This is a genomic window from Deltaproteobacteria bacterium, assembly GCA_016178705.1.
Classification (GTDB): domain Bacteria; phylum Desulfobacterota; class Binatia; order HRBIN30; family JACQVA1; genus JACOST01.
In genome coordinates this window covers 230,686-288,356 of record JACOST010000031.1, presented here as the reverse complement: position 1 = coordinate 288,356, position 57,671 = coordinate 230,686, and the positions used below count along the sequence as shown (strand labels likewise).

The window sequence follows — 57,671 nt, the reverse complement described above, 5'->3', positions numbered from 1 at the left end:
TAGGCGAGTGAAGGAGCCTTCGAGCACTGCGTCGCGGATGGTGCGGCCTTGCGCGCGAAGCTGGTTGAAGTAGGTCACCAGCACTAAGCCGTTGAGCACGGCCACTCCGCTGAGCGCAATGAAGCCGACGGCTGCAGTGATGCTGAATGGCATGCCGCGCAGCCACAGCGCTGCGACGCCACCGGTCATCGCGAGTGGGATGCCGGAATACACGATGAGCGCCTGTCGCACGCTGCCGAAAGCGAGGAAGATGAGGATGAAGATGAGCAGGAGCGCGGAAGGGACGACCACGGCGAGGCGCGTACGCGCTTCCTGCAAGTTTTTGAACTGTCCGCCGAACTCGACGATGTAGTTCTCCGGAAGCTGCACCCGTTCCTTGATCCGCTGTTCTGCATCGTGCACGAAGCTCTCCACATCTCGTCCGCCGAGATTCACCATCAGCGCCGCGCGGCGCTGGCCATCGTCGCGCCGGATCGGTTCGACGGTCTTCAACGTTTTGAACTCGACAACGTTGCCGAGCCGAATGAGGCCAGTCTCGCCGACTCGGAGTGGCAGCCTTTTGATCTGCTCATCGTCAGCGCGGAGTTGTTCAGGCATCCGAACCACGATGCTGCGCCGGCGGTTGCCATCGACAACTGAGCCAACTATCTGCCCACCGAGCGCGGCGCTGACCGCCTTGTTCACCTCCCCCGCCTGGAGGCTGTAACGTTGGAGGGCGGCGCGCTTCACCTCGATCTGGAGCTGCGGCGTGCGACCTTCTGTTTCGTACTCCACCTGCGCCGCACCGGGGGTCGTTTCGAGAATAGCCTTGATCTGCGTCGCCAGCGTCTCGAGCACGTCATAGTCGGTACCGAATATCTTCACCGACAGCTCGGTCTTGGTGCCTTCGAGCATTTCGTTGAAACGCATCTCGATGGGCTGGGCGAAGAGGATGTCGTATTCGGGGTTCATCTCCTTCAAGGCCGCCTCAATGCGCTCGCGCAGTTCAGCTTTGTTCGTCGGTCGGCCGGCTGTCTTCGGCCATTCGGCCAGGGGCTTGTAGAAGACGTATACGTCGCTCTCATTCGGCGGCATCGGATCGGACGCGATGGCGCTGGTACCAATGCGCGAGAAAATGCGGTTGAGCTCCGGGAACTCCTTGAGCAGCAGAGTTTCAACGGCGATGTCGGTCTGCATCGACGCCTCCAGGCTCATGCCGACGGGCTTGTACAGCATTGCAGTGATCGAGCCTTCATCAAGCTTCGGAACGAACTCGGCGCCGAGCCGCCCGAAGACCAAGAGGGAGCCGGCGAAGAGCAACACAGCGGCAACCACGACGACCCAGCGTAGCTTCAGCGCCGCCCGTAGGGATGGCTCGTACGCGGCCTTGGCCAGGCGCATGAGGACGTTGTCGCCTTCGTCGATCTTCCCGCGAAGCAGGAAGGAGCAGAGCACCGGCATGAGGGTGAGAGCGAGGAGCAACGCGCCGGCGAGCGCGAGCATGACGGTGATGGCCATCGGGTGGAACATTTTCCCTTCGATGCCGGACAGTGCGAGGATCGGGATATAGACGATGGTGATGATGACCACACCGAAGAACATGGGCGAGCCGACCTGCTTGCTGGCGGCGAGCACGACTGCGGAGCGTTCTTGGTCGGTGAGCACGCGTCCCAGCTTGTGCTGGCGCGACCCGAGCTGGCGGACGATGTTTTCGACGATGACCACCGCGCCGTCGATGATGAGACCGAAATCGACCGCGCCGAGGCTCATCAGATTCCCGGAGACGCCGCCGCGCAACATGCCGGTGAGGGCGAAGAGAAACGACAAGGGGATGGCCGTGGCGACGATCAGCGCGGCGCGCCAGTTGCCGAGCAACGCGAGGAGCACCGCGACAACGAGGATGGCGCCCTCGAAGAGGTTGTTCTTCACCGTCGCCACCGTGCGGTCGATGAGCTGCGATCGGTCGTACTGCGGGACGATCTCCACGCCCTCCGGCAGCTTCGTTTGGATCTCGGCGATCCGCGCCTTCACCCGTTCGCCGACTTCGCGGCCGTTCTCCCCTGCGAGCATCAGCGTTGTACCAATCACAGTCTCGTGACCGTTCAGCGTGGCGGCGCCGGTACGGACCTTTGTACCGAAGCTTACTTCGGCCACGTCCTTCACCAGCAACGGGCGCACGGCCGCACCGAACTTGATCGGCAGGTTGCCGATCTCCTCCGGCGTCGTTACGCGGCTGACGGCGCGGATGGTGAGTTGCTGGCCGTCTCGGCTGATGATGCCGCCGCCCGCGTTCTCGACGTTCTGCTCGATGATCTCCGCCAGCTCGCTGAAGGTCATGCCGACATCTTCTAACGCCTCGGGCTTGGGCTGGATGACGTATTGCTTCTCGTACCCGCCGCTGCCGTTGATCTCCACGATGCCGGGAACTGTGCGGAGGAGCGGCTTGATCGCGTATTCCTGGATCTCACTCAACTCGATGAGCTGGTCCATCTCGCTCGCCGGCTTGTGCCGCGCGTCGGGCTTGTATTGAACGTTGTAGTAGAAGATTTCACCCAGGCCGGTGCTGATCGGTGCGAGCTTCGGCGTGGTACGCGGCGGCAATTGCTCGATCGCATTTTGCAACCGCTCCGCAACCAACTGACGCGCGCGGTAGATGTCGGTGCCGTCGGCAAACTGCAGCGTGACCTGCGAGAGCCCGAACTTCGTCAGCGAACGCATTTCCTCGACGCCTGGTAAGCCCGCAAGCTCCACTTCGATGGGCCGCGTGACGAGCTTTTCCGATTCCTCCGCAGCCAGCGCTGAGACTTCCGTATTCACCTGCACCTGCACGCCGGTGATGTCTGGCACGGCGTCAATGGGCAGATGCACCGCTGACCATGAGCCGGCTCCGAGCAAGCCAAACGCAGCGAGCAGGACCAGCGCGCGGTTGCGGAGTGCGAACTCGAGAATCCTGTCAGTCATTTGCGGGGAGACTCGGGAGAGGGTTTGAGAGTGGGGACTGGTCGGCCGCGGTGTTCCTTGCCGCGACCGGCTCGTCGTCGAGCTTCAGCCCGCTGAAGAGTTCGAGTTGCTGCCGGGCTTCGAGAGCGTCGGCTTGCGTGCTCAGCAGCGCGTCGACGGCGTCGAGATACTGTGTTTGCAGCGCGGTGTATGTGCCTATCGGGAGCGCTCCGAGGCGATAGTGTTCGTCGCCCATGCGAGCAGCGTCGCGAAACTTCTGCACCGCATCCGTTGGCGATCTCGCTATCTCAGCGAGGAAGGTCTCGTAGGCGTTGCGGGCAGCAGCGATTCTCCGCTCGACCTCGCGCAAGGCAACGGTCAGCGCCACCTCCGCCTGCGTCTCCCGCGCCTTCGCGGCTTCTATGTTACCGGCGTTGAGGTTGAGCAGAGGCAGCGGAATGCTCACGCCCAGGCCAACCTGACGCTCTCTGTCCCCCGCATTCTCCTCTTTGATGAAGGGCGCCACCCGCACGGACGGCCATCGTTCGTTTCGACTCAGCTGTACACGAAGGCCTTGCTGCTCAAGTTCGGCGATACGCGCGCGGATGCTGAAGTTCCGCTCGCGCGCGGTGGCAAGGAGCGTGTCCAGCGCGGGGGCTGGTTTCAACGGAAGGTGGGTGCGCGACACCTCGACCGGCGTCGAGATCGGTAGCCCGCGCAATTGGTTCAACTCGAACTGCGCATCGCGCGCCGCGATGCGGGCCTCGCTTGAGCGGCGGTTCAGCGTCAGGGCACTGGCCTCGACGATGCGCGTCTCCAGCATGGGGGCGATTCCGGCGACATCGCGCTGAACCAGGACAGCAAGCAAATCCTGAAACCGCTTCGACACCTCGTCCGCCGCTGCTGCGCGCTGTTGCGCCGCAAGCAACCGATACGCGAGCGAGCGCGCTCGCATGGCGAGCGCAGCGCGAAATTGTTGAAGTCCGAGTTCTGCCAGTTCGACCTGTCGGTTTGCGATGGCCTTCCGCAGGCTGAGACGCCCAGGAAATTCAAACGTCTGGGACAGCGACACCGACCAGCTCGGTCCGTCACCGATGTTGTTCCCACCAAGATCGTGTACGCTCTTGTGCCCGAGCTCGCTGCCTAATTCCGGGTTCGCCCACGCGCCCGCGGAGGTGCTCCCGCCGCGGGCCGCGGCGATCTCCGCTTCGTAAAATTGCAGCTCGGGGTTTCGTGCAACGGTCTCGGCCACGAGCGCATCCACGGCAACCGGCGAGGGTTCGACGGCGAAAGTCAATGCGCTTCGAAGCAGCATGAGGAGCATCACGGCCCCTTGTATAGTCGGAGAAATCTGCCCCATGGGGTAAACTCAACTCTCTCGTTCCCAAACGCTGGAGGTGAAGGATGCCGTCACACAACAGGACGGCTACCGCGAACGGCGGGGATGGCACTACGCCAGGAAGCCGCCGACCGACCAATGTGCGAGAGAGGATCAGATCACCAGAATGGTGGTTCGAGGAGAGTCGATTTCCGGGCTGGACCGCGACAGAGCAAGCGCGCGCCAAGAGGCAACCCTGTGCTCAGGCATCGCGGCGCACCGTGAACGCGCTAAGCCAGAGCAGAGCCGAGCGTACGCAGGAAGATTCGTCGCACTGGCACGAAGGAACTGACCCAGCGTCAATGGATGGAAAACATGATCCGCATCCTCATCATGGGTGGCGCTGACCTGGATGATACCGTCTCGACGGGTTTGGGCAGCGTGCTCGGACGCGGTTCGAGGATGTTGAAGAACGACGTGCAGATGACCGTGTTTCCAAGACAGAGAGGCCTCATGTACCTCGTCTGCCTCGTGCACGAGAATCGCCAGCGCACCCGCCCACGGGCATTGGATGGGTATCCATACCGCCATGAGAAGCACCGTGAGGAGCGGCCGCAACCTGATCACGCGGCGAGAGATACGCCGTCCAGCACGCCGGGTCAACTTGAACCCACGCGCCCCGCAGAATAGCCCAGAGCTTACCTGACTCCCTCCGTGGGGAACTTCCATGATAGCCTCCGACCCATGCGATTCAGCGTGTCAAAGCGTCCCTCATCTCGCGCGTACCATTTGCCTCGCTTGAAACGTTCTCGCTGATTAGAGCCGATCTTTTGAACTCCACGCCATCCAGCACGCTGCTTGCCGCGATCGAGCGGAACCGAAAGCGGCTGTGGGGTCTGTGCTACCGCATGACCGGCAGCCGCCACGACGCCGATGACCTCAGCCAGGAGGCGATCGCCCGTTCCATCGAGCGCGAAGACACGTTGGCGAATCACGAACGGCTCGACGGTTGGCTTGTCCGCATCGCCACCACGGTCTGCCTCGATCATCAACGACATCAAAAGATCGTCCGCCGCGTCACCGATCTGGCCGATCCACTCGACGATCCGGAACTTCTTCCTGGCGTCGCGCCGGGGCCGAGTCCCGAGGCCGCGACGATCATGAAAGACGACGTTCGCTTCGCGGTCATCGTGGCGCTGCAACGACTCTCGGGGCGCCAGCGCGCGGCGCTGATTCTTCACGATGTGTGCGACTATCCATTGAGCGAAATCGCCGACTCACTCGGGACCAATGCGAACGCAGCAAAGGCTCTTGTCAATCGCGCGCGGACGGCGCTGGCGCGCAGCCGCCACCGCATCGATGTCGATCCAGTGGCCGATCGCGGGGTTGTCGATCGCTTGGTGCGCGCGATCGCGCTGCGCTCGGTCGACGCCGTAACCGAGCTACTCGACGAAGAGGTGTGGGGCATCGTCGACGGCGGTGGTGTAGTTCAAGCGGCGAAAAAGCCGACGTTCGGCATCCGCGCCGTGTCGCGCCAGTGGGCCAATGCCAACCGGCGCCTCGCCGTGCCGCTGCGCGCGAGCATCCGCCGGCTCAACGGCGAGCCCGCGGTGGTCGTTGCGCTGGAGGGCGTTGCCGGCGCCTTCGTCGCCTCCATCCATGTCGAAACGCGTGCGGGCCGCATCGCCGCGCTGCGCATCGTGCGCGATCCCACCAAGCTGCAGCATCTCTCAGCGGAGAAGCCAACCTGTCACTGATAGTCGGTTGTCTCACGCAGTTGCCGTACCGCTTTCCTGACCTGAAACGTTCTTGCCAATAGAGAGAGGGACAGCAGTCATGAACGCACGCGAATTCCTGACAAATTTAACGATCATCTCGGTGACCATGGGGCTGAGCGCCTTTGTCGAACTGGCGCTACCGTTGTTCACACCAACGCCGGCGCAGCGGGCACACCGCACTGTCAATCTGGGCTTGACCGGCGTGACGCTCGCCGTGAACTGGGCATTGAATTGGACTGCGGCTGTGGTCGCGCTCGCTTTGTCACTGCAAGCCCCCGGCCTCATGACGCGGCTCGGGGTCCCGCTCGCCGCACAGATCGTCGTCGGCTTCGTCGTGATCGACTTTTCTTTCGGCTATCTCGCGCACCGGGCGATGCACATGTCGCCGACCCTGTGGCGAGCTCACCGGATTCATCACAGTGATCCGTTCGTCGATGTCACGACGACGTTCCGCAACCATCCGATAGAAGGCGTGTGGCGCTTCTTGTTCATCGTGATCCCGGTGTGGATCTTGGGCCTACCGGCCGAGGCGGTTGTGCTCCAGCGGCTGCTCACCGTGATCAACGGGGGCCTGGAGCATGCCAATATCCGGCTCTGGCCACCGCTCGACCGCGCCTTGTCGTTGGTCTGGGTGACCCCCAACATGCATAAGGTGCATCACTCCCGCGATAGCGTCGAGACGAATTCGAACTACGGCAACATTCTTTCGATCTACGACCGCATCCTTCGCACCTTCACACCGACCGAGCGAGCCTTCTCGGTCGTCTACGGACTCGACGACGTAGATCCGCTGCACGCCAACTCGCTTACGGAACTACTTGCGATGCCGTTCCAGGTGGTGGAATCGGAAACGATTCCGGAGATCTCTGCATGAGGCGCCGCACGACGATACTGTTTGGCTTCATGGTGCTAGCTCTCGCCGGTTGCGCGGCCTATCTGACTCGCGGCGAGATTAGCGTTGCGCTGATGCGAAGAGTTGCCACCAACTCGATCTTTACCGACACGATCAGCACGCTTCCAGATGGTCTGCATGTCGGATTCTGCGGCACGGGTTCGCCGTTTCCCTCCCCAACTCGTTCGGGTCCCTGCACCGCGATCGTCGCCGGTGGCCGGCTCTTCATCGTCGATGCCGGACGCGGCGCGGCCGACGTCATCGCGCGCATGGGTCTGCAGTCCGGACGGATCGAAGCGGTTCTCTTGACCCACTTTCACTCCGACCACATCGACGGCCTTGGCCAGCTGGGCGAGCTGCACTGGTTGGCCGGCAGTGCGCAAGCGCCGTTGGTCGTCATTGGGCCGGCCGGCGTCGAACGCGTGGTCAACGGCTTCAACGAGGTCCACGCCCTGAACGGAACCTTCCGCATTGCTCATCATGGACCCGCGATCGCCGCGCCATCGGGGTTTGGGCTGACGGCGCGTCCGTTTGAGCTCGCCAACGGAGACCAATCGGTCGTCATCCTTGATCACGATGGTCTGCGCATCACCGCTTTCAACGTCAATCACGAGCCGGTCCTTCCAGCAGTCGGCTATCGCTTCGACTACAAGGGGCGCAGCATCGTGGTGAGTGGCGACACCGCCAAGTCGAGCAACCTGGTGCGGGTCGCGACCGGCGCTGATCTGCTGGTTCACGAGGCTAGGTCACCGCGTCTCGTCGGCGTGTTGGAAGAGACGGCTCAGGCATCCGGCCGCAACGCTCCCGCCCACCTCTTCCACGACACCGGCTCCTTTCACACGTCCCCGTCGGATGCCGCGGACGAGGCAACCGAGGCTCAAGTGCACGCATTGGTCTTCACCCACTTCATTCCGCCGGTGCCGTTGGGCGCCCTCGAAGGCCCGTTTCTGGGCGATGCCCGTCAACACTTTTCCGGGCCGTTGCTCATCGCCAATGATGGAGACCTGATGAGTCTCCCGGCCGGTGGTGGCGAGCTCAGCACGAGAAATCTTCTGTAGTGCTGCGCGCGGACCAAAGTGCCGCGAAGCTGCGGTTGTGAAGCGCCGGCATCCTGTAGCAGACTACTGGAATGCACGAAGTCGTCCGGCGCAGTTCGCCAGAGGCTGGGCTCATCATCGAGTCGGTATCTGCGCGTCGGGGCGGCTGGCCGGTGTTGGTCGACGTCTCATTCGAGGTACGGCCGGGAGAGATCGTCGCGGTGATTGGCCCCAACGGCGCGGGAAAGACCTCGCTCCTCGAAGCCGTCGTCGGAGTCTTGCCGCTGGCCGAGGGATGCGTGCGGTATCAGGGACAGCCAATTGGCGGATTCCGCGATCGAGCGCGCGTATTCGCCTTCATGCCTGATGCCGCCGAGCCGCCGGCGGAAGTGCGCGTCGCCGCCTTCATCGAACACGCGCGCCGCAGTGCCGGTTCAACCGATGCGGGTGATGAGTTGCTGGCCGCACTGACGCTCACGCCGCTGCGATCGGCGTTGGTCGGCGAGTTGTCGCGTGGCGAAAAGCGCCGCTTGATGTTGTTCGGCGCGCTGTGCAGTGACCGCCCGGTTGTCGTACTCGACGAACCGCTCGGAGTCTTCGATCCGTTGCAGCTGATCGGCATTGTCGACGTGCTGCGAGAGCGCGCTCGTGCGGGTGTGTCTTTCCTGATGAGCATCCATCAAATGGCCGACGCCGAGAAGATCGCCTCGCGGGTCGTGCTGCTCGACAGCGGGCGACTGATCGCGGTTGGTACCCTTCCGGACTTGCGGGCACAGATCGCTTGCCCAACAGCGCCGCTCGAAGAAGTGTTCCTGCGGATTCTCCAAACCAAGGTGGCCCATGTTGCGCCGTGAACTCTCGATCATGTTTCGGGCGCAGGTCACGTGGTTGCAAGCGGCGCTGTCCGCGCTGCTTGTCGGTCACAGCTTTGTCCTCGCAACCGATCTGTACTCCGCTGGCTCTCGGTCGGCGCTGACGAATCGGTTGATGTCACGCGAGTTCGATCCACTCCTCGGCATCGTGCGGCCAACGCTGGGTGGTCTGTACTTCGCCGTCTCCTTGCTCGGTGCCGTCGTCGCCGTCCGGCCTCTCGCGATCGAAAAGGAGCGCCGGACTTTCCATAGCTTGCTCTTGCAGACCACCTCGCCGATGCGTGTCCTCGCGACGCAAGGCGTGGCGGGTGTCATGAGCCTCGCGCTCCAGGCCATAGCTCCCATCGGACTGTTCGGACTCTGGGTGGTGCTGGGTGGCCATCTTGCCCTCGGCGAGACGGCGGCAGCGCTGCTTGGCCAGGCGCTGTACGTCATCCTGGTTGCCGCGCTGGCGATGGCCGCCGCCGCGTGGACCAACACCCTGGCGCAAGCCGCAACTGCTACCATCGTTATCGTCGCCGCTTCGTGGGCCATCGATGCATCGGAAGGCTTCGCCGCCCTGGCTTGGCTCGGTCGCGCCCTCGACTGGTCGGTGAGCACGCATCTCACGCCCATGGAACGCGGGACGCTATCGTTCGGCGCGTGTTTGTGGATGGGCGTCACCACAATCGGAGCGTTCGCAATCGCCTATGTGGGTACCCGCTTCGACGTACCGCGCCGACGACGGGTGGCTTTTGCGATCCTCATCATGGCCCTGACGGCGGGCGCCGGTCTGGGCGCCAACCGTGTGCGCATAGTCTTCGATTGCACCGAGTTCAATCGCGTCTCGCTGCCCCCCGCCGTCAGCGCAGGACTCCGGGAAATACCCGGAGCGGTATCTCTTGAGGTCTACCTCGACCGAGACGATGCGCGCCGGCAGCAACTCGAAGGTGACGTGGTAGTGAAGCTGCGGTTGGCGCGTTCGGACGTGGAAGTACGAACCCCGCTCGACGAGCAGCCCGCGCCGGCGGTCGGCGAGCGTGATGAGGGATATGGTCGAATCATCGTTCACGTTGGCGATCAGACACGGGTGACCTACTCGACGAGCCGCAAAGAGATCGTCACGTTGCTGTTCGAAGCCACCGGCCGGCCCGTCCCAGATTGGTCGACCGCCGAGTACCCGGGGTACCCGCTGGTGATAGACGGGCAGCGCCGCACGCTGACTCTTCTCATCGCCTATCTCGGTCTCCCCGCGGCATGTATCCTGGCAGGGCTATGGTCGACGCGGACAATGAGAGGGAGGTCACCATGATTCGTCGCTGGATGATCATCGCGGTCGTCGCACTCATGGGGGCGAGCGCGGTGCCGGCGGAATTGCCGACTACCCCGGCGACACCGCTGGTTGTGAATTTCAATAGCGATGCGCCCGGTGCGCCTCCGACATCCTTCGAGGCAGTCGTTGGCGACTGGTATGTCGCCGACCTCGCCGGCGCCCACGGACTCCTCGTCGACGGCAGCAAGTGGCGCCAAGGCGTGCCGTCGGCGAATCTGGCCGATCAGGCACGACGGCTGTATGGCGAGCGCTACGCCGAGTTTCTCGATGGCGTGAAGTCCTACGCCTACTTCCCACTCGCAGTGTGGCAAGGCGATTGTTCTGGCGACGATCTAACTATGTCGGTGCGGTTCTATCCGCAGGACGGCCGCATCGATCAGGGAGCTGGGATTGCTTGGGGCATTGCGCCCGACGGCTCTTACTTCGGTGTGCGGGCGAACGCATTGGAAGACAACCTGCTCTTTTTCCGAGTCGTGCGCGGGAAGCGGACCATCATCGACACGGTGCGTGGCGTCAGTACACCCACGCGCACGTGGCACACGCTGAAAGTCAGATTGCAGGGGCGCAACCTCGCGGTCGACGTCGATGGGCAGGAACGACTCACGCGCGACACCGACACCCAGCCGTCGGGACGGTGTGGCCTGTGGTCGAAGGCCGATTCACAGGTACTGTTCGACGATTTCACCGTCGCGCGAGATGCGCGTTAGGAGTTCCTCCGGAGGTGTCGCATGCGCTGGATCACGCGAGAGTTCGCCAAGGTCGACCGCATCGCCTGCCCGTGGCTGATCAAGAAGTTCGTCGACCCGGATGCGGAGTTTGTTTTCCTTTCCTCCGACACAGACTGGAAATCGATCACCGATGGCACCGTGTATGACGTGCCCGAGTGTGAGCTGGGCCACCACGGAGCCGAGTGTTCGTTCGACGCGATCGTGAAGAAGTACCAGCTCAGCGATCCAGCGTTGATGGAACTGGCGAAGATCGTGCGGGCGGCCGATACCTGGGACAAGTCATGGGCACCCGAGGGTGTGGGCTTGGAGGCCATCGCAGACGGATTCCGGCGGATCTCACGCGACGACCACGACAACATGGCGCGGCAGTTCGCGGTGTACGATGCCCTCTACGCCTATTGCAAGGCTCGGATCGCTTCGCGCTGACCACTCGCCTACGGCAACTTCGCAATTTGCAGATTTCGAAACTGCGTCCGTGACGTGCCGTGATGGACTTGCAACGCGAGGTGTCCGGAAGTTCGCCTTGTCCCGGTGCATGTGGTGACGAGCTGACCGTTGAGTGTCACGGTGATGACCTGCCCGTTCGCTTCGATGAGGAAGCTGTTCCATTGGCCGATCGGGTTTGACGGAAAGCCCGAGGGCGCACAGAGCTTGTAGACCGCGCCGGTTCGCTGGATCGCATTTCCCGTCGTGTTGGTTGCCGAGTCGTAGCCGCGCTCGTCGATCTGTACTTCGTACCCTTGCTCGTCGGCCGCCACGAGGGCATTGGCCGTGTTCGGCGGTGGGATGCGAATGTAGACCCCGGAGTTGTCGTCGAGCTTGGCAACGCGCCACTCGACCCACAGACGGAAGTTGGCGAGGGTTTCCTTGGTGTACCAGTAGAGACCGTAGGAGAGCTGGGTCGCAGAGCCGACGGTTTCGAGAACACTACCGTGGTGAACGACCCCGGCGAGCGAGCCGGGCTGCTGAACCATCGTCCAGTCGATCGGGCTGAGCGAGAGGGGCGTAAAGCTTGTTTGTGCTGGGCCGGGTTGCCGATTGGCCTGGACTATCGTCTGCGCGGTGCGCCGAGCAAGCGTGAGCGCGGTAAGCGAGGGGTTGGCAGAACCGAGGGTCGGGAAGATCGCCGGTCCGGCGACGTAAACGTTCGCGACGTTGTGGAACTTGCCGGCGGTATCGGTGACGGATGCCCCCGGAGCGCCCATGAACAATGTTCCAGCTTCGTGGTGCGTCGTCCCGAGCAAGTCTTGCCAGGGACCCTTGCCGTTCGCATCTGGCAGCGGTTGGGTATCCTGGAACTTCCCGCCGACCAGATACTGGATGTTCGTGGAACTCTTGGCGAGTTGGCGAGCGAGCTCGAAGGCTGCCTTGTCCATGGCAGCCCACAACTGATTGTCGGCTGGCGTCGGCACCAAGTTTACATAGGCCCGTCGCATCATCCACGCGTCAGTCTCGTTGCTTAAGTCGATCCAACTCATCGCCGGGTTCGGACTTGCCGTGCGCTGATCTTCCATCTCGCCGATTCCGCGGAACGTGAGAACGATCCAGTTCGGGTCCTGGTTTGCGACGATGGTGTGCAAGATGTCGATGTCCGGGATCATGCTGAAGAGATTCTGCTCGGGAGATGCGCCGGCGACCGCTGCCGCCGTTACCTGGAGGTGGAAGCGCCGACCCAGCGCCGTGCCCCGCACGATCAGGGCGGCGGTCTCGAGTGTGTCGAGAGCGGCAGTGATTCCGAGCGCGGCGCGCTTGATGCGCACGGTGATGTTGCTGCGCAGGTGCGCCATGAGGTTGCCGACGCGCGGAGCCCCGAACTGATGCGATCCGATGCCGAGCGAATCCAACGCAAGCCGTGTCGCCTCGATCGTCCCATTCGCAAGCACGACCGCGCACGTCGGCACGACAGGAAGGTTGAAGCGCTGACCGTCTGAGCTCACATCAATGCTCGTAGCGGCGTTGCCCGAGAGGTTGAGCCGAAGCACTTGAGTACGCGGAACAAGAAATACTCGGCGGCTCAGATCTCCGTAGCGCGCGTTGTTCCCGACATCGTGACGAATGGCATCCATGAGGAACGGGCCGCTGCTGAACTTATCGAACGGGAAGACTCCCGGAGCCGGCGAGGCACCAAGGACCGCAAGCGGGGCTTCGGCGATGTCGGTGATCTGAGGCACGCCCGCCTTTGCCGCAGCGAAGGCTGTCTTCAGCGCATCGAAGAGCGGGCCGGAAATGTACTCGGTGGTCGGGACAACGCCGGTCTCGATCTCGGTGTCGGCATACGCGGCCGGCTGTCCGGCCTGACCTTTCAGAAAGGCGACGACATCTTGAGGCCAGTTCGCCAGGTCTGCGTCAGTCAGTCTCGGCGCCCAACCGCCCCAGAAGAGCGAGCGCCCCCCGACACAATACGCGAGACCCGGAAACTTCTCGTTGCTGATCCAGGGCATCCCCCACACCGTGTTCAACGTCCCGTTGGCATCGTCGCGTTGGCGGAGGTACGCCGGTCCACCGACGTCGCCGCCGAGCCGTTGCGGGAGGTTTTGAATATGAGATGGCAAGAGGAAAGCGCCGGCCTCCAGGATGAGGACACGCAATGCGTGCGGGGCTCCGAGGCGATAGAGCTTCTCGGCGCAGTAGCCACCGAACATCCCGGCGCCGATCACGATCGCGTCGAACGGATACCCGCCGTTGACCTGGGATGCGACGGCTTCATTCCAGTTGTTGCAAACGTAGCGACCCATCACATCGTGACTGAACGCGGTCTGCTGAATGTCCACTGGTGGCGCGCCTTGATCGGGCGCGAGTTTGGGCAGAGGCATGATGGATCCTCCCGCTGAGATGGCGAACTCCGCTCGCGAGCTTTTCCACGAACGCCGCAGTGTTAGGCTGCGTTGTCATCGATCTATCGTCCTTACGCCCACCAGAACTTCCAGGTCAATTGGAAGAACACCTTACGACCTTCCGGCCTGAACCGATTACACACTGCTTCTAGAAGGGTCGAGTGCGCCTCAATACATTTGTCTCTATTCCGCCATGGGATACTTGACACGAAAGGTGCACTTGGGCATTTTGCCCGGCAATGAACGTACGGTTTGCGACCTGTTGTTGCTGTACCAAGGCCTGGGAGGTCTCCCGCGCTTGCAGTCGCCCTGCGTTCATTGTCTCGCACTAATCCCGAACTGAAACGCACGACTTGAAAGGCCTGGGAGGCAATGCCTCCCGGGCCTTTTCGTTTTGATCACCCGAAAAGCATTGGGCTCGGACGATTGCGTCTGGGCCGGAGAACCAAAGGAGAAGAATCATGTGGAAGTCAGCTATCCTCGCAATCATAACCGCGATCACGGCGGCAACGGCCGCCAGCGCGGACGATGCGAAATCAATTGAGCTGCTGAACGTCTCGTACGATCCGACGCGCGAGCTGTTGCGCGACATCGGCACGGCGTTTAGCTCGGCCTACGCCAAAGAGAAGGGCGTGATCGTGACGATCAAACAGTCCCACGGCGGCTCGGGCGCGCAAGCACGCGCCGTCGTCGACGGGCTCGATGCCGATGTCGTCACACTCGCGATGTGGCCGGACACCGATGCCATCCGCAAGGTTGGGCTCATCAGCGAGGGTTGGGATCAGCGCTTCCCGAACAATTCTGTCCCATGGACCTCGACCATCGTGTTCGTCGTCCGCAAGGGCAATCCAAAGGGCATCACGGACTGGCCCGACATCGTCAAGCTGGGCATCGAAATCGTCACACCAAACCCGAAGACCTCCGGCAACGGCAAGTTCAGCTTTCTCGCCGCGTGGGGCTCGGTCATCGAACGCGGCGGCACCGAGCAGGAGGCGAGAGACTTCACCACCAAACTGTACAGGCAAGCCCCGGTGCTCGACTCCGGCGCACGCGGATCGACCACAACCTTTGCGCAGAAAAAGATCGGCGACGTCCACCTCACGTGGGAGAACGAGGCATACCTGGAGCTGGCGGAGGCTGGCGGCGAGCTGGAGCTGGTCTACCCCCCGATCAGTGTGCTGGCGGAACCGCCGGTCGCTGTCGTCGACGCCAATGTGAAGCGTAAGGGGACGGGCGAAGCGGCCGAGGCCTACTTGAGCTTTCTCTACAGCCCCGAGGGTCAAGAGATCATTGCCAAGAACTACTACCGGCCCATCAATGCAGAGGCGCTTAGTCGGCACGCGGCCACGTTCAAGGAGATCACACGCTTCCCAATCACGGCGATCGCGAAGGATTGGAACGAAGCCTACAAGAAGTTCTTCGTCGATGGCGCGATCTTCGACAGCATCTACAAGCCAGGGGCGTAGGGCGCGGACTCTAGATCAGCCTCGCTGAGAGCGAACCATGATCGACGTCAATCGGCGCGTCTTGCCAGGGTTTCAATTGAGCCTCGGGTACACCCTCTTCTACCTCAGCGCACTCGTACTGATCCCACTGACGGCGTGCTTTCTCAAGGCCGCGTCGTTGTCGCTGGATCAGATTTGGGCGGCGGTGTGGACGCCGCGGGCCCGCGCCGCCTACACGCTCACCGTCGGTGCGTCGCTGATCGCCGCCGCCGCGAACGCTGTACTCGGAATGTTGGTGGCGTGGGTGCTGGTGCGCTACGAGTTCCCCTTCAAGCGCGTCGTCGACGCCCTGGTGGATTTTCCGTTCGCCCTTCCCACTGCCGTTGCCGGCTTGGTCTACTCCAGCTTGTACGTGAAAAGCGGTTGGCTCGGCCAATTCCTCGTGCCGCTCGGCATTGAGGGAGCGTACTCGAGATTTGCCATCGTGCTGGTGTTGATCTTCATCGGGTTGCCGTTCGTTGTCCGCACCGTGCAGCCGATCTTGGAAGATTTCGAGGCGGAGCTGGAGGAAGCGGCGGCATGCTTGGGCGCGACGCGCGTGCAAACCTTTGTCCGCGTCATTGCGCCTACACTCTTTCCGGCGATCGTGACCGGCTTCGCCCTCGCCTTTGCGCGCGGGCTCGGCGAGTACGGCTCGGTGGTCTTCGTGTCGGGCAACATGCCGTACAAGACCGAGATCGCCCCGGTCTTGATCGTGGCGGCGCTGGAGGAGTTCCGTTACCCCGAAGCCGCGGCAATCGCCATCGTCCTGCTGACGATCTCACTGACCATGTTGGTACTGATCAACATGCTGGAGCGCTGGAGCAAGAGAAATGTCGCTTGAACTTGCGGTCACCACCGCGAAAGTAGGGCAGCGGCGCGCGCAGGAGGATCCCTTCGCGATCCGCTGGACGTTGATCACCGCCGCCATGCTGGTGATGGGCGTGCTCGTGGTCATCCCGCTCGTCAATGTATTTTACGAGGCCTTTCGGCGCGGGCCCGGCGTGTACTGGAACAGTCTGTTTGCGGACCCCGACACGACAAGTGCCATCCTGCTCACACTGCGCGTGGCTCCGGTGGCAGTTGTGCTTAACGTAGTCTTCGGCGTCGCCGCCGCCTGGTTGATCGCCCGCTTCCGCTTTCGCGGCCGTACGCTCCTGACCGCCCTGATCGATCTCCCGTTCGCCGTCTCGCCGGTGGTTGCCGGGCTGATCTTCGTGTTGATCTTTGGCCTGCAAGGCTATCTCGGGCCGTGGCTCCGCGAGCACGACATCAAGATCATCTTCGCTACCCCCGGGCTGATTCTCGCAACCGCATTCGTGACGTTTCCGTTCGTTGCCCGCGAGCTGATTCCGCTGATGGAGGCGATCGGCACCGAGGAGGAGATCGCGGCGGTGAGTCTCGGCGCCCGGGCGTTGCAGATGTTCCGGAGAGTGACTCTGCCGAACATCAAGTGGGGCCTGCTGTACGGCGTGATCTTGTGCAACGCGCGCGCGATGGGCGAGTTCGGTGCGGTATATGTGGTCTCCGGCCACATAACCGGTCAGACCGACACCATGCCGCTGCGCGTGGAGAAGCTATTCCAGGAGTACAACATGCCTGGAGCCTTCGCCCTTGCGTCGCTGCTGTCGTCGTTGGCGCTGGTGACGCTGGCGGTGAAGACGGCGCTCGAGTGGCAGACCCGCCGCGAGCTCGAGAGTCGCTTGCGCGGAAGTCCCCTCAACCAACCATCAGGGCCGATTCCGTCCACTCCGCGTCTGCATCTGAAATCGCCGGAGGACTCGATCGACGATGTACCTCGCAGCGAGGAGGATCGCCGCGTGGGGATCTCGGTCAAGAACATCACGAAGCACTTCGGTGACTTCGTCGCACTCGACGACGTCAGCCTCGAAGTACCGCATGGGTCCTTGGTGGCGCTACTTGGACCGTCGGGCTCAGGTAAAACAACATTGCTCCGCATCATTGCCGGTCTCGACATGCCCGACGAGGGCGCCATCCACTACCAGGACGAAGACGCCACCAGTCGCTCGGCGCGCGATCGCAACGTCGGATTCGTGTTTCAGCATTACGCATTGTTTCGCCACATGACCGTGTTTGAAAACGTCGCCTTCGGCTTGCGCGTGCGGCGGTGGCCGGAGAAGCGGATTCAAGAGCGTGTGCACGAACTGTTGCGCCTCATTCAGCTCGACGATCTCGGACGACAGGCGCCGTCGCAACTCTCGGGCGGTCAGCGCCAGCGCGTCGCGCTCGCCCGCGCCTTGGCAGCCGAGCCCAAGGTGCTGCTGCTCGACGAGCCCTTCGGCGCGCTCGACGCCAAGGTGCGCCAAGAGCTGCGGCAATGGCTGCGCAAGTTGCACGATGAGATCCACGTCACCAGCGTATTCGTCACGCACGACCAAGAGGAAGCGTTTGAGGTTTCCGATCGCGTCGTGGTGATGAATCGCGGCCGCATCGAGCAGCAAGGCAGCCCGCAGGAAGTGTTCGACCATCCGGCGAATGCCTTCGTCATGGACTTCCTCGGCAACGTCAACGTCTTCCATGGTCGCGTGGCCGAAGGCTTTGCCAAATTCGGTCTCGATCTCACGCCGTCGGGCTCTCCGCATGACCCGGCGAAGCCGGTCACCGCCTACGTGCGGCCGCACGAGTTGGAGATCGACCGCATCCCGCGCGGCAACTCCAGTCTGAAAGCAGAAGTGGTGCGCATCAACGCCGCCGGCGCGGCGGTGAAGGTCGAGGTCGCCGCCCAGGAATTCGGCATCAACATCAACGTCGAGATCGGCCAGGAACAGCACGCGCGGCTCAATCTGCGGCCGGGAGACCGCGTCTTCGTCTTTCCCCGCCGAGTGCGTGTGTTCGTGCAAGACTACACAATTTGAACCGGAGGAATAACGATGTCCGACCTTTCCATCGAACAGCGTCCGAGTGATGAGAACTACACCGCGCACGCGCTCGCTCGCGTGCGCGACGCGCTGACCGGCCTGCGCTACGGCGAGGTCACCGTGATCGTCCAGGACGGCGTCATCGTGCAAGTGGAACGGACGGAGAAATTGCGACTGAAGAAGACAGGTTGTTAGTTGTTGCGTTGCTAGGTTCGGATCTAACAACGAACAACCTAGCAACGAGCAACCAGCCGTTCGAGCTGACCCGCTAACGGGAGGCGCGACACAACACACGCGACACTGACCGGACCACCGGAGGTACGCCATGACGAAGCAAGGAGTCCTATCATGCGTACCCAATCCGTTCGCCGCCGGTGGTGGATTGTAGCCATCATCCTGACCGGGGTGCTGGCCGCGGCGCTGACCGCGCCGGCAGCAGACAGCTCACCACCCGATCCCACACCAGACGAGGTAAAGCGTCGACTGAAGGAGTTGGAGGAGCAAGTCGACCGCCTCAACCACGAGTCGCGCCAACATGAGGTGCAGATCGACAACCAGATCCGCAACCCATTGGCGCAATGGAAAGACGGCTTCTATATCAGCTCGGCCGACAACCGCTTCAAGCTGAGAATCGGCGCCTACACGCAGTTCGACGGACGCTTCTTTGTCAACGACGAAGCCAACCAGAACACCAACCAGTTCCTTATCCGGCGCGCCCGGCTCGACTTGCAGGGCACCGTCTTCAAGTATTTCGATTTCCGCATCTTGCCCGATTTCGGCGGAAGTAGCGTCCAGATCTACGATTCTTATCTGGACTTCAACTATTTCCCCGAGGCCAAGCTACGCTTCGGCAAATTCAAACCGCCGGTTGGTCTCGAGCGGCTGCAATCCGCTACGTCGCTCATGTTCGTGGAGCGCGGCCTGCCCACCAATCTGCTGCCGAACCGCGACATCGGTGTACAGTTCTTCGGCGACGTATTCGACGGTGCCGTCGGCTATCAGCTCGGCATCGTCAACGGCGTGCCCGACAATCTGAACCCGACCAACGTCAACGACACGAACGACGACAAGGACTTCGTCGGGCGCGTGTTCGCGTTACCCTTCACGAGCACAGACCTCAGCGCACTGAAGAGTCTCGGGGTTGGCGTCGCCGGCTCGTACGGCCGTCAGGGTGGTAACACCTCGACTCCCGATGTCCCGACTTACAAGTCCACGGGACAGGCCACGTTCTTTAGTTTCAACGGCGCGGTCACCAACGCGACCGACCCCACCAAGAATCTCGGGCCGGTGATTGCCTCCGGCCAACGGTCGCGCGTGTCACCGCAGGCCTACTACTACGTCGGCCCATTCGGCGCGCTCTTCGAGTACGTCTACGAATCGCAGGAATACAAACGCGACAAGAAGACTGCCACGTTCGGCAACGATGCGTGGCAAGTGGCGGCCTCCTATGTCCTGACGGGCGAGCCAGCGTCGTACAAGGGCGTGACGCCGTTCCGCCCGTTCCAGCCGCTCGACGACGGTGGTTGGGGACCAGGTGCGTTCGAACTCGCTGGGCGCTATGGCGAGATCGACATCGACTCCGACGTGTACTCGACTGGCTTTGCCGACAAGACCAAGTCGGCACATCGGGCCACTGAGTTCGTGCTCGGTGGCAATTGGTACCTGAACAAGAACGTCAAGGTGGTGCTGGACTACGCCCAGACCGAATTCGCCGACGGTGCGAAGAAAGGAAATCGACCGAACGAATACGTTATCGAGAGCCGGGTTCAGCTCGCGTTCTGAGACAGCAACTGCGCTTGGCCACAAACGAAGCAGACAAGGAGGAGCATCATGAAGGAACACTGTGTTGATCGTTCCGGCTTCGTGCGCAGCACGGGTTGTCGTGGAAGTGATGCCGTCTTCGTGATTGCCAACCCTTCCGCTCTAGACTGAGAATCTAATGAGTTTCATCAGTCAGACAGAAAGTTGAACATTGCGGATTCGGCCATGCTCATTCGGTGTTCCAGGTTGCCCCTATACTGGGCAGCCCCGTCCCGGAGGAGGCACTCAGGATCACCTGCGCACAGCGAGCCCCAGGGTGGTGTCGGTCTTGCTCGGCTCCCGGGAGAAGGAGGCTTGGACCATCGCGATTGCAACTGCTGGGAATAAGCGACGGGAGGAGGGAACGATGCCAAGGCATGAGGTAAGCGACCGATTGATTGAACGGAGCGTAGGCGCCTTTGAACGACAGACCACGGGAGTGTCGCCATCAAGAGTCCCGCACGCGGCGGAAGAGTTGGGCGCAACCCTGCTTCCACAGCTCAGACTTGTACTCTCGGCTGCCGAGCGCGCCGATCTCGAGCGCCTGGCACAACATCGTCCGACCGGATCTGCACGCCGAGCCGGTCTCATTCTGGCCCGGGCCGATGGCGAGACACTGAACGTCATCGCCCTCCGCTTTGATGTGCACCCGGACACGGTGCGGCGTTGGCTCGCGCGGTTCGATCAGCACGGCCTCGCCGGACTGCGCCATCGGGGCTCCGGCAAATCGCGCAATCTCGTCTTTGGCGCGCAGACCCGGGCGGAGATCCGCCATCGTGCGAACATCGATCCGACTCAGCTGGGCGAGGCATTCCCGGTGTGGTCGCTGTTCAAGCTGCGCGACCATCTCATCCGACACGGCGTGGTACGCACCATCAGCCACGAAACGCTGCGGCGAGTCTTGCTTACCGAACCATTATCGCGTCGCTACTGGCGCTTTCGCAGAAGCCGCGATGGCCGGGCATAGCCTCCCACCCGAACTCACTGCCCACCATCCACGTGTCGGTGAAGGAGCGTCCCCTTTCGACACGGTCGGCCTAGAGGCCTCCGTGCGCCAGCTGCCGACGCTCGCGTCGACGCGCCGCCGGCGGAGTGACCGTGTCCACGGAATGCCGCTCATCGGCTTGCTGCTAGACGCAATCCTGGCGGTGGCACTATGGGCGCTGCTCGGTTTCACCATCCGGATGCTGTGCATCGGTTGAGACGATCTCAAATGGGGCGGCCGCCGTTGGCGATGGCTTCGGGTCCGGCACGTTCCGGGGCGGACGATTTGTCGACTGACCATTGCAACCTGGCCAGGCAATTCGCCGTCAACGGCACGCCTATGGCCAACCCCGCACCGAGGCCATCGGGGTGAAACTCGGCGTGCGCGTTTTTTGTTTGACGAAATCCGACACTTTCTAGTATGGCTAATGGGACGTACTTGTCCCTATGATCCGTTGCAAGGCCATCCTCCCCGCTTGCGCCATCGCGCTGCTGTTCGCCGATTTGGCGATGGCCCAGATCTTCTTTGAGCCCGCTCCAACCATTCCAGTAGCTCGCCAGCCCGACTACTTTGCGGTCGCGGACTTCGACGGCGACGGCACCGCAGACTTGGCAATCAGTAGCGCGATAGACAAGACGGTCACGGTCTTGCTGGGTTCTCCGAGCGGCTTCCGGGTCGGCACCGCCCGCCAACTCGGCCAACTCCTGAAAGGTTTGGCGGCGGGCGACCTCAATCAGGACAGCCGACCCGATCTTGTGATCGCCGACGAGCGATCAAATGGAGTGTGGCTGCTGCTCGGCAACGGCGATGGCTCGTTTGGTACCCCTGCGCTAATCACCGTCGGGGGTGACCCGCACGGTGTGGCCATCGGCGATTTCGACGGCGCAAACGGTGCAGACCTTGCCATCACCGATTCGCACAACAACGTCGTCGTCGTACTCCTCAATCAAGGCGGGGGTAGCGGGACGTTCACGGCTGGCGGCACCTTTCCCGCCGGATCGAAGCCCGGACCGATTGTATCAACTCATCTCAACGCTGATGGCTTCCTCGATCTCGCAATATTGAGCGAACTCGGCAACGGCCCCCATACGGTGACGGTGCTTCTGGGAGGGGCCGGCGGCGTAGGGGCGAACTTCACTGCGCTGAGCGGCTTCGTAGTCGGTGCCGGTGCCGATGCGCTGGCGCTGGGAGATCTCAACAGTGACGGTAAGGCCGACCTGCTAACCGCGAACCCCTTCTCGCGTCGCAACGGCACGGATCTGAGTCTTCTGCGGGGCCGCGGGACGGGGTTTTTTGATTTCGGATCCTTCGCTGTGTGTCCGGCCGATCGCGATCCGGATCGGCCGGCGTGCTTTGCGCGCTCAGTCGCCGCCGCCGACTTTGATAGCGACGGTCTCGTTGACTTGGCCGCCGGCGTCACCAACGGGCGATCGGTTGGGCAAGGTGACGTCGTTCGCATCTTCGCCGGCACCGGATCCGGCACCTTCAGCGAAGGGCCCCTGTTCGCCACCGATCTGATTCCACAGACAATCGCCGCCGCGGACTTCACCGGCGACGGCCTTATTGACGTTGCGGTGGGATCGGTCGCATCTAATGCGGGGAGCACGCTGCAGCTACTGGTGAACCGCCCCGGCGCGGCAATCGAGATCGCGGCGCCCGTAGGCCAGTGGGGCAACATCGTCAACGTCGGCGTGACTCTCAAAGCTACGACCGCCTTGGTGGCGTCGGTACAGAACGAGATCACCTTCGACGTCACGACGCCGCTGTTGTCCTGCGCCGTCAATCCGGCGATCAACAAAGGCGACAGCAACTTCCAGTTTCTCCCCACCGGTTGCATCGTGGGCAGCACCTGTCAGGCGGTGCGAGTGGTCATCATTGGTCTCGGTAATCTCGATCCGATTCCGGATGGCTCGGTGTTGTACACATGCACCGCCACGATTCACAACGACGCAGTGCCGGGATTGCATCCGTTGGTGGCCGGCGCCGTCAACGTCAGCGACCCCGACGGTCAAATCCTACCGTCTCGCGCCGACGATGGTGCGATCGCGGTGGCCTGCACTGGCGATTGCGACTTCAGTGGTCAGCTCACGGTCGACGAGTTGATTAAGGGTGTCAACATCGCGCTCGGCAACGCGACGCTCGCCGGTTGCGTTGCCTTTGACATCAACGGCGACGGCCAGGTGACGATTGACGAGCTCATCGCGGCGGTCAACATAGCCCTCACCGGTTGCGTTGCCCCTGCCCCGACGGCGACCTTCACTCCATCCCCGACCGCGACACCGACACCCACCGCGACGGCATCCTTCACCAGCACGCCGACGGCTACGCCGACCGCGAGTCCGACGCCGACGCCAACTGCGACCCAAACACCTACATTTACTCCGACAGCCACCGACACCCCGACGGCCACTCCGACTACCACCACGACACCGACCAACACCTTCACAGCGACCCCAACCGATACCCCGACGGCCACCCCAACCTCCACAGACACGCCCACCGCGACACCGACCAATACGCCGACGGCCACGCCAACTCCGACCGAGACCCCCACGGCAACGCCAACGGATACACCGACCGCGACCCCGACTGACACACCTACGGCAACGCCAACCGCGACCCCGACCGCGACGCCAACGCCCACGGATACGCCGACGCAGACTCCCACTGACACGCCGACGCAAACACCCACGGCGACACCCACACCGACCGATACGCCGACGCAGACTCCGACGGACACAGCGACAACAACGCCCACGGAAACCCCAACCGCCACACCGACGCCGACCGATACGCCGACCGATACGCCGACCGATACGCCGACCGATACACCCACCGATACCCCGACTGCGACACCCACCGCGACGGATACGCCAACCGATACCCCGACTGCGACACCCACCGCGACGGATACGCCAACCGACACCCCGACCGCGACTCCGACTGAAACGCCTACGATGACGCCGACCGCCACCGACACGCCAACAGAGACGCCAACTCAAACACCGACCGACACCGGTACGGAGACGCCCACCGAAACACCCGTCCCGACTGACACGCCGACCAGCACGCCCACTGATACGGAAACTCCCACCGCCACCGAGACTGTGACCCTGGCACCGACCGACACACCAACGGAGACGCCGACCGAAACGCCGACCGAAACGCCGACGGAGACACCGACCGAGACGCCCACGCCATAGGTGCGTAGCCGCGCCGGCCGCAGTGATTTACGGCAGGGTGCGGCGGTTCACGGCAGAGTCCGGGGGTTCATGGCTTGAACACCCAGCTCACGGTCAGCACTGCCGCGACGATCGCTAGTAGAACGATCAGCCGATGAGTTGTGTCTTCGGCCAGCGGGCCAGCGTACTGCAACTGACTTTCATCGTCGTTTGCCGCGTCTCGTTCAGCTTCGCCCTCGAATTCCGCGCTCAACCCCACCGGATCGCCTTCGCTCCATTCGACGCCGACGAGATCTGCGCGATCGAGTGACTGTACGACCGCCACCGCCTCCTCCATACGGGAACCCGAAACATAAATCGCCACCGGCAAGGTGACCGCGAAGGGGCCCTGCGACACATCGGTCGGGCCGCACAGCTTCGTCTGCCCTTCACACTCGAGCAGACACGCTATCCCTTCCATGACGAGGGCGCGGACGACCAAGTCGGCACGCACACCTGGCAAGGTTGTCAGCAGGGTGTCGGGGGAATCGTAGACGATTGGCGATTTCCCCGCAGTCACGGCGGCGAGATCCGGCAACGCGCCAAGTTCCAATGGACCGCCGCAATCCGTACACGCGGCCACTCCGGCGATGAACTCGCTCCGGCACGCCGGACAGTGTTGCACGCCGCTGTCGAGCATCCGTCTCAGAGCGGCAGCCGCCGCAGCCGCAGAGCGTTGCCGATGACGCTGAGCGAACTGCAGCTCATCGCGGCGCTCGCGATCATCGGGCTGAGCAGCACGCCGAAGATCGGATACAAAACCCCGGCGGCCAGCGGAACTCCCAGCGCGTTGTAGGCGAAGGCGAAGAACAAATTCTGGCGAATGTTGCGCATCGTCGCGCGGCTCAGGCGACGCGCCTTGGCGATGCCACGCAGATCGCCCTTGATCAGGGTGACCCCCGCACTCGCCATCGCGACGTCAGTGCCCGTACCCATCGCGATGCCGACATGAGCTTGCGCCAATGCCGGGGCATCGTTGATGCCGTCGCCCGCCATCGCCACGATGTGACCGGCGGCTTGCGCGCGTTTCACGATCTCTGCCTTCTGCGCCGGTAACACCTCCGCCTCGACCTCGTCGATCCCAAGCTGGCGTGCCACTGCCTCCGCCGTGGTGCGGTTGTCGCCGCTGAGCATGACGATCCGCACGCCGTCGCCTTGCAACTGTCGAATCGCTTCCGGCGTCGACGCCTTCACCGGATCGGCTACGCCAAGCAGTCCCACCACTCGGTCATCAATGGCAACGAACATCGCTGTTTGTGCGCTGCGCTGGAGATCCTCCGCCAGTGACGCCAACGCACCGAGGTCAATCTGCAGTGCGGCAAACAGTTGCGCGTTGCCGAGCGCCACCCGATGGTTCTCCACCAGGCCCGTAACGCCTTGACCGGTCACACTACGAAAGTCCATCGCGTCTGCCAGCAGCAACTGGCGTTGCGCGGCGCCACCGACGATCGCCGACGCCAGGGGATGCTCGCTGTTGCGTTCGAGGCTCGCCGCCAGGTGTAGCAGCTCTCCCTCATCCCAACCGTTGACGGCAATCACCGACAACAGCTTTGGTCGTCCTTCGGTGAGCGTTCCCGTTTTGTCGACCACCAACGTGTCGACGCGCTCGAAGATTTCCAGCGCCTCCGCAGTCTTGATCAGCACGCCCGCGCGCGCGCCGCGCCCGGTAGCCACCATGATCGACATCGGCGTCGCCAACCCGAGAGCGCAGGGACAGGCGATGATCAAGACCGCTACCGCGTTCACTAACGCGTACGCCATTCGTGGGTCGGGCCCGATTGTGGCCCACACGATGAACGTGATCGCCGCGCTGATAACCACGGCCGGTACGAAGTAACCCGACACTGTATCAGCGAGCCGTTGGATCGGTGCGCGGCTGCGTTGCGCGTCGCCCACCATGCGCACGATCTGCGCCAGCAGTGTCTCGCCGCCGACCCGTTCCGCTCGCATGATGAATGCGCCGGTACTGTTGAGGGTCGCGCCAATCACACGATCGCCGGCACGCTTCTCCACTGGAATAGACTCGCCGGTGATCATCGACTCATCGATCGCGCTTACTCCTGACACCACCACCCCATCCACCGGGATCTTCTCGCCGGGCCGCACGCGCAGCTGATCGCCGACCAGCACGGCATCAATTGCAATGTCTTCTTCTGTCCCGTCGAAGCGCACGACTCGCGCGGTCTCCGGCGTCAAGGTGAGCAGCGCACGGATCGCACTATTGGTCTGACTGCGAGCACGCAGTTCGAGCACCTGCCCGAGCAATACCAGTGTGACGATCACCGCCGCCGACTCGAAGTAGACCGCAATCGTTCCGCCGTGCCCGCGGAACGCTGCCGGGAAAATATTCGGCGCGACCGTGGCGACGACGCTGAACGCGTAGGCCGTGCCGGTGCCGATCGCGATCAGAGTGAACATGTTCGGCCGGCGCGTCACAATCGAAGTCCACCCGCGCTCGAAGAACGGCCGCCCACCCCACAACACAACCGGCGTGGCGAGCAAAAGCTGTATCCATGTGAGTAGACGCGGTGACAATGTGTGCACAACCGGCAATGCAGGCACCATCTCCGACATGGCCAGGCAGAACACCGGCACCGCCAACACGACGCAGACCCAGAAGCGGCGCGTCATATCGGCGAGTTCGGGACTGGTTTCCTCGGCAGTGACGTCGATCGGCTCCAACGCCATGCCGCAATCGGGACAGGTGCCGGGACCCGTCTGCCGCACCTCCGGGTGCATCGGGCACGTGTACACGCCGCCCTGCCCTTCGCTCTTGGGCGTCGGCGGACTTGCCGGTACCGGGGCGAGGTACTTCGCCGGGTCCGAGCCAAACTTCTCTCGACACCTGGGATTGCAGAAGTAGTACGTCTGCCCAGCGTGCTCGTGCGTGCCGCCCTTGGGCGCCACGCGGTTCACCTTCATCCCACAGACGGGGTCTATGGCGACCGCATCGTCAGGCAGCGACGGCTTGTGCATGTGGGGATGAACCTATCATTCGGCCACGCTCGCGGGGAAGACTGTGGCCTGCTCCGTCATTCCATCCTCTACGTGGTGTGAGTATCTACGGGGGTGCACCGACCATCGGCGATGGTCTGACTCGCATCCGCGTACGCACTGTGATCCAGCGGCTGGACTTCTAGCCGGCCGGCGCGCGCTCGGCTTCCGCTCGCGGCTCACAGGCGCAGCGTTCTTCGCAGAAACACGACGGTTTGCGGAAGTGCGCGCTGCGATAGAGACGCAGCAGCTCATGCACCAGCCGCTCTGGGTTGCGCTCGTAGATCACGCGGGCGCCGGTGTCCTTGGCGCACGCGCGCAGAATGATGCTGGCGATGTCGGTGATGCCCTCGGTGCCCATCAGCACGCCAATGAGCTTGCCCTCATCGTAGGCGATCGCCAGCTCCCCCAGCGTTCCGCTGCGGCCACCAACGATCGCCACCATGTCGGACGAGCGGATGTTAACGACCTCGCGGCCCATCAGGCCGCTGCCGGTAAAGATGAGGAGGTCGTGGGAATCGGCCGGCGAGTGATACTTGTGGATGTGTTCATCCAAGCTGAGTGCGGGGGAGATGCCGATGACCAATCCGCCCGCGGCCTTCGCGCCCATCGCGGCTTCGAGCGGCAACCCTGGGCACGCACCGGTGATGGTGATACAGCCCGCGGCCGCGATCGTGTGGCCGAGGGTGTACGCCGCGCGCCGGTGTTCGGGGCGTAAGTCACCGGTCGCGGCGCCCATGACGCCGATCTTGAGGCGCATCGGCACGCCGTGATGCACGAACATGCCTGATTCAGCCGATTGCATGGATCAGCTCCTTGCGCGCTGCTTGGCTGGTCCGCAGCGCCGCCTTGGGGTTTTCACGGAATTTCAGCCGACTCGCTGCGGAGCAGAAGTAGTAGCATCGCCCTTGGTGGGTACGGATCAGCGCTCGGTCGGGCTCGATGCTCCGTCTCATCACATCAACTCGACCGTCTCCGCATCGAGCGCCACCCGCGCATTCCACCCCAGTTGCCCCTGCAGCGTTGCGGCCAGCGCTCGCGCCGCCTGCGGTTCACCGTGGACCACGTAGGTTTGCCGAGGAGGGCGACGAAACCCTCTGGCCCAGCGTAAGATCTCGTCACGATCCGCGTGAGCCGAGAAGCCATCGAGCGTCACAACCCGCGCGCGTACGGGGATGCTTTGACCATGAATGCGCACCGCCTGCGCACCTTCCTGTAGCGCGCGCCCACGCGTGCCGGCGGCTTGAAATCCCGGTAGCAACACGGTGGTGTGTTCATCCGGGAGCCTGAACTTCAGATGATGGATCACGCGCCCCCCGGTGGCCATGCCGCTGGCCGAGATGATGATCATCGGACCGCGCCGATCGTTGAGCGCCTTTGACTCCGCCCCCGTGCGCACAAGATGATACTGCTTACAGCACAGCGGACAGCGGTGTTGATCCATCAGCAGCTTCATATCGAGGCCGTGGTCCTCGGGATGCTGGCAATAGATGTCGGTGACGTTGATTGCCATCGGGCTGTCGACGAACACCGGCAGCGTGGGAATCGTGCCCGCTTCCTCGAGTTGGCGAATCGTCCAGATGAGCTCTTGCGCGCGACCGACCGCGAACGCAGGAACGATCAGCGCGCCGCTACGCGCAACCGCGTCACGAATGACGGCAGCCAGAGCGCCGGCGGGGTCGGGCGAATGGATCCGATCACCATAGGTCGACTCGACCAGAAGCACGTCGGCTTCACTGACCATATCGGGATCGCGCAGGATCGGCCGCTGCCATCGGCCGAGGTCACCCGAGAACACCACACGCAGCGGGCTGGGCCCATCGACTTGAAGCTCGACAGTCGCTGAGCCGAGGATGTGGCCCGCCCGGCGGAAGAGGCCGGTCACACCCGGGCTCACCCCGAACGCTTGACCATACGTGCGTGACTCCGTAAGTCGAAGCGCGGCTTCCGCATCCGCAGTTGTGTAGAGCGGCAAGGCCGGCTTGTGCTTGGAATACCCGTAGCGATTGGCGCGCTCGGCCTCTTCCTCCTGCAGATGCGCTGCGTCCAAGAGCAGGACCCGCACTAAGTCTTCGGTCCCCGGAGTGCAGTAGATCGGGCCGTGGAAACCGTGACGGACCAAGAGCGGCAGGTACCCCGAGTGATCGAGATGCGCGTGACTTAGCACCACCGCCGTAAGCCGAGACGGGTCCAACGGGGGCGCCTGCCAGTTGCGCAGGCGCAGCGCCTTCAAGCCTTGAAAGAGGCCGCAGTCGAGCAGGAGTTGGTGCCCATTCGCGGTGACCAGATGCTTCGATCCGGTAACGGTGCCGGCGCCACCGAGGAATTGAAGCGTCGATCGCTCAGGCATGATCGCTCTCAACTGAGTTCATTGCGCGCCTCCGTTTCCTTCACGGACGAGAAACCGCTCGCGCCGCAGAATGACGAAACGCGCGGTCAATCGCTCCGAATCGTAGTTTCGGACCAGACTCGAGAGATCGTCGGGTCCGCCGTAGTTCGCGTTCCCTCCCACCAGCGCCCACAAGCGCAACTCGCGGGTGATCTGATACCCGTCGAGGTGTGTCCAGAACTCCTGCCGTCCCCAGCCGCGTGTTGGAGCAAGCCGCACGTACGCATCAAAAGGAATACACGCGACGGCGAACTGCAGCGGGTCGAGCCCGAGTTCGACACACACCCGCGGGCCGTGTGTCAGCAGTGCATCTTCGATGGAAACACGCGCGAGTCGGTGCCGCTTCGCCAAACCGAGCGCGGTCAGCAGGCCGGTTCGAGCATCCGGAGCATCTTCTGGGAACGACTCGACCAAGAGCGTTTCGGGACCGAACCACGGGAGATAGCGCAACCCGGCAGAACTAATGAATGGATGCCCGATGAGCAGGTCGAGATTCTTCCGCAAACTGACCCTGACAGCCGGCGGACACGCATGGCCACATGTGCAGTCCGCTCCGCTGGCACGCGCTTCACTCAGTGGCTTCTCCGGTAGCGTGGCTCGTTCCACGCAGCAGCAGTTCAGGTAGTCGTTGAGATCTGAGACAGCTTCCAGCGTCTCCACGGCCAGTCCAAGGGTGCGAGCGGTGTCGATCGTCGATTGACCAAAGGCAGCCGCCAGGTCGTGCACGTGATTCACGCGCCGCGGCGCACACAGTCGTGCGGTGGGTGTGCCGCGCTCGCTTGGGACCGTGTCAGCCAAGCGCTTCACTCGGCCGAAGTCACCTGCCGAAATTGCCGCCAAGATCTGTTGCTGCAGACGCAAGAGGTCTACCGTCGGGCGTGGATCTTCGCTGCTGACGATCTTGCAGCGCTCGAAATGCGTGATGCGAGATTGGTAGAACGATGCCCACTGTGGATCGGCAGTAACGAGGGTCCGCAACTCGCCGATGACCACGTCGCGCGCCCGACTGACACTTGACTCCGGCTGCGCCACGACACCGCTGAGGGCAAGCGTCGTCGCGTCAGCGTGAATCAACCGTGGGCCATACACCGCCTCCGCAAGCGCAACGATCTCGCCGTTCATGGCGAGTCGTTCACGAATCTCCGCAGCCTTTTGCGCGAGCGTTCGAACCTTGGACCAGTCACTCTGCTCGGTTGCCTCCCGGAGTTCGCCGGTCAGTTGCGGCAAACCAATTCCTTCTTGGTGAAGCGCGCGGTATTGCTCCCTCGTACATACACTGGGGAGCACCGCCTCGGCACGACATAGGTATTGATCCGCGTACAACAGGTCGACGGCGCTCAGATTCACGAGCGCTCGCACGGCAGCGACCAGCTCAGCGTTCGCCGCCTCAGCGGTCGATGGATCTCGAGTCATGATGCTTGTATCCGTTGTTGCTTGGGCGTGTTGACAGGGCGGAGGTCAGTGTGGTTGCGAAGGCGGAGCAGCATATCGTTCCATCCGGGTCTCTTCATTGTTCCTGTCGTCATGTTCTTGCACCCCGGCGGCGAAGTGCTGCGTTGCGGAGAACACCAATTTCCTTGCCAGTAGCCGCCGCCCAACGTCACCACGTTCCGAGGGCCTTTGCCTCTCACTCTCGCGAAAACTCCGGAGTAGATTTCCAGACTATGCCGACGCAACGCGCCACCGCTCCGATCCATAACGAATCAGAATTGGCAAGACGCTTGCTCGTCCAAGTGAAGCATAGGAGGTGAGACGAATGGCGAACATCACGTGGAGTCGGTCGGTTAGATATGGTCTCGGGGCCTTGGGCCTCGCGGGCTTGCTCAGCGTTGGTCAAGCTGCCTGGGCGCAGGCAACCCCGGTGACTGACGACAACATCGTCGAGCGCATCACGACGATGAAAACCCCAGCAGAGCATCAAGCGATAGCCGCGTACTACCAGACCAAGGCGGCAGCGGCCTCGGCCGAAGTTGCGCGGCACGAAGCGATGGTGAAAGCCTACGGGGGCACTGGCATGAAGACGATGAACAGACACTGCGACCTTCTGTATCAGACGGCTCTCCAGGAAAAGACAGAGTACGAGAGTCTGGCGAAGGACCACGCCGACATGGCTGCGTCGGCAGCGAAGTAGTGGACGAACATCGGCCGCGGAAGAAGGCGGGAACCTCGACGAAGGAGGTTCTCGCCTTTGCCGAATAAAACGGACCAAGGGTGGACTAACTCAAACGTCGGATTTGCGCGCTCGGTCAATCCCGAACTGATGTCCACGACGGCGATGAGAGCACATCCCGGCAAGCTACCGCGCGTGTGCATGCCTCCCCCCCGACCCGTGCGACATTGCGTGGTCGCCACTGCTCCCCACGACCTTGATACCATCGGCGCGCAATTCAGCCTCCGTGGCGCGATCAGCCACGGTGCCGGGCGGGCTGTCGTACCAGCCTGGATCCCGGGTGTCGCTCACCAACTGCTCGCGCACTTTAAGGATCGTGAACATCCCGCCCATGGTGATGTAGTCGAACGGCCCGGCACCGCCCACCATCGGAATGGAATTCACCGGCACGCTCATACCCATCGTGGCCATGTCGGCCATGCCGCTCTCACCCATGCTCATGTACTCGGGCAGGAGGTGCCGGACCTTCTCGTCTAGATCACCGGGCTTAACGCCGATCATATTGGGAAACTGGTGCCCCATCTGGTTCATGACGTGGTGGGTCATGTGGCAGTGCAGAGCCCAATCCCCCACCGTGGCGATGAACTCGATCGTTCGCGTGCTGCCCACGTTCACAAGCACGGTCGTCTCCGGCCACTGAGCCGCCTCAGAGATCGGTCCGCCGTCGGTCTCCACGATCCGGAAGCGGTGGCCATGCAGATGAATCGGGTGATGACTCATCGGACTCAAATTCCCGATCCGAATCCGGACACGGTCGCCGGCCTTCGCCACCAACGGTTCCGTTCCGGGGAAGGCCCGCCCGTTCATGGTCAGTATGTTGAAGTCGGTCATCTCGTTCGGATTGGGTCGACGGGTGTCGACGTCGATGCGCCATTCATGCAGCATGATGACGAAGTCTCGATCGACTGGTGGATCCCGCCACTGGCGCGGGTGAATGACGAACGCGCCGGTCATGCCGAGACCGATCTGTGTCATTTCATCATGGTGCGAGTGATACATCAGCATCCCGTGTTGACGGAGTGTGAACTCGTACTTGAAGGTCTCGCCGGGTTGGATGACTCGTTGGCTGAGCCCGCCAACGCCGTCCATGCCGCTGGGGAGCAACACCCCGTGCCAGTGCACGGTGGTCGCGGCCGGCAAACGATTGGTTACGTAGATGCGCACGCGGTCACCTTCGACGGCTTCGATCACGGGACCGGGGACGGCACCGTTGTAGCCCCAGCATGTCGCCTTCAACCCCGGTGCGAACTCGTGCTCCGTCTCTTCAGCAATCAAATGGTACACCTTGACCCCGTTCACGATCTTCCACGGCAGCGCCCGCCCACTCGGCACGGTGACCGGCGTGTAATGCTCGCCAGGCATTCCGGGCTGAGGCGAGATCGCCGGTGCCTCGCCAGCCCCCGGCGTACTGCTTCCGATTCTATCAAGCGGCGGCGCGACTTCGCTGATGGCGCGCGCCTCCGTGATTGTTCCGAGCAGCAGCGCGCCGCCCGTCGCCGCGGCGCCCGCGATAATGAAATCCCGCCGCGCGATCCCCGTCGTCGTCGCCTTCATTGATCGACCTCCGTGTCCGTGTGGATGTGTGCACCGCCCTTCGCCGAGCCGTTGAACAGCGTTGCAGGAGGGACCTCAGCGTTGGCCATAGCGTTATCGAAACGCCCGCCAAGCGCCCGCTCCAGCTCCGTGCGGGTCACCCAGTAGTCCCGCTGCGCCTCAATGTAGTCGCGCCCAGTGTCGATCTCGCCCTGCTTCGCCTGCAACAGTTGCAGCGGCCCCAAGATCATCGCGTTGTACTGGAGTTGCGCCTGCCGCAGGATGTCACCTTGCAGCGGCAAGACCATTTGCCGGTAAAACTCAGCTCGGTCGCGCGCCGTCCGCATCCGGCTGTAGGCAGCGCGAACCTGCGAGCGAGCTTCGATCGCCAGCGCGATGTAGCGTTGCTGGCTTTGGCGAAGTACAGCACGGTCGCGCGGCACCGCGCCCTGCCCCCAATCGAAGATCGGCAGCACCCAGTGCAGACTCGGGCCAATCGAGAAGAAGGGATCGGGCTCGTGCTCGTAGTGGAAGCCCACACTGCCACCGGGCACAAGGCGCGAGATGCTCGTGAGCCCCAGTCGCTCTGCCGCCGCGATGATGTCCTGTCTTGCGGCAGCCATGTCGAGGCGCTGCGCGACCGCCTGAGACTCCAGGCCTTGAGCAGAGGGTTCACGTGCAGGCAGGTCCGGCAGTCCTCGCGCAAGGGTCCACGCGGTGTCGGAACCCCATAAACCCATCAAGACGTTCAGCCGCTCGTGGAGTTCAACCACGTCTTCGTCGGCGGTGGCGAGGTCCAGCCGGGCTTGGCTCGCCAGGCGCTCTTCCATGCGCAAGGCCAGCTCTGTGATGTTGCCCGCTACGCGCAAACGTCGCGACAGCTCAGCCGACGCTTCGGTGCTGTCGACGACGGCGCGACGCATCGCGAGCATCTGCTCCGCGCCCTGCAGCCGGTAGAACGCCGCTCTCACGTCGACGGCAAAGCTGACCACCACGCCGGCCACGCGCAACTTCGCCAACTCGAACGCCGCCCCTGCCACCCGCTTGCGCAGAGGGATCAGCAGCGCCTCTACAAAATCTTGCACCGCATCGAACTCTGCTGCCTGCCCCGAAAATCGTCGCTCGAAGCTCAGGATCGGGTTGCGAAGCAGGCCTGCTTGAACCAGATCGGCCTGGGCGATGCCCAGATCCTCGTAGGTTGCTTGCAAATTCCGATTGTTCAACAGTGCGATCTGGAGCGTCTCATCGACGCCCAGCTCGGTTTGCAGCATCTGTCGCACCGCCTCGGAGACGGCCGCGTCTTCCGCTGTGTTGCGGTTCCACTCAACGCGCTGATCAAGCCGCCCGGCCATCGCCTTCTGCACCTCGCTGAATCCGGCGTCCTTCGCGACTGCGGTGCAACCAGCGTTCACCAAAGCGAGGTAGACTCCGAACAATCCGACCCAAACAAATTGACGCTGGGTCATGGTGCCTTCAACGTGAGGTTCATGCCGCACTTTGGGCAGCGACCCGCTGTGGCCGAGGTGATCTCGGAGTGCATCGGACAGCTATAGGCGGGCTTTGCAGCACCGGGATTGTGGTGTCGCGTCGCGGCCGCGTCGTTTTCGTCGGGCGGAGCTGTCTTGCTCTCCACGCGAAGAGTCTCCGAGGCGGGCAAGGCAGGTGCTTCGGCAGCCTCGGGGCTAGCTGGGTGGTTTGGCGTCAGCGGCGCCACCTCTCTATGGGCGGTGCATCCGCCCAGCGCCACTAACAGGATTGTGTACGCCACGATTCGGTTCACGGCTTCGTCTCCGGGTCGTGCTGATGCGAAGGAGTTTCTTGCTCCCCGTGTGCATTGGCGGTCGAGAAACGGATCTGGGTCGCGGTCAGGCTGTCGCGTTCTCCGGTCACATCGACTACCACCCGGTTGCCTACCTCGGGCCTGGCGTCGGTCGGTTTACCGCTGGCGTCTTCGTAGCCAGTCCGGTCGTTCACCCTTATGGAGACCGTCGCTCCGTCGGGTGTGGCGACCATCAGCTCGGTGTGGTTCAAGCTGCGTATCTTGCCCATGATGTGCGTCTGGCCTTCGTGCGCCAGGGCCACGCTGCAACTGAGCAGCCCCGCCACCAACGTCATCAAGATTGTGGAACTCTTCATCCTCTTTCTCCTTCAGTGATGATGTGCTTGGACCTCTTCCCCGGAGAGGAATCGCTTGATGTCGTTTTCCTCTTCGATCTCGTGAACGCTCTTGGGATTCAGGTTCTTCATCTCGTCGATCTCTTCGGCGGTCAGTTTCGGGAGCCGCCGAATGAAGTGCACCAGCTTCCAACTGTCGAGATCACTCTTAGGGTCTTCAGCTCCCCACGCGGGCATGCCAGTAAAGCGAATGCCGTTGTGGATGATGTAGAAGAGTTCGCCATCCGAGAGAGACTGAGTGAGGGGCTCCCTCATGTCGGGGGCCTTGGGATAGAGACTGCGACCGATCGCCGTTTCACCACTACCGTTGTTGGCATGGCAGGTCGCGCAATGATCGGCGAAGTGCGCGCGGGCCTCGACGATGACTTCCGCGGCTTCCGGAATCGGATTCGCGCTAGTCCGCGCGCCGGCCGGAATTGCTAGCCGGCGCAAGTGGCGTGCAATGAATGCCTCCCCCGACCAGGGCTCAGCCCGAGCGCTGAAGCCGTGTCTCATCAGCAACCCAGCCGCCGCGGCCAAGGTCGTCATCGCGATCAGAGTGATCAGCAGCGCCGGCTCTGTGAACCTGTGCATTCAGCCTCCCTCCGCCCGTTCCAAAGCCGGCTTCACCTCCCAGCCCCACTTCCAGATCGCGTAGATCGCGGGGTACACGACCAGCTCCATCACGAACGACGTGAAGATGCCGCCGACCATCGGCGCCGCGATGCGCTTCATGACGTCGGCGCCGGTGCCGGTCGACCACATGATCGGCAACAGCCCCATGAACATCACGCCCACCGTCATGACCTTGGGCCGCAGCCGCTTGACAGCTCCGTGCACGATCGCCGCGCGCAGGTCGTCCCAACTGCGCAGCAGTCCCTTGGCCTTCGCCTCGTCGTACGCGAGCTCAAGGTAGAGCAGCATGAACACACCGGTCTCGGCGTCGACGCCCATCAACGCGATCAAACCAACCCAGACCGCAATGCTCAGGTTGTAGCCCAGCAGGTAGAGGAACCAGATCGCACCAACGGCCGAAAATGGCACCGCTAGGAGAATAATGAGCGTCTTCACCCACGACCCAGTGTTCAGGTGTAACAGCAGAACAATGATGAAGAGCGTGATCGGAACGACGGTCGCGAGGCGCTCCCGCACTCGCACCATGTTTTCATACTGACCACTCCATACCAGCGAGTAACCGGTCGGCAGTTGCACGCGCTCGCGCACGGCTTGCTTCGCATCCTCGACGTAGCTGCCGATGTCACGGCCGGCCATGTCGACGTAGACATAGCCGGACAGCAGACCGTTCTCGTTGCGGATCATTCCCGGTCCCTCGGCCAACCGGATGTCAGCCAACTGCGTCAGTGGGATCTGCGCGCCGTCCATCGTCGGCACCAGCACGCGGCCGAGGCTTTCGAGGTCATCACGGTAGGCGCGTTCATAGCGCACGCTGACAGGATAGCGCTCGCGACCCTCGATGGTCCGCGTGACATTCTCGCCACCGACGGCAGACATGATCACGTCTTGCACCGCAGCGACGCTGAGCCCGTAGCGCGCGAGCTCTTCGCGGCGCAGGTCGAAGTCGAGGAAAAATCCACCCGCCGTCCGTTCGGCGAATACGCTGGTGGTGCCGGGGACGCCCTTCATAGCTTGTTCGATCTGCTCGCCCAGGCGCTGAATGGTCTTGACGTCGGCGCCCAAGACCTTGATGCCGATGGGCGTGCGGACACCGGTCGACAGCATGTCGATTCGGTTCTTGATCGGCATCGTCCACGCATTGGTCCAGCCGGGAAACTGCAGCGCCTCGTTCAGCCCGCCCGGCCCATACACCAATTCTTGCCACCCGACGTGATCGGCCCAGACATGACGCAAGACTGCCTTCAACCAGTCGGGCGCCCACGATGAGTACCAGCGCGGCTGCTCGCGCCACTGATCTTCGGGCTTCAAGAGCACGGTGGTTTCCACCATCGAGAACGGCGCGGGATCGGTAGACGTATCAGCCCGGCCGATCTTGCCGAACACTCGTTCGACCTCGGGGAAAGTCCCCAGCACGCGATCCTGAACTTGCAGCATACGGGCCGCTTCGGTGATCGAGATGCCCGGCAACGTGGTCGGCATATACAACAGCGCCCCCTCGTTGAGCGGCGGCATGAATTCCGACCCGAGCCGCTGGTACGCCGGAATCGTCGCCACAATGACGAGCGCAGCGGCCGCCACCACAAGCCACCGACGGCGCAGCGCGAACTCGACCACCGGGTGATAGAGCCGCATCAGCGGCCGGCTGATCGGGTGGTTGTCTTCACTGTGGATCTTGCCGACCAACACCGCATTGGCCACGCGCGCCAGCCAACGCGGGCGGAAATCGAAATTGCGCATGTGAGTGAACAGCAGCCGCAGAGCGGGATCGAGTGTGATCGCCAGTACGGCGGCGATGATCATCGAGAAGTTCTTGGTGAACGCGAGCGGTTTGAACAACCGCCCCTCCTGCGCTTCGAGCGCGAACACCGGCATAAACGACACCGCGATCACCAGCAGCGAGAAGAAGCTCGGGCCGCCGACTTCCTTCACCGCATTGATGATCACTTGCTGATAGTCGCCGTGGCGCCCGTCCGCCTCCCACAGCTCCAACTTCTTATGGGTCTGCTCGACGACGACGATGGACGCGTCAACCATCGCGCCGATGGCCACGGCGATACCGCCGAGCGACATGATGTTGGCGGTGATGTGCATCTGGTACATCGGGATGAACGAGATGATGACGGCGATCGGGATGGTGAAGATCGGGATGATCGCGCTCGGGATGTGCCAGAGGAAGATCAGGATGACGATGCTGACGATCACCAGTTCCTCGGTCAGCGTGCGCTTGAGCGTGTCGATGGAGCGGTTGATCAGCTCGGCCCGGTCGTAGGTGGTCACCAGCTTCACCCCGGCGGGCAGCCCCGGTTCGATCTCTTTCAGCTTCGCTTTGACGCGGTCGATGACGTGCAGCGCATTCTCGCCGTAGCGCATGATGACAATGCCGCCGACCACGTCGCCGTTCCCATCCAGGTCGGCGACACCCCGCCGAATGTCCGGGCCTAACTCGACGTGGCCGATGTCCTTGATGAGCACCGGCGTTCCGCTGCGCTCGTCGTTACCCACGACGATCTGCTCGAGATCTTTCGTCGAGCGCGCGTAGCCCCGCCCACGCACCATGTACTCGCGCCCGCTCAGCTCAACCAGCCGGCCACCGACATCGTTGTTGCCCTGGCGGATGGCCTCGACGACCTTCTCCAGCGGCAGCTTGTATGCGAGCAGCGCGTTGGGATCGACGTTGACCTGATACTGGCGGACGAAGCCGCCGATCGGCGCGACTTCCGCGACACCGGGTACGCTCTGCAAGTAGTAGCGCAGGTACCAGTCCTGAAAGCTGCGCAGCTCGGCGAGGTCATGCTTGCCGGTGGGATCGACGAGGGCGTACTGGAAGACCCAGCCGAGACCGGTGGCGTCGGGCCCGAGCTCCGTCTGCACACCCTCGGGCAGCTTGGGGAGAATCTTGCTGAGATACTCGAGCGTGCGCGAGCGCGCCCAGTACACATCCGTGCCGTCCTCGAAGATGATGTACACGTAGGAGTAGCCGAAGTCGGAGAAGCCGCGGATGGCTTGCACCTTTGGGGCGCCGAGCAGCGCGGTGACGATGGGATACGTCACCTGATCCTCGATGACGTCCGGACTGCGATCCCAGCGCGAGTAGATGATCACCTGCGTGTCGGACAGATCCGGGATCGCGTCAAGCGGCAGGTTCTGCATCGACCACAGGCCGGCCGCCACCGCTGCGGCGACGAAGAGAAACACGGTGAAACGATTGTGCGCGCAGTAGTCGATGACTCGATTGATGAGAGTTGAACGCTCCGCTCCGCCGCCACTACTGGCCATGTTGATGCTCCGACATCGCGTTGAGTGCGGACTTGAGGCGGCTCTCGGAGTCGACCATGAAATTCGCGGCGACCACTACCTGTTCGCCCTCATGCACACCATCGAGCACTTCGACGTAGCCTTCTGCCCGTTGGCCAAGCCGTACCGGGCGAGGCTCGAAGTGGCCTTCGCCGCTGGCCTCAAACACGATCTGCTCGCTGCCCGAGTCGATCACCGCGTCCTCCGGCACCGCCAGCCGATCGGCCAACGGCACACGAATCTCCGCCGTTGCATACATCTCGGGTTTGAGTCGCCCGTCGACGTTGTCGAGTTCGACGCGGACCTTGTTGGTGCGCGTTTTCTCGTCGAGGTACGGGGAGATGTAGCTCACCGTGCCCGAGAGCTTCTCGCCCGGGAAGTAGCTCAGCGTCAGCGTCACGGGTTCGCCGACCCGTACCAACGCAATTTCGTACTGGTAGACGTCGAGCAGCACCCACACTCGCCCCAGGTCGGTCACCGTGTATAACTCCATGCCGGGCATGACGTAGCGCCCTTCGAAAACGTCCTTCATGGTGACGTAGCCGCTGATCGGCGAATGCAACGTGACCGACCGGCTCGGCTGGCCGCTCTCTTCCAACGCCTTGATCTGTTGCGGCGTAATGTCCCACAGCAGCAGCCTGCGCCTGGTCGCTTCGAGCAAGGTCTTCGCGCTATCAACCGCTTGCGGAAACGGGCTGTGGTGCAGCTCCTCATGGCCGCGCAGCGCGAGCAGATACTCCGCCTGCGTGGAAACCAGATCGGGGCTGTAGATCGCCACGATCGGTTCGTTGCGCGCGACCGCTTGTCCGGTGAAGTTCACGTAGAGCTTCTCTATCCAGCCGGCGACCTTGCTCTGAATTTTGCGCACGCGCGTTTCGTCGGCGGTGACAAGCCCGACGGTGCGGATGTCCTTGGTCAGCGTGCGGCGCTCCACCGTTGCGGTACGCACGCCGGTGAGTTGCTGGCGAGCGGAGGAGATGTGAATGCCGCCCGGCGCCGCGTCGACTGTACCGCCCTCGTCGGCGTACATTGGCACTAGGTCCATGCCGCATTGATCAGGTGACGGCCCGGGCTTGTCGGAGCGGACATGTGGATGCATCGGATCGTACCAATACAGGATCGTTTGCTCCGGGCGCTCGGCCGTCGCTGCAGCGTGTTGGTGCTCGCTTGGCATTGGCGGGGTGGACTGATTGCACCCCACGACCACACTCGTCACCAGCAGCAGGATTGCCTTCGAGAACATCGTGCCGCGAGTCATAGGGCCACCTCGCTGAGCGGCTCGCCAATCGTGGCTTCGAGTTCGGCGATCGCCTTCTGAAAGTTCGCCAGCTCTTCGTGGTAGCGCATCTCGTACTCCAGCATGACGGTGAAACTGTTGAGCAGGGTGAGAAAGTCGACTTTGCCCACCGCGTACGCCTGCGTCGCGGAATCCAGCGCGAGGCGGGCCTGCGGGATTACGGTGGTATGGTAGAGCGCGATGAGCCGCTCGGACGCGTGCGCGCGGAGGAACAAATCCTTGACACGGAAGTCGAGACTACGCAGCGCCGCGTCGCGCATACTGCGCGCTTCCGAGAGCGTAGCTGCGGCCTCGGTCACGCCGTTGCGCTGCTTGGTCGCAAAGTACAACGGCAGCTTGATGCCGACTCCGACTTCCCATTCGGGCAGCAGCGCCGCCTTCTGCATGTATTCGGCGCGCAGGACGAAATCGGGTAGATACTCGCGGTGCGCGAGCGCCACCGCCGCTTCCCCGCCGGCGAGGCGAAACTCGGCCATCTTCAAATCAGGCGCGTGCGCGTGCGCCGCGTCGGTGAGTTGATCCAGTGACAGTGTCAGCGACTTCACCGTCGGGTGCTCGGCCACACCCAGCGGCTCCCAGGGCGCGCGATCGAGCAGCGCATTGAGCTGCGCCGTCTCACTCTGGCGGCGTTGATCGAGCGTCGTCTCGCGATCGAGCAGCAACGACGACTCGACTTGCGCTTTCAAGACATCCTGTTGGATGCCTTCACCGACAGCGTATTTCGACTCCGCCGTGCGCGCGAACTGCTCCAGTAGCGTCTTGTTGCGATCGAGCAGATGCAACAACTCCTGCAGGTGCGCGTACTCCGCATACGCAACCTTCAGACGGCTGACGACATCGAGTTCCACGCGCCGGAAGGATTCCTGTGCCTCGTCCGCGCTGCGACTGGCGATGTCACGCCGCAGGCCGAGCTTGCCCGGAAAGGGGACCTCCTGGCTGGCGCCGAAGCGCAGGAATGTGAAATCGCTGCTGCCTAACGGAAAGCCGTCGAAGCCCTCGTTGTGGTAGCCGATGTCGGCCATGGGATCCGGCAGGGCCCCGGCTTGCGCCGGCCGCGCAAGGGCGGCGCGCCAATGGCTTTCGGCCGAGCGGATCTCAGGATTGTGCGTCCGCGCGTATGCGATCAATGTCTCCAACGTGAGCGGATCGCCCAACGGTTCGTCACCCCAGCAGTAGGGCGCAACCCACATCGTGACCGTGCCCACGAAGATCACGACGGTTCGTATGCGACGCATAGCTCCTCCTTCCGCCTCCCGCCGCGCGTCGCGGGCACGGGAGTACCTCCACTAGACGGAAACCAAACGGTTGCCGGCTAGCGGATCAAAGGAGCAATGCGGTGTGATGAGTGAGAAGCGAACCGGGCGGTGACTCGCCGCGGTTGAGGTAGAAAAGATTGCGGGCCGAAGACGCCGGGCGAGACGCTTCAACGTGTAGATAGGTCGTAATCGGCAGGGCCTTGAGCGATGTGTCGCTGGGTTGAGAGCGACCGGTCACAACGACTTGCGTTGATTGGCCGGCCTGACGCTGACAGCAATCGGCCGCGCTCAGCGAGCTGCGCTCACGGCAGCACGGATGCGACGCCCGCTGCGGCATCAGCTTGCTACACGCAAGCACACCGCGAGGGCACACCAGGAGACCTGGCAGCGCGATCGCAAGAGCGAGCAGCAGTGTGAGAACCCGTCGACCCATTGCGCGCCAAGCTTAGGGTCGACAGGCCAATCTGTCAAGGTGATTTCCGTCGCTGCGCGGGCGCACGCCTCACGGACCAGCGACGATCTTGAACACTTCGCCGCCGAGGTCGCAGATGTAGACCTCTCCGCGCGCGTCCTCACCATACGACGAAATCGAGTCGATCGAGAGACCGTTGCCCGGCGCCAGCTCCACGGTGTGGTCGCGCTGGTCGGTAACCGTCCCGCCGTTGATCACGAAACTCTTAACGAACGCGGTGCAGAAGTCACTGTAGAAATAGCGCCCGCGCACGTCCGGCAGCGCGCAGCCGCGATAGACGTAGCCACCGGTGACTGCGCAGCCGAAGCCGTGCGAGTAGTCGAGCACCGGCAGCGTCAGCCCGGTCTGGTTGCAGCCCGACGACGGGCTGAAACAGTGCGTGCCTTCCATGATGTTCCAGCCGTAGTTCTCACCACCAGCGCTCGTGTGCGGTTGGAAGTCGACTTCTTCGAAGGCGTCCTGGCCGACGTCGCCGACGTACAGATCACCGGTGCCGCGGTCGAAGCTGAAGCGCCACGGGTTGCGCACACCGCGCGCCCAGATTTCATCGAGCGGGTTGCCGGCACCGACAAACGGATTCGACGGTGGGATGTTGTACGTCGAAGTGCCGTTCACGTCGACGCGCAGAATCTTGCCGAGCCAGGTGGACGTCTTCTGTCCGTTGCCGAGGGGATCGCCGCCGGAGCCGCCGTCGCCGAACCCGATGTACAGGAAGCCATCGGTTCCGAATTGCAACTGCCCGCCATTGTGATTCGAGAACGGTTGGGCCTGCGTGAGGATCACGTGTTCAGTGGTCAGGGCGACATCGGGATCGGCTGATACTTGGAACCACGACACGACCGTATTGCCGCTGGTATCGGTGTAGTCGACGTAGAAACGGCCGTTGCTGGCGTACTGCGGGTGGAAGGCCAGGCTGAGCAGACCCTGCTCGCCACAGCAGGCCACTTTGCCGCTCAGGTCGATGAAGTTGCCACCGAGCAGTACGCCGAGTTTCACGATCCGAATCTCGCCGGTTTGCTGGACGATGAAGATGCGACCCACATCGCCCGGCGGCGCGGTGACGAACAGCGGGCTCGATAGACCCGCAGCCACCAGCTCCGTGTGTAGACTAGTCCCGCTGTGGGTCGGAACCCCGGTACACAAACTTCCGCCGGCCTCGACCGTACAAGTCGAGCTGCAGCCATCGCCGTCGATGAGATTGCCATCGTCGCACTGCTCGAGGCCTTCGGCCACACCATTGCCGCAAATCGGCGGCGGTGTTGGCGTGCTGGTGGACGTGGCGGTCGGCGTTTCGGTTCGTGTCCGCGTCCCCGTGCGCGTGCGGGTCCCCGTCTTCGTGGGCGTCGCCGTAATCGTCGGTGTCTTGGTCCGCGTGCGAGTCCGCGTGCGCGTGGTCGTGATCGTCGCGGTCGGCCGCGGCGTATTGCTAGGGGTTGGCGTGACGGTCGGGGTGCGCGTGCGCGTGCGGGTCCGCGTCTTGGTCACCGTCCGCGTGATGGTCGGCGTCGGGGGGATGGTCGGCGTCGGCGTGATCGTGGGCGTGGGCGTGATCGTGGGTGTACGCGTGATCGTGCGCGTCCGCGTGCGCGTCCGCGTGGCGGTCGGCCGAAGAGTACGCGTGGGCGTGCGTGTAATCGTCGGGGTACGCGTGATCGTGGGTCGCCGCGTACGCGTGCGCGTGATCGTCACTGTGCGGGTGATGGTGACCGTGCGGGTGATGGTCGGGGTTTGCGTGATGGTTGGCGATTCAGTCCGCGTCGGCGTGTCACCCGGGGTCGGAGTCGCTTCGGTTGGCGTAATCGTCGGCGTATCGGCCGGAAGGCGGCCTGCCGCCTGACTCAGCTTGCGGCCGCTCAGCACGTAGACATCGCCGGCCCCGTTGAGCAGATCGTTGAAGCCATCGGCGCCCATGCCGTTGAAGATCAAGTCCGGATACCCGTCGCCATCAACATCACCCTTGGCGCCGCTGTATGCGAGGATATCGCCGACGCTGTTGCCTTCGATGATGAACGGCGTCAGGCCGACCGGTGGGCTCGCCAGATCGACGCTCGCAGGTAGCGCGCTGCTGGTGCCGAAGAATATGGCGATCGACCCGGCATTGGTGCGACTGCCAGGGTCGGCGAGCGGACTGCTGATGATGAGATCGTCTTTGCCGTCCTGGTCGATGTCGGCAAACATCGCCGTATCGCCCGCGATGTCGACCGCGTTTGCACCGTAGAAGAAGGTCACGTTCGACGGCGGGCTGGCCAAATCGATCACACTGCCGGCGAGGCTTGCGCCGCCGACGATCAGCGCAACCTCGCCGGCGTTGTTCCGCAAGTTGCTTGGGCCGTCAGCAGTGAGCGCACCGACCAGCAGATCGCGGTAACCATCGGTGTGGCCCGCGAAGTTGCCGGCGCCAATCTCTTCGCCATACGAATCGCCAGCATCGACGCCGTAGATGAACACCGTGCTCGCTGGCGGCGACGCGAGATCAATGGTGGCCGGGCGCGTGCTCGTCTGTCCGTAGACTATGTACGCCTCGCCCGCATTGGAACGCATGTTGGTCGGCCCATCGCCACCCGCAATCGCATGGCCGCTCCCGTTGCCGGCGCCATCGACCGACGCCGAGAGTCGATTCAATCCCGCACCGATCAGCAACTCCGCGGCGCCGTCGCCGTTCAAATCCGCGGCGCGCACTGTGCAGCCGCTGTGGTCCTCGGGATCGATCCCATAAACAGTGGTGACCGTCACGGCAGGCATCGCCAAGTCGACGCTCGTCGCTGCCCGCAGCGCAGTCCCTCCGTAGACGACATAGGTGTGTCCCGCATGCGGACGCAGGCCGCTCGGGCCATTGCCTTGATCCGCGCCCAACACGGCGTCGGCGACGCCGTCGCCGTCGAAGTCCCCCGCACTGACCCACACTCCGAGACGATCACCGGCGGCGGCGCCGTAGATCATCGTTACTGGATCGTCTTGAGCGAGCGCTCCCAAGTCGATCACGCGGCCGCCAATAGATGCGCTACCCCACACAATGGCCACTTCGCCCGAACCCGCGCGCCCGTTGCCGGCGCCGTCGCCCTGCTGCGCCCCGAGAAGCACATCGTCGAAGCCGTCACCGTTGAGATCGCCGGAAAATACTTCCGTACCGAGGAAGTCGAGCGCGTCGGCGCCGTAGATCAACGTCACATTGCTGGGCAGACTCGCAGGATTGAGCGTCGCCAAATCCAGCTCGCCAGCGATCGAGCCTGAGCTGAGGACTAGCGCCGCCTCACCGGCACGGCTGCGAGTGCGGCCGGGACCGCTGTCGGCGTTCATCGGTGTCAGGATGACATCGCGCTTGCCGTCACCGTTGAGGTCGCCGCTGGCCACCGGCAAGCCGAGTCCGGCGCCATCGCCGGTGCGTCCATAGATCGTCCACTGTCCCGCCTGCGACGTGTTGCCGACGTTCCAGGTCGCAAACGCCTCGCGCGGCGCGCTTCCGAACATCATCACGACTGCGATACTTGCGAATGCGGCGCGCACAGTGCGCCGAGGGGCTACGCGGATCATGGTAGACAGGATACCATCCGCGCTCCGCTGTCCCAAGCTAGATTCCGCTGCGCAGACTCCCTGGCACTTGCCGCGCACAACCGCGGCTCAGTTCGCCAGTACGCCGCGCACCGCACTGACCAGCTGAACGCCAGCCAACGGCTTGGTCAGGTAGGCATCTGCTCCGAGGTGGCGGGCGAAGTCCGACGTATCCTCTTCGTCGCGACCGCTGACCACGATCACCTTCGGGCGCTGACCGCCGCCACGCAGTTGCGTCGGCAATGCCTCGCGCAAGCTGCGCAGCACTTCAAAGCCATTCATGCCGGGCATTTGCAGGTCCAACACCAGAACGTCGATCGCGACGCGCGCGATCAGTTCGGGTACTTCACATCCATCGCTCGCCGTCACCACCTCAAAGCCCGCGCGTTTGAGCGTGCGACTGAGGAATGTTAGAAAGCGGGCGTCGTCGTCGACAATCAGGATCCGAATCGGTTTCATGGTGACTGGCTTGCGGAAGTACTCTGGGCTCAAGCCTAGCACTGACAGTGGTGCCATCGGAAGGGATCGCGCACATACCCATGGATCTCAGATTCGAAGCTGACGCGTTGTCCGGTGCCGACCACGCAGCGTTGCAGGAGTTGGCGGAACGCCTCTGGGAGACCCGCGGCGAGATCGGCGCTGAGTGGGCGCACCGACTCGTTGCCATCGTTCCCGATCAAGTCGGTGCGGAGATTTCAGTTGACGATCTCGCACGCCTCAACGAGCGCTTTCTATCGCTGGTGCTCGAACAGATTCAACTCGGCGATTGGGACGGCCTCTACTCGGCCTTCTATCAACTCAATCGGCAATTGATTGAGGTCGACCTCGAGCGCGCCCCGGCAACCCGCGTCTCGTTAGCGGGCTTGTACACTTCGGCGCGCATCAGTCTGGCTGTCATCAGCGAGCGGCTCGGCGATAACAGTGAACGGCTCGTGCTCGCCTACGCCAAGTTGACCGCGCAGCTCATGATGTTGGTCGGCCGCGCCTACAGTGACGCGCGCGAGGAGTATCTGCAGCGCACGTTCGAGCGGGTCACTACCGTGTCGCACGAGCTGCGTGCGCCCTTGGCGCACTTGTTCGGTTACCTGGAGTTGCTACGGGCGGGAGAGTTCGGGGCGGTCACCGGTGAACAGGAGCGCGTGCTGACCGATCTGATTCGCGAGACCGACGAACTGCACTGGCTGTTGACGGGGATGCTCGATCTGTCGCGTCTCGACGCCGGTCGCGTCACGGTTCGAGTTGAACGGATCGATCTCGCGGCCCTACTCGATGAGGTCGTGCAGGGCGTTCCGCACCCCGATGTCACAATTGCCTGCAGTACGGCGCCTGATCTTCCTCCGCTGCGCAGCGATCGCGTGAAGCTCAAGCAAATCCTCGGCAACATCCTGCGCAACTCGGTTCGACACGGTGGCGGTGCGAGCGTTCGGCTGGCGGTCGGCATGCCGCAACCCGGCAGTCTCGAGATCGTCGTGCGCGACTACGGTCCCGGCATCGCCCCGGAAGACCTGCAGGCGATCTTCGATCTACTCGATCGCGGTCACGCCGCTACCCTTGCGCCCGATGGGTACGGCATCGGCCTCCACGTCGTACGCCGGTTGACCGCGTTGCTGGGCGGCACCATCACTGTCGAGAGCACCCCCGGCGAGGGCGCCTGCTTCCGCCTGACGCTGCCGCAGACCGCGTCCTCTGGCGCATCAGCGTAGGCAACTGCACACGCGAGGGGGCTACCGCGCGACGGCTCCGTATGGCAGGATGCCGCTCGCTGGTTCGACACATGCCCACCGCACACCCGCTTCTTCGCCGTATCGGTCGGGCTCTCGCCCGCGGCCTGCGCTTGCGCTGCCCGCGCTGCGGCGCTGCGACTTTGTTTTGCGGTGCATTTGCGATGCACGAGACCTGCGGCAGTTGCGCCCTCAAGTTCGAACGCGAACCGGGCTACTTCATCGGGGCGATTTACATCAACTACGCGGCGACGGCGGTGTTGAGTATCGCAGGCTTCTTCCTGCTCGATGCCTACACCAGCATCTCCCTCAACAGTCAGCTCGTGCTGTGGTCGGCATTCTGCATCGGTTTCCCGCTGTGGTTCTTCCGCTATTCGAAGAGTCTATGGTTGGCGATCGATTTCCTGTTCAGCCCCGAGCCGCCGTCGTTGCACGTCATTCACCGGCGTGCCGTCTGAAACCTCCTCCCGGTCCATCATGCCTGTCGTTGCAATCGAAGTTGAGCACTTGCGCCATGTCTACGGCGAGCGCGTCGCACTCGATGATGTGAGCTTCTCCGTTGCCGCAGGTGAAATCTTTGCCCTGCTCGGCCCAAACGGGGGCGGCAAGACCACGCTGTTCAAGATTCTCTCGACATTGATGCCTGCGTGTGAGGGCCGCGCACGGCTGTTCGGCGATGACGTAGCGCAAGCGCCGGACGCCGCGCGGCGTCACCTTGGCGTCGTGTTCCAACACCCGAGTCTCGACGGCAAGCTCACTGTGATGGAGAACTTGTTCGCGCACGGGCATCTGTATGGAATGAGCGGCGCGACCTTGCGCCAGCGCGCCGACGTGCTGTTGCAGCGCCTCGGCCTAGCGGAGCGCGCGCGCGACTATGTCGACACGTTGTCAGGCGGTTTACAGCGTCGCACCGAACTGGCGAAGGCGTTGCTGCATCGGCCGCGTTTGCTGCTGCTCGACGAGCCCAGCACCGGACTTGATCCCGGTGCGCGCCGCGACTTCACCCAGTACTTGCGACAACTCCGCGACCAGGATGGCGTGACTATCGTGCTGACGACGCACTACATGGAAGAAGCGGAGCGCGGCGATCGCATCGCGATCCTGCACCAAGGCAAGTTGGTGAGCGTCGGCGCGCCGGCAGAGCTGAAGAACGAAGTCGGCGGCGACGTGGTGGTGATGCAGTCGGCGAACGCCGAAGGGCTGCGCCGCAAGATTCGCGAGCGCTTTGGCTGCGAGGCGACGTTGATCGACGGAACCTTGCGAGTGGAACGGCCGCGCGGTCACGAGTTCGTGCGCGATGTCGTCGAGGCCTTTCCATCCGACGTGACGTTGGTGACCTACGGCAAGCCGACGCTGGAAGACGTGTTCATTCATCGGACGGGGCATCGCTTCTGGGCCGACGGCGGAGCCGACGCATGAGCGCTCTGCTGCTACCCGTCTACACGCTGTGGCGTCGCGAGATCGTGCGCTTCGTGCGGCAGCGCAGTCGCGTCACCGGCGCGTTGATGCAGCCGCTGGTGTTCTGGTTGCTGCTTGGTGGCGGACTCAATGCGTCGTTCCGTCCCGCCGGCGCACCGGAGGGCACCAGCTACGTCGCCTACTTCTATCCCGGAACGCTCGCGCTGGTGCTGCTCTTCACGGCAATCTTCGCGACCATCTCGACCGTAGAAGACCGCCGCGAAGGATTTCTCCAAGGGGTGCTTGTCGCGCCGGTACCGCGGTGGGCGATCGTACTTGGCCAAGCGTTCGGTGGCACCACGCTCGCGGTGGGGCAAGGCGTGTTGCTGCTCGCCCTGGCGCCACTGATCGGAATTCCGCTGTCGCTCGTGTCGGTCCTCGCCAGCGTTGCGGTGATGCTGATCGTGTCGCTCAGCCTGACCTGTCTCGGGCTGATCATTGCCTGGCGGATGGAGTCGACGCAGGGGTTTCACGCGATCATGAATCTGATTCTGATTCCGATCTGGCTGCTATCGGGCGCGTTCTTTCCGGCGAGTGGCGCCCCTGCCCCACTGAGTTGGTTGATGCAACTCAATCCGCTTACCTACGGCATGGCCGCACTGCGTCGCTGTCTGTACTGGAGCAACGCGGCCGCGGTCGGTGCCGTACCGACGATGATCCCGTCGCTGCTGATCACTGTCCTCTTCTGCGCCGTCACGCTCTGGGGCGCCACCCGCATGGCCCGCCGCGCCGCAACGTGAGCCGTTCGCGTCCGCAACTGGAGTAGCGCGGGCGACCCGCCCGCGGGTTGGATGCAGTGTCTGCCTTTTCCTCTCGGTAACCCAATTGTAATTAGCTGTATGACCGTGGCCGAAGAAGAGACACTGCTGAGGGGTGGACGGACGACTGCCGAAGTCGTCCGGATCGGAGACACCGTGCGCCGTCCGATGAGTTCGCAGTCGGCGTTCGTCCATTCCCTGCTCGGCCACTTGGAGGGGAGGGGTTTTGCGGGTGCGCCGCGCTTTCTAGGCGTTGATTCTTCGGGCCGCGAGATCCTTTCCTATCTGCCGGGGGAGGTTCCCAATGAGCTCGGAGAATTTACGCGGTCACAGCTCGTCAGCGCCGCGCTCCTTTTGCGTGAACTGCATGACGCCACTACCGACTATCAGTTGAGGGAGGGGTGCGAAGTCGTTTGTCACGGTGACGCGAGTCCATGCAACTGCGTCTTCGTTGATGGGCGACCGGTTGCCTTCATCGATTTCGATGCGGCTCGTCCGGGTCGTCGCCGTGACGACGTGGGGTACGCAGCTTGGTTGTGGCTCGATATCGGAAGGTCAAACTTGGCGCCGCACTCGCAAGGGAGGCGCATCGCGGAGTTCTTTCTCGCGTACGGCGCGATTGAAGTTGCGGACTCCTTGCCGGCCGTGCTCGACGCCCAAACAGAACTGTCTCGGCGACCCAACACACCGTCGGCAACGAAGCGATGGGCGCAGAGGTGTCGAGCATGGGTGGAACAACATCTTGCCGAGTTGACGCGAGCAGTGAATGCACCCACGGTCTAACTCGAAGGCTGCGGGCGCTGGCGCGAGCGTGATTGAAGCAATTGGGCGTGTCCAAGATCAGAGCATGATGCCAGGGCGCCGCCGCGCCTGAGCCGCAAGCTCGTTAGGTTGCTCATGCAAGGTCGCGTCATCGCGGTTGGTTCGAGTCCTACTCACTCCTTCTCCAAGAGCGTGGTCTCGCAGATCACGCTGCTTGCTGGTCTCGGGATCGAGGGCGACGCGCATTGCGGAGTCACCGTCAAGCACCGGTCTCGTGTTGCCCAGGATCCAACCCAACCGAACCTGCGCCAAGTCCATCTCATCCATAGCGAGCTCTTCGAGGAACTGAAGCAGAGGGGCTTTGCAGTCGCACCCGGGCAGCTCGGCGAGAACATCACCACACGTGGCGTGGACTTGCTGGCGTTGCCCGTTGGCTCGGCGCTTCACATTGGCCCCTCCGCGATCGTCGTACTCACAGGCCTGCGCAATCCATGCATTCAGCTCGACCACTTCCAATCTGGGCTGATGTCCGCCGTACTGGATCGCGCTGTCGATGGAACGCTCATGCGCAAAGCCGGCGTCATGGGTATTGTTGTGGCAAGCGGCACGGTGCACCTCGGTGCGCCGGTTAACGTCAGACTACCGGCTGAGCCGCACAGAACTCTTGAGCGCGTGTAGAGGGGCCTAGATCGCGCGCTTGATTTCTCTCGCTCCATCATGGGATGGGCACTCACCGGGAGGGGCCAACATGACGATGGCGCGTGTTAGTGCGGTCTGGACAGTTGTCTTCTTGTGTTTCGGCGTTACGGCGTGTGCGCCGTATTGCCGGTATCGAACGAACTACAATCTTTTGGTGAGCCCCACCGCATGCCTTTCGAAGGACGACGAAAAGCACGCGCTGCAGGACATCCCCGCCGGGCGAGACGCCAGCTATCTTCTTGGCTTCATCGAGATCGACGATCAGGGTCAGTTGCACGACCGCGATCAGATGCAAGCGGTGCTCGACGAGTTGTCGACAGAGAGCGGCACCAGCGACCTGCTGATGGTCGTCTTCGTGCACGGCTGGAAGCACAGCGCCGCACCCGATGACGGTAACATCAAGACCTTTCGCAAGGTCCTCGCCAAGCTGGCCGAGACCGAGTCGTACCATAAGGTCAGCGGGGTACCCGCACGCCGCGTCGCCGGCATCTACATCGGCTGGCGCGGCGGCTCGATACCGTTGCCGCTCATCGAGGACCTGACCTTCTGGGATCGTAAGAACACCGCCCAGAAGGTCGGAACCGGCGGCGTCACCGAGATTGTGACGCGACTCGAATCGGTGAAAGTGACGAGAGACAGCATGGCCGGTGGCGCGAGTGACACGCGCTTGGTCATCGTCGGGCACAGCTTCGGCGGAGCGGTGGTCAATGCCGCGCTGGTGCAAATTCTCGAAGATCGCTTCGTCCGCCCGGTCGGTCCTGCCGCGAATCAAGCTGAAGTCCCGGGCTTTGGCAATCTCGTCGTCCTGATCAATCCCGCCTTCGAAGCATTGCTGTTTGCGCCGCTGAGCAACATGGCGACGGAGCGGGGGACATATCCGACCACCCAACTGCCCGTCCTTCTAGAGTTGACCTCCGAAGCGGATGCGGCAACCGGCTGCGCGTTTCCGATCGGACGCTGGTTTTCAACCCTCTTCGAGCACACGAGTAATCGCAAACGATACAACGGCACGACCAAGCGCGACGAGACCATCAGTGAACAGGCGGCCAACGTGACGGCACTGGGACATTTCATGCCGTATCAGACGCACTGGCTTTATCCGGCCGACAAACGTGCGCGCGGAGAGATCAAGGAGCTGACTGTCGACGCCAGCGTGAACTCGCTTGCGGGAACGGCTCGCAGCTGGGCTCACGATGAGGCGGGGAGCAAGATTCTGTTCGTGGAGGATTTGTCGGAAAAGAAGGAATTGCTGGTCCTCGAGCGTACCCCGGAGTCCGCCGGCAGGAACCCCTACCTGCTGGTGCGGGTCGACGAGCGTCTGATCAAGAACCACAACGACATCGCCGATCCGCGCGTGATCGAGTTCGTCACACAGATCATCTTGCTTTCGACTCAGACGCCGAAACAAGTGGAGCACATGCGAAACCAAGCGTCCGAAGGTTCGCCGTAACAGGGTGATGTCGCAGCTCACCGACGGCACGGCCGCGCTGCGCCGCTGTCTGTCCTGGAGCAACATGGCGCCGCTCGGCGCCGCATCCACGATGACTCCGTCAGCGCTGATCACGCTGCTTTTCTGTGCCGGCACTTGAGGTTTGCGCCGCCTATTCTAGTGTGCCTACGGAGTATCCACGCCTCCGGAGGTATCACCAGGGATGAAGGCTCGGATCGTTCGCATCGGTGATTCGAAGGGGATTCGGATTCCCAAACCGCTTCTTGGGCAGACCGGATTGAGCGAAGAGGTGACGATTGAAGCGGAGGGCAATCGTCTGGTGTCCGCGCGGCGCGGCGGCCGCGTTCAGGTTGGGCAGAGGCGTTTCGGGCGGGTGACACGCACGAACCGAATAGTTCTACGAGAACTGGAGTCGGCGCGCAGCTCAACGCCCAGTCGTTGAACACCGAAGGGAAGCGATGGCCATCGTCAGCCTCAAGTACACCTGCCAGGAGTCGCCGCAGACCCTAAACGAGGGGCTGGTGGAGTACTACGCCCGCAACCCGGGATTGCTCGCGCCCGAGCGAATGCCTGCACACGCAGCCAGGCTCTTCCGCGAGCATGACGCAGCTCACGTAGTATTCGGATGCGACACCACCATTCGCGGAGAGACTTTGATCGATTCATGGACGATCTTCGCAACAACGGTCGGGTTGCGGGGATACCTCGAATACTTCAGGCTCCCGCAGGTGAACCAAATCTTCACGCAGACTGGTTACCTCCGGATCGCGATCGAATTGGTGCGCTGCTTCCCAGATGTCATCCGCATCATGTGGCGTAGCCGCCGGCTGTCAGAGAAGTGGTCATGGCAGGACCACGAGAGGTATCTTGATAGCCCTCTTTGCGACGTTCGCGCGCAGTTCAGCATCCGGATCGTTTAAGCACCGCCGTCCAACAAGCCCGCCCTTCGCGAACGCATCGCCAAGGCGGACCGGATTCTCCACCGTGATGTGCTCATCCAGCGCCAGCGGAAACAAGTGCGACTAGGTTCGTTCCACTCCCTCCACGGACGCCATCACTACCTCGCCTCTTGCAGCGGAACTTCTAGGGTGCTTACTACATCACCGTGAGCGAGTTTTCATACGTTCTCCGTACACAGACCGACGCGTGAAAAGATGCGCGCGGCTGATGCCTGCGTTCGGCCGACCAGATGAGCGATGCCGCTGACGAGCATCATGTACTCGACTGAATGGTTCGAGACGTTTGCAGCGACAGTACCCACCGCGATCGTTGCGGTGGAGATCAACGCGCTTGCCGCCATCCTCCCGCTCGAACAGCACGCGCGCATCCTCGATATCGGTTGCGGCATTGGCCGCATCACTGGCCCTTTATCGTCACTCGGCTACACCGTGACCGGTCTCGACATCAGCGTCGAGGCCCTTCTCTCTGCCAAGAGTCGCGCGCCTGGACCTCGTTACGTGGCGCTCGATCAGCAGCATATTGGTCGCATGCGCTGGGAGTTCGACGCAGCGCTTTTCATGTGGAACAGCTTGGGCTTCGTCGGGAGAGGTGCGGATTTGGAAACGCTGACCGGCGTCGCGAAGGTGCTTCGGCCCGGCGGCAAAGTCGTCTTCGATCTGTACCATCCGGATTGGCTCCGGCAGAATGAACGAGCCGGCGAAGCGGATCGCGGTGCGGTCTCAGTCCGGCGATGGATGCGCGGTAGTCGATGCCTTCATGAGATCCGCTATGACAGCGGCCGCGTCGATGACATCCAGTTCGACGTGTACCAGCCTGACGAGATCCGTGACCTGTCACGGCGGGCCGGACTTGAGCCGGTCACCGACATGGTCTGGTGGGATTCAGATTCGCGTCCGAGCGCGAACTCGCCACGGTACCAACTCATTTGCGTCTCGTCCGTGGCAAGCGCGGGTCGAATTTGAACCCATCGATTTTGATCCCGAACACCACCGGCCGGCGACCCGAGGCGATGTATGCGGCGATCCGCGGCCGAGCCTCGAACGCAGCATGGAATCCCTTCAGCAGCGGTCGGGCCGCGAGCGCCGCCGGGAACAGGGCGTCCACTTCGTCCAGAAAATGGTACGCGAAGAAGTCGGCATAGGTCAGGCCGTCTCCAACCCAGTACCTCGGCGCGGGCGAAGCGCGCGTGAACCAGCGCTCGAGGTTCAGCAGGCTGTCAGACAACGGCCCGGCGGCGAACGTCTGCAGCTTGTCCTTGTAGTCGGGCTCCCAGAACAACCGCCAGAGGGCTTCGATCGCCTCGCTGATCGCCTCGGCAGCGACATCGCACTCGACGTGCTCGCGCTCGTTCTGTCCATAGAGGCCGCGCGTGCGCGCGATGTGACGATGGATCGCCTGGGTCTGCGCAAACCGGAGGTCGCCTTCCTCGTAGATCGGCACCGCTCCGAACGGGGTCAGGGGCTTCATCGCGCGCCACTCTTCCGCCGAATTCAGCCGCTGTTCGTCGTAGGCAACACCCAGCTCCTCGAACATGAGTCGGATGACTTCGGCGCGCCCGCGAATGTTGAAATAGATGATCTTGGGTCGTGCGCTGGACATGTGTGCTCCGTCTCATCCCCGATTCGATCGAAGTTGCGTGTCCACCACGCCGCGCCGACGAAGGGCAGCGGCCAATCGGGAATGGATGCGCTGAACAATAGTGCGCCGCTCGGGGACCACGCAAGTGACGCGTGCGTCGCAGCCAGATCGGTCACCGGCGGGTTAGCCCGCCAAATCGCGCGGCATAACCCAGCGCGACTTCATCTCAGGTGTCGTCGTTCAAGCGATTGTATCAACGTCGAGTTCTGCGCTATCACGGCGCTCATGAGCCGGCATGTTAGGCCGCGCAGCCTCGCGGCCTTTGCAGACAACGTTCGGCAGCCGAATTGTAGTTAGCGTGCACGGAAGAACCGATGTCGGTACCCGACACGTTCCCCCATACTGGAAGATGGGATTCCGTTGGCCTCGACTGCGCGTATTGCCGGCACTTCGTCGGGCCGGGCTCTTGGCCCGACCGCGAGCACGTCTCTCGCTGCGGGCTTCATGATCTGCCATTGGGGATTCAGCTGGCCGCGGACGGGTACAAGGATGGGGAGTGGTTCTGCCGAGACTTCACGGCCGCGCCCGGCAGTCGAGCGGCGAACCTCGCGGTGGCACATTTGGAGCGCGTACGAGTGAACCTCCGGCCGCGTATCCTGTACAGCTTCAAGCCAGCGGGCGGCGATCTCGGAGAGCATGACTTCGAGGAGCTGCGGGCGAGGGCCCGCTAACCAGCCAATGAACCCGACCGGCTTGAGCTGCACAACTCGTCGCGAGGCATTCCACGCCGGCGGGCTATTGGCAAGGCGTTGGGCTGACAGGAGGGCTCCATGAAGGGAAGGCGAGTCTCTCGACGAATGATCGCAGTCGCGGTCGCCGCTACCATCGTTCTCTACTTCGGACTGGGCGCACTGCTACACTATGTGGTCTTTCCCGAAGAGAAGCCGCCCGAGTGGGCTCACGCTAAGCCCGGCTTCGCGTTCGAGACGCCGACCGGAGAGCGGGTCGAGCTCATTCGCGGCACGCTTGAAACAGATGGCGAGTTCGCGGAGGTCCATTTCGACATCGCTCCAGGTGGGTACGTAGCGGCGGCACATATCCATCCCCGCGTAGAAGAGCGCTTTGAGGTCGTCTCAGGCTCGCTTACCGCACTTGTAGGCGACGAAGAGAGGGTGATCTCAGCCGGAGAAACCCTCGTCGTGCCGCCCGGGACGCCTCATCAACCTTTCAACCGCGGCGATGTCGAAATGCGGTCGATCGCCCGAATCACGCCTCCAGGCAACGGCGATATCTTCTTCGGTCAGTTGAGCGGACTCGACTTCAAGCCGTCCTTCCTTCAGATGATGCTGTTCGTGCGTGCGTACGACGCATACCCAGCAAGCCCCGCGCCGGCGGTGGTGGGAACTCTGTCGTTTCTCTTGGCACCCACCGCGCGACTTGTCGGATATCGAAGCTTCTATCCTGAGTATGCTGAGCGCTTTCTGCGTGGTGCCGCCCAAGGCGATGCAGCGGACCCGCGCACGAATCGCGAGGGGTCGACACGAGCACTGGGGGGCGCGGGCCGCTGATCGCCACGAGGTTGGGTGTCATCCACAAGCAAGGCACCATGCAACAGAAGGTTCTCATCGGCCTCATTGGCGACTACGACGCGACGGTACCCGCGCATCAGGCAATACCGATCGCCTTGCAACTTGCCGCTGATGCGGCCGCGATAGAGGTCGAGTGGCAATGGGTTCCCACTGCGGAACTCCGAAGCGTTGCGCGTGTCGCTGAATTCGACGGGCTGTGGTGCGTACCAGCGAGTCCCTATCGCAACATGGAAGGCGCATTGCTTGCCATTCGGTACGCACGCGAAAGTGCTCGCCCCTTCCTCGGGACGTGCGGCGGGTTTCAACACGCAGTCATTGAGTACGCTCGCAACGTCCTGGGGTGGGCAGACGCCGAGCATGCCGAAACAGCCCCCGACGCGGTTCGCCCTGTCATTACGCCACTGGCATGCGCGCTGGTAGAGGTCACAGACACCGTGCGCTTCTTCCCCAACTCTCGCATCGCCAAGGCCTATGGCACCGGGGAGGCTACTGAAGGTTATCGCTGTCGCTATGGCTTGAATCCAACGTTTCAGGCAGTGCTCGTCTCTGGGCCACTTCGTGCGACAGCAGACGATGCCACAGGTGAAGTGCGTGCCGTAGAGCTGGACGGTCATCCGTTCTTTGTCGCCGCGCTCTTCCAGCCCGAGCGCGTGGCACTCAAGGGACAGTTGCCACCGCTTGTGACCGCCTTCGTCAATGCGTGTGCGAGCAATGCCACCCGACAACCGCGCTAGGCATCTCGCGATGCACTTCTCCGCCGACACGATAACTAGCCCTGAATGTGACAATGGATCGGTGCGCGGATTTGGGAGGGCGAGCCTTCCGGCGAGCCGCCGGCGCGGCGATGGTGCGGCGGCTCGGCGGGAGCCTCGCCCTCCCAAGACCTCATTCTC

At 63.0% G+C, this 57,671-nt stretch carries 46 protein-coding genes (1 of these 46 running past the window's edge); 28 read left to right on the top strand and 18 right to left on the bottom strand.

Annotated features, from left to right (window positions below):
• A protein-coding gene (locus HYR72_24430) for a CusA/CzcA family heavy metal efflux RND transporter (GenBank protein ID MBI1818140.1) crosses the window boundary here: on the bottom strand, positions 1-2,940 show its 5' portion. 207 nt of this gene lie to the left of the window's left edge; only the first 2,940 of its 3,147 coding nucleotides appear in the window; the start codon lies at positions 2,938-2,940; its stop codon lies off the left edge, out of view.
• A complete protein-coding gene (locus HYR72_24425; GenBank protein ID MBI1818139.1) occupies positions 2,933-4,279 on the bottom strand; it encodes a TolC family protein in 1,347 nt (448 codons plus the stop codon). Before HYR72_24425 ends, HYR72_24430 begins: the two co-directional genes overlap by 8 nt.
• Positions 4,280-4,612: 333 nt before the next feature.
• Here HYR72_24425 and HYR72_24420 point away from each other — a divergent pair, with 333 nt between their 5' ends.
• From HYR72_24420 to HYR72_24385, 8 genes are all read left to right on the top strand, one after another.
• Positions 4,613-4,927 carry a hypothetical protein gene (locus HYR72_24420; GenBank protein MBI1818138.1) on the top strand — a complete coding sequence of 105 codons (315 nt, stop codon included), beginning with the start codon at positions 4,613-4,615 and terminating at the stop codon, positions 4,925-4,927.
• 140 nt (positions 4,928-5,067) lie between these two features.
• A complete protein-coding gene (locus tag HYR72_24415; GenBank protein MBI1818137.1) occupies positions 5,068-5,994 on the top strand; it encodes a sigma-70 family RNA polymerase sigma factor in 927 nt (308 codons plus the stop codon).
• 79 nt (positions 5,995-6,073) lie between these two features.
• Positions 6,074-6,889 (top strand): sterol desaturase family protein, encoded by an 816-nt coding sequence (locus HYR72_24410; protein ID MBI1818136.1) that lies wholly within the window; start codon positions 6,074-6,076, stop codon positions 6,887-6,889.
• Entirely contained in the window at positions 6,886-7,965 is a 1,080-nt protein-coding gene (locus HYR72_24405) for an MBL fold metallo-hydrolase (protein ID MBI1818135.1), read from the top strand. Before HYR72_24410 ends, HYR72_24405 begins: the two co-directional genes overlap by 4 nt.
• A 71-nt stretch (positions 7,966-8,036) precedes the next feature.
• Complete coding sequence (locus HYR72_24400; protein MBI1818134.1) at positions 8,037-8,798, top strand: ABC transporter ATP-binding protein; 762 nt, start codon at positions 8,037-8,039, stop codon at positions 8,796-8,798.
• Positions 8,785-10,107 (top strand): hypothetical protein, encoded by a 1,323-nt coding sequence (locus HYR72_24395; protein MBI1818133.1) that lies wholly within the window; start codon positions 8,785-8,787, stop codon positions 10,105-10,107. Before HYR72_24400 ends, HYR72_24395 begins: the two co-directional genes overlap by 14 nt.
• Entirely contained in the window at positions 10,104-10,835 is a 732-nt protein-coding gene (locus HYR72_24390) for a hypothetical protein (GenBank protein MBI1818132.1), read from the top strand. Before HYR72_24395 ends, HYR72_24390 begins: the two co-directional genes overlap by 4 nt.
• A gap of 21 nt (positions 10,836-10,856) precedes the next feature.
• Positions 10,857-11,282: a chromate resistance protein gene (locus tag HYR72_24385; GenBank protein MBI1818131.1), complete on the top strand. Its 426-nt coding sequence runs from the start codon at positions 10,857-10,859 to the stop codon at positions 11,280-11,282.
• A gap of 8 nt (positions 11,283-11,290) precedes the next feature.
• Here HYR72_24385 and HYR72_24380 read toward each other — a convergent pair whose 3' ends face one another.
• Positions 11,291-13,669 carry a DUF1080 domain-containing protein gene (locus HYR72_24380; GenBank protein MBI1818130.1) on the bottom strand — a complete coding sequence of 793 codons (2,379 nt, stop codon included), beginning with the start codon at positions 13,667-13,669 and terminating at the stop codon, positions 11,291-11,293.
• 482 nt (positions 13,670-14,151) lie between these two features.
• Here HYR72_24380 and HYR72_24375 point away from each other — a divergent pair, with 482 nt between their 5' ends.
• The 8 genes from HYR72_24375 (at position 14,152) to HYR72_24340 (ending at position 24,041) form a co-directional block, all read left to right on the top strand.
• Positions 14,152-15,156 (top strand): sulfate ABC transporter substrate-binding protein, encoded by a 1,005-nt coding sequence (locus tag HYR72_24375; protein ID MBI1818129.1) that lies wholly within the window; start codon positions 14,152-14,154, stop codon positions 15,154-15,156.
• Positions 15,157-15,193: 37 nt separating this feature from the next.
• Positions 15,194-16,018 (top strand): sulfate ABC transporter permease subunit CysT, encoded by an 825-nt coding sequence (cysT, locus tag HYR72_24370; GenBank protein ID MBI1818128.1) that lies wholly within the window; start codon positions 15,194-15,196, stop codon positions 16,016-16,018.
• The gene (gene cysW, locus HYR72_24365; protein MBI1818127.1) at positions 16,008-18,050 is read left to right on the top strand and encodes a sulfate ABC transporter permease subunit CysW; all 2,043 of its coding nucleotides are present in this window, start codon (positions 16,008-16,010) and stop codon (positions 18,048-18,050) included. The genes cysT and cysW overlap by 11 nt, the downstream gene beginning before the upstream one ends.
• A gap of 15 nt (positions 18,051-18,065) precedes the next feature.
• A complete protein-coding gene (locus tag HYR72_24360; protein ID MBI1818126.1) occupies positions 18,066-18,248 on the top strand; it encodes a YezD family protein in 183 nt (60 codons plus the stop codon).
• 153 nt (positions 18,249-18,401) lie between these two features.
• A complete protein-coding gene (locus tag HYR72_24355) occupies positions 18,402-19,835 on the top strand; it encodes a porin (GenBank protein ID MBI1818125.1) in 1,434 nt (477 codons plus the stop codon).
• A 295-nt stretch (positions 19,836-20,130) separates the two neighbouring features.
• Positions 20,131-20,820: a helix-turn-helix domain containing protein gene (locus tag HYR72_24350; GenBank protein ID MBI1818124.1), complete on the top strand. Its 690-nt coding sequence runs from the start codon at positions 20,131-20,133 to the stop codon at positions 20,818-20,820.
• A gap of 82 nt (positions 20,821-20,902) precedes the next feature.
• Positions 20,903-21,055 (top strand): hypothetical protein, encoded by a 153-nt coding sequence (locus tag HYR72_24345; protein MBI1818123.1) that lies wholly within the window; start codon positions 20,903-20,905, stop codon positions 21,053-21,055.
• 229 nt (positions 21,056-21,284) lie between these two features.
• On the top strand, positions 21,285-24,041 hold the full coding sequence (locus HYR72_24340) for a VCBS repeat-containing protein (protein ID MBI1818122.1): 2,757 nt from the start codon (positions 21,285-21,287) through the stop codon (positions 24,039-24,041).
• 67 nt (positions 24,042-24,108) lie between these two features.
• Here the strand turns inward: HYR72_24340 and HYR72_24335 are convergent, their stop codons facing one another.
• From HYR72_24335 to HYR72_24315, 5 genes are all read right to left on the bottom strand, one after another.
• The gene (locus HYR72_24335) at positions 24,109-24,699 is read right to left on the bottom strand and encodes a hypothetical protein (protein ID MBI1818121.1); all 591 of its coding nucleotides are present in this window, start codon (positions 24,697-24,699) and stop codon (positions 24,109-24,111) included.
• A gap of 5 nt (positions 24,700-24,704) precedes the next feature.
• Positions 24,705-27,035 carry a heavy metal translocating P-type ATPase gene (locus tag HYR72_24330; protein ID MBI1818120.1) on the bottom strand — a complete coding sequence of 777 codons (2,331 nt, stop codon included), beginning with the start codon at positions 27,033-27,035 and terminating at the stop codon, positions 24,705-24,707.
• A gap of 160 nt (positions 27,036-27,195) precedes the next feature.
• A complete protein-coding gene (locus HYR72_24325) occupies positions 27,196-27,813 on the bottom strand; it encodes an LOG family protein (protein ID MBI1818119.1) in 618 nt (205 codons plus the stop codon).
• A gap of 195 nt (positions 27,814-28,008) precedes the next feature.
• Positions 28,009-29,403 (bottom strand): MBL fold metallo-hydrolase, encoded by a 1,395-nt coding sequence (locus HYR72_24320; protein MBI1818118.1) that lies wholly within the window; start codon positions 29,401-29,403, stop codon positions 28,009-28,011.
• Positions 29,404-29,421: 18 nt separating this feature from the next.
• The gene (locus HYR72_24315) at positions 29,422-30,855 is read right to left on the bottom strand and encodes a hypothetical protein (protein MBI1818117.1); all 1,434 of its coding nucleotides are present in this window, start codon (positions 30,853-30,855) and stop codon (positions 29,422-29,424) included.
• 343 nt (positions 30,856-31,198) lie between these two features.
• Between HYR72_24315 and HYR72_24310 the strand changes: the two genes are divergently transcribed.
• Positions 31,199-31,573 (top strand): hypothetical protein, encoded by a 375-nt coding sequence (locus tag HYR72_24310; GenBank protein MBI1818116.1) that lies wholly within the window; start codon positions 31,199-31,201, stop codon positions 31,571-31,573.
• Between the two features lie 165 nt (positions 31,574-31,738).
• On the opposite strand, the gene HYR72_24305 is transcribed toward HYR72_24310, so the two are convergent.
• The 9 genes from HYR72_24305 to HYR72_24265 all read right to left on the bottom strand — a co-directional run bounded on the left by HYR72_24305 (position 31,739) and on the right by HYR72_24265 (position 46,262).
• Positions 31,739-33,166, bottom strand: a complete 1,428-nt coding sequence (locus HYR72_24305; GenBank protein MBI1818115.1) for a copper oxidase — start codon at positions 33,164-33,166, stop codon at positions 31,739-31,741.
• Positions 33,163-34,557, bottom strand: coding sequence for a TolC family protein (locus tag HYR72_24300; protein ID MBI1818114.1), 1,395 nt, complete (start codon positions 34,555-34,557; stop codon positions 33,163-33,165). Before HYR72_24300 ends, HYR72_24305 begins: the two co-directional genes overlap by 4 nt.
• Before the next feature lie 364 nt (positions 34,558-34,921).
• On the bottom strand, positions 34,922-35,281 hold the full coding sequence (locus HYR72_24295) for a hypothetical protein (protein ID MBI1818113.1): 360 nt from the start codon (positions 35,279-35,281) through the stop codon (positions 34,922-34,924).
• A gap of 12 nt (positions 35,282-35,293) precedes the next feature.
• Positions 35,294-35,893 (bottom strand): c-type cytochrome, encoded by a 600-nt coding sequence (locus HYR72_24290; GenBank protein MBI1818112.1) that lies wholly within the window; start codon positions 35,891-35,893, stop codon positions 35,294-35,296.
• Positions 35,894-39,211, bottom strand: a complete 3,318-nt coding sequence (locus HYR72_24285) for an efflux RND transporter permease subunit (GenBank protein MBI1818111.1) — start codon at positions 39,209-39,211, stop codon at positions 35,894-35,896.
• Positions 39,201-40,487 (bottom strand): efflux RND transporter periplasmic adaptor subunit, encoded by a 1,287-nt coding sequence (locus HYR72_24280; protein MBI1818110.1) that lies wholly within the window; start codon positions 40,485-40,487, stop codon positions 39,201-39,203. Before HYR72_24280 ends, HYR72_24285 begins: the two co-directional genes overlap by 11 nt.
• Positions 40,484-41,761 carry a TolC family protein gene (locus HYR72_24275; GenBank protein MBI1818109.1) on the bottom strand — a complete coding sequence of 426 codons (1,278 nt, stop codon included), beginning with the start codon at positions 41,759-41,761 and terminating at the stop codon, positions 40,484-40,486. The genes HYR72_24280 and HYR72_24275 overlap by 4 nt, the downstream gene beginning before the upstream one ends.
• Positions 41,762-42,284: 523 nt before the next feature.
• Positions 42,285-45,728: a PQQ-dependent sugar dehydrogenase gene (locus tag HYR72_24270; GenBank protein ID MBI1818108.1), complete on the bottom strand. Its 3,444-nt coding sequence runs from the start codon at positions 45,726-45,728 to the stop codon at positions 42,285-42,287.
• Between the two features lie 144 nt (positions 45,729-45,872).
• Positions 45,873-46,262, bottom strand: coding sequence for a response regulator transcription factor (locus tag HYR72_24265; protein ID MBI1818107.1), 390 nt, complete (start codon positions 46,260-46,262; stop codon positions 45,873-45,875).
• An 80-nt stretch (positions 46,263-46,342) separates the two neighbouring features.
• Here HYR72_24265 and HYR72_24260 point away from each other — a divergent pair, with 80 nt between their 5' ends.
• The 9 genes from HYR72_24260 to HYR72_24220 all read left to right on the top strand — a co-directional run bounded on the left by HYR72_24260 (position 46,343) and on the right by HYR72_24220 (position 54,573).
• The gene (locus HYR72_24260; protein MBI1818106.1) at positions 46,343-47,506 is read left to right on the top strand and encodes a HAMP domain-containing histidine kinase; all 1,164 of its coding nucleotides are present in this window, start codon (positions 46,343-46,345) and stop codon (positions 47,504-47,506) included.
• 182 nt (positions 47,507-47,688) lie between these two features.
• Positions 47,689-47,982: a DUF983 domain-containing protein gene (locus HYR72_24255; GenBank protein MBI1818105.1), complete on the top strand. Its 294-nt coding sequence runs from the start codon at positions 47,689-47,691 to the stop codon at positions 47,980-47,982.
• Positions 47,983-48,001: 19 nt separating this feature from the next.
• Positions 48,002-48,943 (top strand): ATP-binding cassette domain-containing protein, encoded by a 942-nt coding sequence (locus tag HYR72_24250; GenBank protein MBI1818104.1) that lies wholly within the window; start codon positions 48,002-48,004, stop codon positions 48,941-48,943.
• A complete protein-coding gene (locus HYR72_24245) occupies positions 48,940-49,722 on the top strand; it encodes an ABC transporter permease (protein MBI1818103.1) in 783 nt (260 codons plus the stop codon). The genes HYR72_24250 and HYR72_24245 overlap by 4 nt, the downstream gene beginning before the upstream one ends.
• 99 nt (positions 49,723-49,821) lie before the next feature.
• Positions 49,822-50,523: a phosphotransferase gene (locus HYR72_24240; protein MBI1818102.1), complete on the top strand. Its 702-nt coding sequence runs from the start codon at positions 49,822-49,824 to the stop codon at positions 50,521-50,523.
• Positions 50,524-50,637: 114 nt separating this feature from the next.
• On the top strand, positions 50,638-51,180 hold the full coding sequence (locus HYR72_24235; protein ID MBI1818101.1) for an MOSC domain-containing protein: 543 nt from the start codon (positions 50,638-50,640) through the stop codon (positions 51,178-51,180).
• A gap of 70 nt (positions 51,181-51,250) precedes the next feature.
• On the top strand, positions 51,251-52,651 hold the full coding sequence (locus HYR72_24230) for an esterase (protein ID MBI1818100.1): 1,401 nt from the start codon (positions 51,251-51,253) through the stop codon (positions 52,649-52,651).
• A gap of 458 nt (positions 52,652-53,109) precedes the next feature.
• A complete protein-coding gene (locus HYR72_24225; protein MBI1818099.1) occupies positions 53,110-53,571 on the top strand; it encodes a hypothetical protein in 462 nt (153 codons plus the stop codon).
• 276 nt (positions 53,572-53,847) lie between these two features.
• Positions 53,848-54,573, top strand: a complete 726-nt coding sequence (locus HYR72_24220; GenBank protein MBI1818098.1) for a class I SAM-dependent methyltransferase — start codon at positions 53,848-53,850, stop codon at positions 54,571-54,573.
• Here HYR72_24220 and HYR72_24215 read toward each other — a convergent pair.
• Entirely contained in the window at positions 54,533-55,210 is a 678-nt protein-coding gene (locus HYR72_24215; protein MBI1818097.1) for a glutathione S-transferase family protein, read from the bottom strand. The genes HYR72_24220 and HYR72_24215 overlap by 41 nt on opposite strands.
• Positions 55,211-56,046: 836 nt before the next feature.
• Between HYR72_24215 and HYR72_24210 the strand changes: the two genes are divergently transcribed.
• Positions 56,047-56,757 carry a cupin domain-containing protein gene (locus HYR72_24210; GenBank protein MBI1818096.1) on the top strand — a complete coding sequence of 237 codons (711 nt, stop codon included), beginning with the start codon at positions 56,047-56,049 and terminating at the stop codon, positions 56,755-56,757.
• A 38-nt stretch (positions 56,758-56,795) separates the two neighbouring features.
• Entirely contained in the window at positions 56,796-57,512 is a 717-nt protein-coding gene (locus tag HYR72_24205) for a CTP synthase (GenBank protein ID MBI1818095.1), read from the top strand.
• Positions 57,513-57,671 lie beyond the last annotated feature (159 nt).

What these genes read in the sequence shown, in the direction of transcription:
- HYR72_24325 (MBI1818119.1), bottom strand. Translation starts at nt 27,813, where the DNA reads ATGCGCCTCAAGATCGGCGTCATGGGCGCCGCGACCGGTGACTTACGC.
- HYR72_24220 (MBI1818098.1), top strand. Translation starts at nt 53,848, where the DNA reads ATGCCGCTGACGAGCATCATGTACTCGACTGAATGGTTCGAGACGTTT.
- HYR72_24210 (MBI1818096.1), top strand. Translation starts at nt 56,047, where the DNA reads ATGATCGCAGTCGCGGTCGCCGCTACCATCGTTCTCTACTTCGGACTG.
- HYR72_24340 (MBI1818122.1), top strand. Translation starts at nt 21,285, where the DNA reads ATGATCCGTTGCAAGGCCATCCTCCCCGCTTGCGCCATCGCGCTGCTG.
- HYR72_24320 (MBI1818118.1), bottom strand. Translation starts at nt 29,403, where the DNA reads ATGCCTGAGCGATCGACGCTTCAATTCCTCGGTGGCGCCGGCACCGTT.
- HYR72_24260 (MBI1818106.1), top strand. Translation starts at nt 46,343, where the DNA reads ATGGATCTCAGATTCGAAGCTGACGCGTTGTCCGGTGCCGACCACGCA.
- HYR72_24265 (MBI1818107.1), bottom strand. Translation starts at nt 46,262, where the DNA reads ATGAAACCGATTCGGATCCTGATTGTCGACGACGACGCCCGCTTTCTA.
- HYR72_24330 (MBI1818120.1), bottom strand. Translation starts at nt 27,035, where the DNA reads ATGCACAAGCCGTCGCTGCCTGACGATGCGGTCGCCATAGACCCCGTC.
- HYR72_24225 (MBI1818099.1), top strand. Translation starts at nt 53,110, where the DNA reads ATGGCCATCGTCAGCCTCAAGTACACCTGCCAGGAGTCGCCGCAGACC.
- HYR72_24305 (MBI1818115.1), bottom strand. Translation starts at nt 33,166, where the DNA reads ATGAAGGCGACGACGACGGGGATCGCGCGGCGGGATTTCATTATCGCG.
- HYR72_24250 (MBI1818104.1), top strand. Translation starts at nt 48,002, where the DNA reads ATGCCTGTCGTTGCAATCGAAGTTGAGCACTTGCGCCATGTCTACGGC.
- HYR72_24215 (MBI1818097.1), bottom strand. Translation starts at nt 55,210, where the DNA reads ATGTCCAGCGCACGACCCAAGATCATCTATTTCAACATTCGCGGGCGC.
- cysW (MBI1818127.1), top strand. Translation starts at nt 16,008, where the DNA reads ATGTCGCTTGAACTTGCGGTCACCACCGCGAAAGTAGGGCAGCGGCGC.
- HYR72_24310 (MBI1818116.1), top strand. Translation starts at nt 31,199, where the DNA reads ATGGCGAACATCACGTGGAGTCGGTCGGTTAGATATGGTCTCGGGGCC.
- cysT (MBI1818128.1), top strand. Translation starts at nt 15,194, where the DNA reads ATGATCGACGTCAATCGGCGCGTCTTGCCAGGGTTTCAATTGAGCCTC.
- HYR72_24420 (MBI1818138.1), top strand. Translation starts at nt 4,613, where the DNA reads ATGATCCGCATCCTCATCATGGGTGGCGCTGACCTGGATGATACCGTC.
- HYR72_24275 (MBI1818109.1), bottom strand. Translation starts at nt 41,761, where the DNA reads ATGCGTCGCATACGAACCGTCGTGATCTTCGTGGGCACGGTCACGATG.
- HYR72_24335 (MBI1818121.1), bottom strand. Translation starts at nt 24,699, where the DNA reads ATGCTCGACAGCGGCGTGCAACACTGTCCGGCGTGCCGGAGCGAGTTC.
- HYR72_24400 (MBI1818134.1), top strand. Translation starts at nt 8,037, where the DNA reads ATGCACGAAGTCGTCCGGCGCAGTTCGCCAGAGGCTGGGCTCATCATC.
- HYR72_24295 (MBI1818113.1), bottom strand. Translation starts at nt 35,281, where the DNA reads ATGAAGAGTTCCACAATCTTGATGACGTTGGTGGCGGGGCTGCTCAGT.
- HYR72_24385 (MBI1818131.1), top strand. Translation starts at nt 10,857, where the DNA reads ATGCGCTGGATCACGCGAGAGTTCGCCAAGGTCGACCGCATCGCCTGC.
- HYR72_24410 (MBI1818136.1), top strand. Translation starts at nt 6,074, where the DNA reads ATGAACGCACGCGAATTCCTGACAAATTTAACGATCATCTCGGTGACC.
- HYR72_24255 (MBI1818105.1), top strand. Translation starts at nt 47,689, where the DNA reads ATGCACGAGACCTGCGGCAGTTGCGCCCTCAAGTTCGAACGCGAACCG.
- HYR72_24240 (MBI1818102.1), top strand. Translation starts at nt 49,822, where the DNA reads ATGACCGTGGCCGAAGAAGAGACACTGCTGAGGGGTGGACGGACGACT.
- HYR72_24375 (MBI1818129.1), top strand. Translation starts at nt 14,152, where the DNA reads ATGTGGAAGTCAGCTATCCTCGCAATCATAACCGCGATCACGGCGGCA.
- HYR72_24315 (MBI1818117.1), bottom strand. Translation starts at nt 30,855, where the DNA reads ATGACTCGAGATCCATCGACCGCTGAGGCGGCGAACGCTGAGCTGGTC.
- HYR72_24285 (MBI1818111.1), bottom strand. Translation starts at nt 39,211, where the DNA reads ATGGCCAGTAGTGGCGGCGGAGCGGAGCGTTCAACTCTCATCAATCGA.
- HYR72_24390 (MBI1818132.1), top strand. Translation starts at nt 10,104, where the DNA reads ATGATTCGTCGCTGGATGATCATCGCGGTCGTCGCACTCATGGGGGCG.
- HYR72_24235 (MBI1818101.1), top strand. Translation starts at nt 50,638, where the DNA reads ATGCAAGGTCGCGTCATCGCGGTTGGTTCGAGTCCTACTCACTCCTTC.
- HYR72_24290 (MBI1818112.1), bottom strand. Translation starts at nt 35,893, where the DNA reads ATGCACAGGTTCACAGAGCCGGCGCTGCTGATCACTCTGATCGCGATG.
- HYR72_24360 (MBI1818126.1), top strand. Translation starts at nt 18,066, where the DNA reads ATGTCCGACCTTTCCATCGAACAGCGTCCGAGTGATGAGAACTACACC.
- HYR72_24205 (MBI1818095.1), top strand. Translation starts at nt 56,796, where the DNA reads ATGCAACAGAAGGTTCTCATCGGCCTCATTGGCGACTACGACGCGACG.
- HYR72_24245 (MBI1818103.1), top strand. Translation starts at nt 48,940, where the DNA reads ATGAGCGCTCTGCTGCTACCCGTCTACACGCTGTGGCGTCGCGAGATC.
- HYR72_24395 (MBI1818133.1), top strand. Translation starts at nt 8,785, where the DNA reads ATGTTGCGCCGTGAACTCTCGATCATGTTTCGGGCGCAGGTCACGTGG.
- HYR72_24405 (MBI1818135.1), top strand. Translation starts at nt 6,886, where the DNA reads ATGAGGCGCCGCACGACGATACTGTTTGGCTTCATGGTGCTAGCTCTC.
- HYR72_24380 (MBI1818130.1), bottom strand. Translation starts at nt 13,669, where the DNA reads ATGCCTCTGCCCAAACTCGCGCCCGATCAAGGCGCGCCACCAGTGGAC.
- HYR72_24230 (MBI1818100.1), top strand. Translation starts at nt 51,251, where the DNA reads ATGACGATGGCGCGTGTTAGTGCGGTCTGGACAGTTGTCTTCTTGTGT.
- HYR72_24425 (MBI1818139.1), bottom strand. Translation starts at nt 4,279, where the DNA reads ATGGGGCAGATTTCTCCGACTATACAAGGGGCCGTGATGCTCCTCATG.
- HYR72_24280 (MBI1818110.1), bottom strand. Translation starts at nt 40,487, where the DNA reads ATGACTCGCGGCACGATGTTCTCGAAGGCAATCCTGCTGCTGGTGACG.
- HYR72_24355 (MBI1818125.1), top strand. Translation starts at nt 18,402, where the DNA reads ATGCGTACCCAATCCGTTCGCCGCCGGTGGTGGATTGTAGCCATCATC.